Here is a 56987-nt window from a genome sequence, read left to right as displayed (position 1 = left end):
GAGGCCGCATCCAGGGGCTCGGCCTGCAGCGTGAGGGTGCGCCACTGGGCGTGGGCGGTTCGGGTGACCAGTCCCGCGCGTTCCAGCACCTTGAGGTGCTGGGAGATCGCCGGGGCACTCATCGCGAACGGTTCGGCCACTTCGCCGACGGTTGCGGGCCCCTGGGCGAGTCTGGTCAGGATCTCGCGCCGGGTGGGATCGGCCAGTGCCCCGAAGACGAGGCTCAGGGAATCCGTAGCAACCATTTCACCGATTCCTTAATAAAGGAGATACTTCATTAGTACGCCGGTCGGGCCCGGAAGTCAACCCCCTTCGGCGGACTGTTCCGCAGCCTGCTCGGCCCGCCGGAGCAGGTAGCGACGTTCGGTGTCGTTGCCGGTCAGTTCGGCGGCAGCGCGGTACTCCTGGGCGGCGCGGTCGTGGTCCCCGAGCCGGTCGAGCAAGTGGGCGCGGACCGCATGGGTGCGCCCGGCGATCAACGGCTCGGCCCCAAGCCCGTGGTCGCGTTCGAGTTGCCCGAGCAGGGCCAGCCCGCGGCCCGGGCCGAAGGCGTGGGCGACGGCGACCACCCGGGCCAGGCGTACCGGAGCTGTCGGCTGGAGCTGCTCCAACCACAGGTAGAGCGCGGCGATCTGCGGCCAGTCGGTGTCGGCGGCGGTCGCGGCCCGGGCGTGGGTGGCGGCGATGGCGGCCTGGAGTTGGTAGGGGCCGACGTGCTCGGGCCGCCACACCCCGTCGATCAGGGCGCGGCCCTCGGCGATCAGTGCCCGGTCCCAGGCGGCCCGGTCCTGGTCGGGCAGGGTGACCAGTTCGTGCGCCGGGTCGGTGCGCGCGGCCCGCCGGGCGTCGGTGAGCAGCATCAGCGCCAGCAGGCCGGCCGCCTCGGCGTCGTCGGGCAGCAGGGCGTACAGCAGGCGGGTGAGCCGGATGGCCTCGGCGGTGAGGTCGGTGCGGGTGAGTCGGTCGCCGGTGGTGGCGGTGTAGCCCTCGTTGAAGATCAGGTAGAGCACGCGCAGCACCGCCGCCACGCGGGTGCGCAGGTCCGCCTCGTCGCGGATCGCGAAGCGGGCACCGGCCCGGTGCAGGGTCTGCTTGGCCCGGCTGATCCGGGTGCCCATCGTCGCCTCGGTGGTGCCGTACGCGTGGGCGATCTCGGCGGTGGTGAGTCCCCCGACCGCGCGGAGGGTGAGGGCGACCCGGGAGACCTCGCTGAGTGCGGGGTGGCAGCACAGCAGCAGTAGGTGCAGGCTGTCGTCCCGATCGGTCGGGGCGGGGCCGGGTGGCCTGGGATCGAGCAGGTCCGGGTCGCCGTGGGCCAGTTCCAGCTCGCGGCGGTGGGTCGCCTGTTCGGAGCGCAGCAGGTCGATCATCCGGCGATAGGCGACCCGGATCAGCCAACTGCGCGGCTGCTCGGGCAGCCCGTCGGCGGCCCATTGGGTCGCGGCGGTGATCAGCGCCTCCTGGACCGCGTCCTCGGCGAGCGCGAAGCGGCCGAACCGGCGGACCAGAGCCCCGAGCACGTGCGGTGTTTCGGTACGCAGCACGTGCTCGAGGGATTCGGCGTCCGCCGGGGTCGGCACCGGAGTCATCCGGCGTAGTCGTCGCCCATGATCGGCCGGATCTCGATCGGCTCGCCGAGGATCTCGACGACGCGGGCGACGATGTCGCGGGCGCGTTCCTGGTTGGCGACATCGATGATCGCGAAGCTGGCGAGTACCTCTTTCAGTTCGGCGAAGGGGCCGTCGGTGGCGACCACCCCGGCGTCGGTGCGGCGGACGGTGGTGGTGACGGCCGGATGGCCGAGTCCCTCGCTGAGCACGAACTCACCGCTCGCCACCAGTTCGGCCTCGAACTGCTGATAGACGGCGTACGCGGCCAGGGCTTCTTCGTTCGGGGCGTCGGCGGTCGCGGCATCCCAGGCCGCAGCGGGGGTGTACGCCAACAGTAGATACTTCATCTCGGTCTCCTCGGTGGCGGTCCGGATCCACGCTACGCCGCTCGGCGCAGCGCCAGGGCGTACCCGGTGACCCAGGTGTAGGCGATCAGACCGGTGGCGGCGACCTGGATGCTCGCCCCGGTCGGCGAGACCGGCAGCAGCAGGACGAGCGCGACCAGGCCGTCGGCGATCGAGGCGGCGACGTTGCGGGCCCGGATGTGGCGGACCAGCGCGGTGATGCAGGCGCCGGCCAGGGCGGTGAAGGCCACCGCGGCGGCGGTGCTGTGCACGATCGAGTGCCATGACAGGTCGACCGGGCCGGCCGGGGCGCCGATCGGGAAACCGAGTTGCGGATCCATCGGGAAGATTCCGGCGGCGGCGATCCCGGCCCCGAAGATGCTCAGGAACACCGGCACCAGGCGCCGGCCGATGCCGGTGGGCCGCATCCGGCGGTACGCGACCGCCAGGGCGAGGAAGCCCAGTCCAGCGAGGACGAAGGTGAGTTGCTGGATCCAGCCGGGACCACCGGTCGCGAGTTGGCTGAGCGGATGGATGCGGAGGTCGAAGCCGGGACGGGCCAGCGCCTGGACCGTCGAGGAGACGAAGAAGAAGGGGCCGGCCAGGGCGGCGGCGGTGAGCAGCGTTCGGGTGCGCGGGCGGGCGCGGTCGGTGCGCGGCGTGGAGGTGCGGGCGGCGGTACGGGCGGTGGTGGTCATGGCGATCTCCTGACTCGGGATGCGCCGTCGGTGCGGCGGCGGTTACCGGTACCTCGGAGCGGGCGGACCGCTTTCGACATGGCCTCGGGTGGGATGTACTTTCGCGCTGATCGGCAACCTCCTACGGTGCTGCTATGGCCTTCATCCGTACGCCGGCGCCCGCCGGCCCCCGTTCCCCCGGCGTCCGCCGATGATCGACGTTCTGCAGGGGTTCTTCGTCATCTGGGTGGTCATTCTGACCGGCCTGCTGACCGCCCATTTCGGGATTCTCGGCGAGCAGGCGCAGCGCGGGTTGAGCCGGATCGCGTTCCTGCTGGCGATGCCGTGTCTGATGTTCGGGCTGGTCTCGCGTACCGACATCAACCGGCTGTTCCACACCAACATCCTGGTCTCGGTGCTGGCGGTGGTGATCTCGGCCGGGCTGTACTTTCTGATTTCGCTGCGCTGGAAGCGGACGCTGTCGGCGCGGATCATCGGAATGTACGGGGCGAGCTACCAGAACGCCAACAACATGGGTGTGCCGATCGCGGCGTACGTGCTGGGCGATACCTCGTGGGTGGCGCCGCTGTTGCTGCTGCAGTTGCTGATCCTGCAGCCGCTCGGGCTGACCGTGCTGGATGCGCGCAAGGCCAAGCGGGACGGGAAACCGGTCTCCTGGGCGCGGAATCTGACCCTGCCGTTGCGGAATCCGCTGACGGTGGCGAGCCTGCTCGGGCTGATCGTGAACCTGGCCGGCTGGAAGGTGCCGCAGCTGCTGATGGATCCGATCGAGCTGATCGCGGGGATGGCGGTGCCGTCGATGCTGCTGGCCTTCGGGATCGCGCTGCGGCTGTCGCCGCTGCCGAAGCTGGTGGACCTGGCCGAGGTCGGGGTGATTTCGGTGTTGAAGCTGCTGGTGATGCCGATCAGCGCGTTGCTGTTGGCGCACTTCGTGTTCCGGCTGGATCCGGTGGTGACCCTGGCGGTGACGGTGATGGCGGGGCTGCCGACCGCGCAGAACGTGTTCATCTTCGCGATGCGCTATGAGCAGTCGGTACGCCTGGCCCGGGATGTGGTGACCGTGACGTCGGTGGCCTCGGTCCCGTGTCTGATGGGCGTGGTGGCGCTGGCCCGGGTGCTGACCGGCGGGTAGGCGCGTACGGTCAGGCCGGTTCGCGGACCATCGCCCAGAACGGCGGAATTCCGCGCCGGTCGACGAAGCGGTGGACCCGGAAGCCGAACCGCTCGTAGAAGCCCGGATTGTGCGGGTTGAACGTCTCCAGGTAGACCGGCAGGCCCGCGGCGTCGGCGCGGGCCAGGCCGGTGCGGACCAACCGGCTGCCGAATCCCTGATGGGCGTGGTCCGGGTCGACGCCGAGCAGGGCGAGGTAGATGTGCTCGCGGCCGGCCATCACCGAGTTGGCGGTGGATTCGACGAAGCGTTCGGTGTTCAGCAGGCGGTACAGCGCGGCCGGGCCCAGGCGCAGGGCGGCCTGGCCGAGCCCGGTGCGGAAGGCATCGAGGAGGTCGGTGGTCGCCCTGGTGCGGGGCAGCCAGGTGGCCGAGCCGATGCCGTCGGTGATGTCGTTGGTGCCGTGGGCGGTGCCGGTGTTGAGCATTCCGGCGTACACCCCCGCGGCGAGCGCCGGACGTCTGCTCGGGCTGGGTTCGACGAACTGCATCCAGGGGTCGTGGTGGAAGGCCCGGGCCAGGATCTCCGCCGGGCCCGGGGTCGTCGCAGTGACGGTCATCGACTCAGTCTAGGTTTTCCGGCCGCGGCGGGCGGCCGGAGTTTTCCGGATCTTCGGCGCTCAGGCGGCCATGCCGTGGTGCTCGACCACGTCGGCGGCGATCTGGCGGACCAGCACCGGCGTCCGCAGGGACTTGCCGATCCGGTAGTTCAGGGTGACGGTCTCGCCCCCGGCCAGACCGGAGATCTGGACGTCGGTGGTGACCCGGCCGCGCCGGTCCTGGCTGGCGGTGACCCGGGCCCAGTGCGGGCGGACGACGAAATCGTCAACCTTGAAGGCGGGGGCGTCGAACAGGTCCACGACGGTGTCGATGCCGTTGTCGGTGACGAACGCGCTGGCGATCGGGGTGACGTTGTCGTTGTCGGTCGCGAAATCAGTGGGCATGATGACCTCCTGGTTGGCAGCAGGTGCTGCGCGGGTGTGGGTTGACGGTCATCGTTGTCCGGCCGCCCATGGGGAGCGGCATATTCCATAGTGCGCCGGACTCGGCGTACACCCAAGTCGCGTTCCTGAGACAGGGACGCGGCAGAGCCCTCAGACCTTGAGGGAGACCTCGTGCCAGCCGTCCGGGCCGGGGAGCCGGTCGGCCTCGATCGGGCCCCAGGTGTGCTTGTAGTAGGGCAGCGGGCGGGTCTCCTGGTCCAGGATCTCGTCGACGATCCGCCATTCCTCACTGATCGTGTCCTCCCGGGCGAACCGGTGGCGGGCGCCGCTCATCGCGTCATCGAGCAGCCGTTCGTACGCTTCGCGGCGTTGTCCGAGCGCGGAGGCGAAGTCCACATCGAGGCCGACCTCCCGGGTCACAGTCTGTTTGCCCGGAGATTTGGCCTGCATCGCCAGCGTGACCCCGTCGCTGTGGCCCAGCCGCAGATGGATCCGGTTGGCCTTGGGTACGGTGGCACCCTCCCCGGCGAACAGCATCCGCGGTGGGCGGTGGAACTCGAGGATGGCTTCGGTGGCGGCGCCGGGCAGGTATTTGCCGGCGCGCAGGTAGAATGGCACCCCGGCCCAGCGCCAGGAGTCGATGGTCAGCTTGGTCGCCACGAAGGTCTCGGTCCGGGACTGGTCGGCGACCCCGTCCTCGTCGAGGTAGCCGACGTACTGACCCAGCACGGTGTCCTCGGGACGCAACGGGGCGCACTGTTTCAGGACCCGGACCTCCTCGTCGCGGTAGGAGTCGGCGTCCTCGGAGATCGGCGGTTCCATCGCCAGCAGGGTGACGGTTTGCAGGAGGTGGTTCTGCAGGACGTCGCGGACGGTCCCGACGTTGTCGAAGAAGCCCGCCCGGCCCTCGGTGCCGAACCCTTCGGCGAAGGTGACCTGGACGCTCTTGACGTACTGGCGCGACCACAGCGGTTCGAGCAGGGTGTTCGCGAAGCGGAAGGCGAGCAGCCCCTCCACCGATTCCTTGCCGAGGTAGTGATCGATGCGGAAGATGCGGTCCTGGTCGAAGGCGCCGGAGAGGGTTTGGTTGAGTTCCCGGGCGGAGGCGCGGTCGCGGCCGAACGGCTTCTCCACCACCAGACGGCTGCGTTCGGCCAGGCCGGACTCGCGCAGCCCGTCGATCACCGACGGGAAGATCGACGGCGGGATCGCGAGGTAGATCACCGGTATCTGGGCGCCGGTGAGCATGCCGGCCAGCCGGGTGTACGTCTCCGGATCGCCGTACTCGCCGGAGAGGTACTGCAGGCGGCCGAGCAGGTCCTGCAGGACCGCGTCGTCGGTGTCGGCGCCGACGGACTGCTGGATCGCCGCGGCGGCGTACTCCCGGAGGGTGGTGTCGTCCCAGGCGGAGCGGGCGACCCCGATCACGGGGCAATCCAGGCCGCCGTGGTCGGCCAGATGGTAGAGCGCCGGGAAGAGCTTTTTCTTGGCCAGGTCGCCGGTGGCGCCGAACATAACGACCGCGTCGGACCTGGGATTCATGGCTGGCTCCTTGCCGATTCGGGCGGGCCGGCCTCGGCCCGGGACCTCCGCGTACGCCGGGCGTGGCGGCCGCGGGGTGCTGATCATCGTACACAGGGGTCGCTGGTGGGTGATCAACCACCAGTCCAGCAAAGCCCGACCGCAGTCCCCCGCTCGACTCAGATCGTACGCAAATCCGTACCGGAGCGTATTCGAAGGATCCACCGGCGGCCGGTGAAACCCGGCCTGACAAGGGGGGAATATGTGGAGCGAATGACGGGAATCGAACCCGCATTCTCAGCTTGGGAAGCTGATGTTCTGCCATTGAACTACATTCGCAAGCGCGTGGCTGCGCCAGCTTAGCAGACCGCCCGAGACCCACCGAATCCACGAACAAAATCGGGTCCCCCGCAGCCCCCGCGCGGCACCTCCCCCGATAGGGTCTTCCTAGCCGGCCCGCCCACGACCGGGGCCGCCTTCGAGGGGAGACAGGATGTCCGAGCGCGTCAGGAACGCCGCCTTCGCCAGCAAGATCATGTCCGCCGAGGACGCGGCCGCCCAGATCCGGCCGGGGGACCGGGTCGGGATGAGCGGCTTCACCGGCGCCGGCTATCCGAAGGTCGTGCCGGGCGCGCTCGCCAAGCGGATCAAAGCCGCCCACGACGCCGGCCAGGAGTTCACCATCGACCTGTTCACCGGCGCCTCCACCGCCCCCGAACTGGACGGCGATCTGGCCGCGGTCGACGGCATCGGCTTCCGTACGCCCTACCAGTCCGATCCGATCATGCGCGCCAAGATCAACGAGGGCACGATCGACTACAGCGACATCCACCTGTCCCACCTGGCCCAGCGGGTCTGGGAGGGGGTGTTCGACACCCTCGACGTCGCCGTGGTCGAGGTCACCGAGGTCCTCCCCGACGGACAGGTCGTCCCGGCGTCCTCGGTCGGCAACAACAAGTCCTGGCTCGATCTGGCCGACAAGGTGATCCTCGAGGTCAACGCCTGGCAGTCCCAGGAACTGCTCGGCATGCACGACATCTACTACGGCACCGCGTTGCCGCCCAACCGCCGCCCGGTGATGATCAACCGCCCGCAGGACCGGATCGGGCAGACGACCTACAACGTCGACCCGGCCAAGGTGATCGCGGTCGTGGAGACCGACGCACCGGACCGGAACTCCGAGTTCAAGGCACCCGACGAAGCCTCCATCGCGATCGCGAACCATCTGCTCGACTTCCTGGTCCACCAGGTCGAGCGCGGCCGGCTGCCCAAGTCCCTGCTGCCGCTGCAGTCCGGCGTCGGGAACGTCGCCAACGCGGTCCTGATCGGCCTGGTCGACTCCCCCTTCGAACACCTCACCTCCTACACCGAGGTGATCCAGGACGGCATGGTCGACCTGATCGAATCCGGCAAACTCGACTTCGCCTCGGCCACGGCGTTCTCCCTGTCCCCCAAGATGGCCGAGGAGATGAACCGCCGCGCGGCGTACTTCCGGGAGAAGATCATGCTGCGCCCGCAGGAGATCTCGAACCACCCCGAGGTGATCCGTCGCCTCGGCCTGGTCGCCTGCAACGGCATGATCGAGGCCGACATCTACGGCAACGTGAACTCCACCCACGTCTCTGGTACCCGGGTGATGAACGGCATCGGCGGCTCCGGCGACTTCGCCCGCAACGCGTTCGTCTCCGCCTTCGTCACCCCGTCCACCGCCAAGAACGGCGCGATCTCCTGCATCGTCCCGTTCGCCTCGCACATCGATCACACCGAGCACGACACCGCGATGATCATCACCGAACAGGGCCTGGCCGACATCCGCGGCCTGAGCCCCCGCAAGCGGGCCGCGGTGATCATCGACAAGTGCGCCCACCCCGACTACAAGGAACCGCTGCGCGAGTACGTCAAGCACGCCGAGGCGATCAACGCCGGCCGGATGCACACCCCGCACGACCTCGCCCAGGCGTTCTCCTGGCACCTGCGCCTGGCCGAGACCGGAACGATGCAGCCGAGCTGACCCGCGTACGCCGGGGGCCCGATTTGGCGCGCCCCCGGCGGCTGTGGCAAGGTTGATCTCTCTGCGGGCGTGGTGCAGTGGCAGCACGATCCTCTTCCTGAGGAATGACGTTGGTTCGATTCCGGCCGCCCGCTCCAACTCTCGGGGTTCCCCGTGTGAACTGGGGGCCTTCCCCGATGCCCGGCCGGCACCCGACGCGTAGCGTGAAATACATGAGCAGCGCCTATGAACCCAATGATGTCGGGCCCGCCGTGGGCGGCGACCTGCGTGCCAGCGACCAGGACCGCGACCTGGTCCTCGGGGTGATCGACACCGCCTTCCAGGAAGGTCGCCTCACCAAGGACGAACACGAGATGCGCACCGAGGCGGCCCTGCGGGCGATCACCTTCGATGACCTCACCCCGCTGACCCGGGACCTGGTGCCGATGCCCCCGGCGTACCCCTCCCCCGCCCGGCGCGAGACGGCCGGCCCGGTGATCACCCGGTCGACCGGCGACTCGGGCGAGGACGACAACATCGTCTCGATCTTCAGCGGCACCACCCGCAAGGGCCAGTGGACCGCCCGCAAGCGGATCAACATCACCGCGATCTTCGGCGGCTCCGACCTCGACTTCACCGAGGCGATCTGGGAATCCGACGAGATCATCATCAACTCCTTCAACCTGTTCGGCGGCAACGAGATCCGGGTGCCCGAGGGCGTCGACGTCCGCGATGAGAGCGCCGCGTTTCTGGGCGGCACCGACGTCAAGGTCGATCCGGTCCCCGGCGGCCCCCGGATCATCCTGCGCGGCTTCTCGATCCTCGGCGGTAACGAGGTGAAGGGCCCGCGGAAGAAGAAGGACAAGGGCCGCAAGACTTCGTGACGGAACCGGGCCGCGGCGCTACTGTGACCCTTATGAAGACGCGGCCCATTCTCGGTATCGACATCGGCGGCTCCGGCATCAAGGGTGCCCCGGTGGATCTGACGGCGGGCGAGCTCGCCACCGACCGGTTCAAGTTGCTGACGCCGTCGAAATCCACGCCGAAGAACGTCGCCAAGGTGGTCGCCGAGGTCGTCGACCACTTCACCGACCAGGTCGACGCCGACGCCCCGATCGGGATCACCGTCCCGGCGGTGGTCACCCACGGCGTCACGCGGACCGCGGCGAACATCGACCCCGAGTGGCTCGACTGCGAAGCCGAAAAGCTGCTGGCCGACAAGCTCGGCCGCCCGGTCCACCTGCTCAACGACGCCGACGCGGCCGGAGTCTGCGAGGCCCAATTCGGCGCCGCCCAGAACCAGTCCGGCCTGGTCATCGTGACCACCCTCGGCACCGGCATCGGGACCGCCCTGCTGCACAACGGCGTCCTGATCCCCAACTCCGAGTTCGGGCACATCGAGATCGACGGCAAGGACGCCGAGACCGTCGCCAGCTCCGGCGTACGGGACAAGAAGGGCCTGTCGTACAAGGAATGGGCGCCCCGGCTGCAGAAGTACTACTCCACCATCGAGGCGCTGTTCTGGCCCGAGCTGTTCGTGGTCGGCGGCGGGGTCTCCCGGGATTCGGACAAGTTCCTGCCCCGCCTCGACCTGCGTACGCCGATCGTGCCGGCCAAGCATCGCAACAACGCCGGCATCATCGGGGCCGCCTGGCTCGCTGCGCAGACGGCCTAGTTTCCCCGGTCGGTAGGTCAGCCGGGCGGGCCGGTCGGCGCCGATCCCGCCCGCGTCCCGGGGGCTCAGGCGTCCTGGGCGTCCAGCTTGGCGGCGATGTCGGCCGGGAACCCGCCGGTCGCGATCGGGCCCCACCCGGTCGGGGTGATCCGCAGCAGCGACTTGTTCTGCAGGGCCATCGCCTCGCGGTACTCGTCCCAGTTCGGGTGCTCCCCGGAGATGCAGCGGAAGTACTCCACCAGCCCGTCGGTGGACTCCGGCTGGTGCAGCACCTCGCAGGTGCCGTCGACCTGGACCCACGGCCCGTTCCACTCATCGGACTGGACCAGCACCGATACCTGCGGGTGGCGCTCGGCGTTGTTGGTCTTGGCCCGGCCGGGGTAGGTCGAGATGACGATCCGCCCCTGTTCGTCGACCCCGCCGGTCACCAGGGACAGCTGGGGCAGCCCGGATTTGCGCATCGTCACCAGGGTCATCCGGTGGCGGGGCCGGATGAACTCGAGCAGGGAATCGAGATCGACCTTCTTGTTCGTGGCAATCGTGCGAGCCATCGGGATCACATCCGTTCGGGAGCTTCGATACCGAGCAGGTTGAGCCCGGTGCGCAACACATTACGGGTCGCCGCGCACAGCCCGAGCCGGGAGTCCCGGACCGCGCCCTCGGACTTCAGCACCGGGCACTGCTCGTAGAACGTCGAGTACGCCGTGGCCAGCTCGAACAGGTAGGTGCACAGCTTGTGCGGCTGCAGATCGGCGGCCAGGTTGGCCACCACTTCCCCGAACCGGGACAGGGTCAGCGCCAGGGTCTGTTCGGCCGGCTCCGCCAACACCGTGATCGGGCCCACGTGGGCGTCGTCGATCGCCTCGGCGTTGCGCAGCACCTGACAGCAGCGGGCGTGGGCGTACTGCAGGTAGGGGCCGGTGTCGCCGGTGGTCTGCACCATCCGGTTGGCGTCGAAGACGTAGTCCTTCTGCAGCCCGTTGGACAGGTCGGCGTACTTGATCGCCGCCAGGGCGACCGCCGGGCTCGCCTCCTCCTCGGCGGCATCGAGCAGGCTGGACAGCGACGCCGCGGAGCCGTCGCGGGTCTTGAACGGTTTGCCGTCGGTGCCCAGCACCATGCCGTAGCCGACGTGTTCGGCCTGCACGTTGTCGGGCAGGTAGCCGGCCTTGCGGGCCACGGCGAAGACCTGCGCGAAGTGGCCGGCCTGCCGCGCGTCGGTGACGTAGATGATCCGGTCGGCGTGCAGGTCGCGGACCCGGCGCCGGATCGCGGCGAGATCGGTGGTGGCGTACCCGTAACCGCCGTCGGATTTGCGGATGATCAACGGGGCGGAGAAACCCTCGACGAACACGCACAGGGCGCCGTTGTCGATCACCGCGACGCCGGATTCCTCGAGTTCGCGGACCACCACCGGCAGGTCGTCGTTGTAGGTCGATTCGCCGGCCAGGTCGGCGTCGGTGAGCAGCACGTTCAACCGGTCGTAGGCCTCGTTGAAGCCGGCCTTGGAGGTGTCGATCAACTGGCGCCAGATCTCCAGGGACTCCTCGTCCCCGCCCTGGAAGACCACCACCCGGGCCCGGGCGCGGGTGGCGAACTCGGGATCCTCCCGGAACCGGGCCGCGGCCCGCTTGTAGAGCGCGTCGGACTCATCCAGGGTGAGGGTGCTGGCGTCGATCCCCTCGTCGAGGATCTCCTCGATCAGCATGCCGAACTGGGTGCCCCAGTCACCGATGTGGTTCTGCGGGATCACCATGTTCCCGACCGCGCTCAGCACCCGGTTGAAGCAGTCGCCGATGATCGTGGTCCGCAGGTGGCCGACATGCATCTGCTTGGCCACATTCGGGGAGGAGTAGTCGATCACCACCGTCTGCGGGTGCTCGGTGGAGGTGACCCCGGACCGCGGATCCTCGAGGATCTGCGTCGCGGTGCCGGCCAGCACGTCATTGCGCAACCGGAAGTTGATGAAGCCCGGCCCGGCCACCTCGGGGGTCTCGCACAGATCGGACAGGTCGACCTCGGCGACGATCCGCTGCGCGATCTCGCGCGGCGGCTTGCCCTCGCTCTTGGCCAGGCGCAGCGCCACGTTCGACTGGTAGTGACCGAACTGCGGCTTGGTGGCCGCGCGCAACTCGGGATCGATTCCGGCAACGGCCTCGATCCGCGCAGCGAGCTGGGAAGGCAAAGACGACATGCCGCACATTCTTTCACGGTCAACCATCCGCCCCGGCCCGTGTTTGCGGGCAGGTCAGGGGCCCGCAGTGGGCCGATCCTGCCACCAGATGCCCGAAATGGGCCGGATTCGGGCCGAATCGGGCATCTGGTGTCACGATCGGGACACGATCCCGAGCAGCACCGCACGATTCAGCCCCAAATTTCCAGCCTTCCCGGTGTGGAGGTACTTCGACTCACCCAGGACCGAGCGCGCATCCGAGCGCTCCAGCGCAAGGGCGGCCTGATCCGGCTGCTCCCCGGCATCTACTCCGACGAGCTCTCCGCCCGGGCCCTGATCCGGGCGACCGCTCTGAAGGATCCGGACGCGATCGTGCTCGGCCTCGGAGCCCGCTGGCTCGGCTGGCGGGAGCAGGAGCCACCGATCCGGCTCACCGTCGCCAGCCGCCACCGCTTCGGCAGCGACCACATCACCGCGGTGCGCCGGGTCATCCCGCTGGATTTCACCGCTGAGGCGACGCTGCGGTTCACCACGCCGGCCTACACCGCGGTGGATCTGATCCCCGCGCTCGGGGGTGCGGTCGTCGACGAGGTGCTGCTGCACAGTGGCGAGCACCGGGCCGAGCAGGCGCTGGCCCAGATGTGGACCGCCCTTGCCGCCATGCCGGGGCGCACCGGCAACCCGGAGCGGCGGCAGATTCTGCGGGACTCCCGGGACCGGCCGTGGTCGGAGGCCGAGCGGATGCTGCACCAGATGCTGCGCCGGGCCGGAATCACCGGCTGGCGCACCAACGTGCGGGTCTCGAAGGCCGGCTGGGTGGTCGACCTGATCTTTCCGCAGCATCGGATCGCGATCGAGTTCGACGGATGGGAGTTCCATCGCAGCCACCGGGCCTTCATCGACGACCGGACCAAATCCAACGATCTGCAGACCGAGGGGTGGATGGTCATCCGGCTGGCCTGGGAACACCTCGAAGATCGGGCCCTGCCCTGGATCCGGCACGCGCTGGCACTGCGCCGCGGTGTCCCGATCCTGCCTCCAGACCTCGCCGCAGAGGGCAAAGTCGCATGAATTCGCCTTCTGGCGGCAGGATCGGACCAGGAACCGCGCCCGACCGGTCAGCCGGCCCGATGCACCCGGCGCAGCGTGATGATCAGCAGGACCAGGGCCACCGCCTGGGCCACCGCGATCACCACGATCAGCGCCGGCACCGACCGGTCCAGCAGGTAGCCGGCCAGGAAGCCGCCACCGATCGCGAAAACCCCCTGGATCGCGGCGAAGATCCCGTAGGCGCTGGCCAGCGTGTGCGCCGGAACCAGGTCAGCCACCAGCGCCTTGATCGTGGAGTCCTGGATGCCATAGGCCAGCGCCCACACCGCCACCCCGACCAGGGTCACCCCGAGGACCGGCCCGAACGCCAGCGCCGGCACCAGTGCCACCAGGATCGGCACCACGAGCAGCACCCGGGAGCCGAGCCGGTCGAACGCCCAGCCGGTCAGCAGCGCCGCGATCGCCTCGACCAGCATCGCCCCGGCGTACACCACCGGGATCGCGGCCGTCGGGACGCCCTGCCGGCTGAGGTGGACCGACAGCACCGCGAAGGTCACCAGTCCCCCGGTGGTCAGCGCCATCGCGATGGCATAGCCGAAGAAGGCCCCCGGCAGGTTGGCCCCCAGGGCGGCGCGCCACCAGCTCTGCGGTGCCGGCTTCGCCGCCGCGGACGGTTTCGGGTCGTAGACGGTCGGGTCCGGGACCGCGCGCCGGATCACCAGCAGGATGACCAGCGCGATCGCCCCCGGCACCGCCAGCCAGGCCAGGCCGGTCCAGATCGACCCGGTGAACGCGACGATCGCGGCCACCAGCAGCGGCCCGGAGAAGGCGCCGAGCTGGTCCAGCGCCTTGTGGACCCCGAAGCCCTTCCCCCGCCCGACCGAGCGGGCCGCCTGGGCCAGCAGCGCCGACTTCGACGGCGACCGCACCGCCTTGCCCGCCCGTTCGGCCAGGATCAGCAGCGAGCCGACCAGCAGCCCGGCCGCGCCCAGCCGCGGGGTCACCGCGAGCAGCGGGACACACACCGCGGTCAGCCCGTAGCCGACGATGGTGAACGACCAGTGCGCGCCGCGGCGATCGGCGATCGGCCCGGCGAACAGCCGCAGCACCAGCGCCATCGCCTCCCCGGCACCGGTGACCAGACCCACCACCGCGGCACTGGCGCCCAGCGCGAGCAGGGCCGGTCCGTACAGCGACCGGGCCCCCTCATAGACCATGTCGGCGAAGAGACTGACCAGCCCGAACCCGAAGACGACCTGCCATGCGGACCACCGAGGTTTAGTCACGGGCGGCAGGTTACTCGTCCGTCGCGCGCCGAACCATTCGAGCTTGACCGGCGTGATGGGATGGGGGCCATGACTGTTCCTGACCTGGTGCTCAACGACGGGCACACCATTCCGCAGCTCGGTTTCGGCGTGTGGCAGATCTCTTCCGACGACATCGTGCCGGCGCTGCGTACCGCGCTCGAGACCGGCTACCGCCACATCGATACCGCCGCCATCTACGGCAACGAGGAGGGGGTCGGGCAGGCGATCCGGGAGTCCGGGATCCCGCGCGAGGAACTGTTCATCACCACCAAGCTGTGGAACGACCGACACACCGACGCCCCGGCCGCCCTGGCCGAGAGCCTGGAGAAGCTGGGCCTGGACCAGGTCGACCTCTACCTGATCCACTGGGCCGTCCCGGGCACCTACGTCCAGGCCTGGCTGGCGCTGGAGGACCTGCAGCGGCAGGGCCTGACCCGCTCGATCGGGGTGTCGAACTTCCTCGAACATCACCTGACCGACGTGCTCGAGGCCGGGTCGGTGGTTCCGGCGGTGAACCAGATCGAGGTGCATCCCAGCCACACCCGCCCGCACCTGCGCGCCTTCAACGACGAGCACGGCATCCTCACCCAGTCCTGGAGCCCGCTGGGCCGCAATCACGACATCGGCAACCCGCTGATCACCCACATCGCCGAGGAGGTCGGGCGTACGCCGGCCCAGGTGATCCTGCGCTGGCACCTGCAGAACGACCTCATCGTCTTCCCCCGCTCGGTCACCCCGAGCCGGATCCGGGAGAACATCGCCCTGTTCGACTTCGAGCTGACCACCGAGCAGAAGGAAGCGATCGACGGGCTGAACCGGGACAACCGGGTCGGGGGCGACCCCGAGAACCCTCCGGCCTGATCCGGGAGGAGCGTGAACGGGCGGGCACACGGATGTGTGCCCGCCCGCTCAGGTTCGGCTCAGCGTGCGGCGAGGTACTTCGTGATCGCCTCGTTCACGCGCTTGCCGGTCGCCGTTCGGTTCACGATGCCCTGTACCCGATCCTTGAGGCCGGCTTCGCCCCGGGCGGTGTACTCGGCGTCGATCACCGCGGTCAGCCACGCGTCGCTGATTGGGGACGGCGCCCCGCCCTTGTCCGCCCGCAGGTTTGCCGCGATTGCGTCCCCGATCCGGACCACCGCGGCCTCGGTATCCGCCGCGAGGGAGCCGCGACGCTCGGCGGGAATCGTGGCAATGACCTCACGCGCCCGCGCCAGGTCGGCGATCGCGGTATCGATCGCCGCCGACGAGGTCAGGTCGGCGGCCTTGATGCCCGCCAACAGCGAGTTCGCACGGTCGATCGCCTCGCGAATGCGGAGTTCCTCGGCGGCCGCCCTGACAGTTGCGTCGACCGCATCCAGACGCTCGGTCAGGATCGACCGGAACTGACCCTCGGTGAGCGCCGCGACCTTGCCGCGGGCCGCGACCAGGGCGGCCGACGCGGCGTCGACCTTGGCTCGGGTATCGAGTCCCCCCGTCGGCTTGGCGGCCTTCTCGGCAGCGCTGACCGCGTCCCGGGCTGCGATCTGCTCCGGAGTGCTCAGCAGGTCGACCCGGATCGACCCGATGATGAAGGGCAGGTTGTTCGCCCCCACGATCCGCATGTCCGCATTCCCGTTCTGTCGGTTCTGGAACATCGCGCTGTCGAGGTTCACCGAGGCGGTGAGCCACTGATCGACCTGATCGGCGCGGACGTACACCCGTTCCGCGGAGAAGTACGCACTGCCCCGCTCCTTGTTCTCGTACTGCAGCACGAACGAGCCGGCCACCGGCGAGCGGAACCGGAACGTCGCCATCGCGGAGTAGGGACCGCCGGTGACGTAGCGATCATCGACGCTCAGGTAGAGATTGTTGCCGGTGTTGAAGGTGTTCCGATCCACCTGCAGCGCACGCTCCCCGTCGATCGTGATCTCGTGGGCCGGACCCGACTCGTAGGGGATCCAGGTCAGTCCGCTCGGCTCACTCCCGATGACCATCTCCACCGCGTCGACCTTGGGCCCGCTCGGGGTCGCGGGAATCTGCTCGACGTCGATCGTGATCCCGGAGACCGCCAACGGCAGATTCGCCGGAGCGAGCAGCCGCAGGTCCGAGCCATTGTTCTGCCGGTTGTTGAACTTGATGTTCGGCAGTGCAATCGTGGCCGTACGCCACTGGCCGACCTGATCGGGGGCAATATTCACACTGGCCGCCGAGCTGTACGCCGCGCCGGTGGCCTGATTGTCGTACTGCAGGGTGAAGCTGCCCGCGACCTCCGAGCGGTACTGGATCGTCGCAGTCGCGTTGTAGGGACCACCGTTCAGCAGGGCATCGTCGGCCTGCAGGTACAGGTAGTTGCCGCCGCCCCGGGGGTTGGTCAGCAACTGCAGGGCCGGACGTCCGGCCACCGTGGTCTGCTCGAAGGGACCGTCCTCATAGCTGACCGCGCGGAGTCCGGTGGAGGTGCCGGCGGCAGCGTCGAACCCGACGCGCGAGGTGCCCGGCACCGGATTCTGATTTCCCGCCCCCTGCCCCGGGTCGGTCCACGGCGTCCGCTCGGCGACATAGGCCTTGCCGGCGGCGTCCTTCTTCAGAGTGAAGGAGTAGCGGACCGCACCGGCGGTGTCGACGAAATCGGCCTTGAGGGTGTCGGCGGTGATGCTCAGCCGCATGGCACCGAAATGGTCGGCATCGCGGAACTGGCTGCCGGTGGTCGCCCCGAACAACGGGGTGGTGCCGGCCCCGCCATTGCCGGTGATCGCGATATTGTAGCCCTCGGCGGTGGTGATGTGCTCGGCGTGGTGGTCATGTCCGGACAGGACGAGGTCGACTCCGGACTGCATGACCCAGGCCCGGTCGGGGTTGTTGCCGGCCTTGCCGGAGGAGAACACCGGCTGGTGCGCGCCAGTGAGTTGCCACGCCGCGGTCGAGGAACTCACCGCGTCCTGATAGGCACCCAGAATGGCCGGCGCAGCACCGCTTTGGCAGTTCACGTCGGGATTGAGGAAGTCGACGAGGTTCTTCCCGAACCCGGCGACGAACGCCACCGGCACCTTGAAGTAGTCCACGCTCGGCTGGACCGAGGCGGCGTTGCAGCCGTTGCCGTAGTCGTGATTGCCCATGATCGGGAAGAACCGCCCGGCGTCGATGTCGGCCTTGTACGGCGCCTGGGCCTTGACGACTTCCTCCGGGAGACCCTGCTGGTAGGTGTTGTCGCCGGTGGTGAGGATGGCATCGGGGTTCCACGAGTGCACCAGGTCGGCCACCTTGTATTCCTGGTCGCAGGTTCGGTCCACCCCACAGCCGCCGTAGTCGCCGATGACCGCGAGGGTGAGGGTTTCGGCGTCCGTGGCGCGGCCGGGGATCCGCGGCAGGGCGTCGACGGCGTGGGCCGGGATGGTGAGGAGTCCGGTGCCGAGCAACGCGGTTGCCAGCACCGCGACGCTCTTTCGGAGGAGAGACATGGGTCCAGCTTTCTGCAGGGGTTGGGCGTCGAGGACCGTATTCGGGGCAGCTTTCCTGATCATGAACAGCAGGTGTCGCCCCGAGCCCGGGGTTCCTCCGGGGCCGATCACACCGCAGTACCCCCGCCCGACGACCTGCGGCCGATCGGGCGAGGTACTCCCCCTCCGTATCCTTGGGAACGTGACTCTCACCCAGCGCACCACCGGACCGAGCCCGACCCGATCCCCCGGCGACCGAGCGACCCGCCGGCGCCGCACCGGACGCCGGCTGGCCGTCGCGGCCGCGGCGCTGCTCGGGATCTCCGCCCTGGTGATCGGCGGACCCACCGCCTTCGTGCAGGGGACCACCGCCGACAAGCAGTACACCGTCGCCTCCGCGCCGACCCGCCCGGTGGCCCTGGTACTGGGGGCCGAGATCTACCCCAGCGGCCGCCCCTCCCCCTTCCTGGAGGGCCGGCTGCAGACCGCGCTGGAGCTCTATCAGGCCGGCAAGGTGCGGGTGATCCTGGTCTCCGGGGACAACAGCACCCAGTCGTACAACGAGCCCGACGGGATGCGGAATTGGCTCATCCGCCGCGGGGTACCCGCCAGCAAGGTCGTCGCCGACTACGCCGGGTTCGACACGTACGCCTCCTGTGTCCGGGCCAAGGAGATCTTCGGGGTGAACGCGCTGACGGTGGTGTCGCAGCAGTACCACGTGCCGCGTGCGCTGGCCACCTGCCGCGCGGTCGGGATCGACGCGATCGGGGTCGGCGACACCTCCGTCCGGCCCGATTCGCGCACCTGGCAGTGGGGCGAGTTCCGCGAGGTCGGGGCGAACATCAAGATGGCGATCGATGTCCTCACCCAGCGCCGGCCGACGCTCGGCCCGCGGGAGACCTCTGTGGACGAGGCTCTCGCCGCGAGCTGAGCCGCGGCCTCAGTTGGCCCGGTTGTTGAGGTAGTAGCTGATCAGCGCCTTGGTCGAGGAGTCCTGTTCGGCCAGCGCGCCGGCGTCCCCGGCGACGGCCGGGGTGAGTTCCTTGGCCAGCTGCTTGCCGAGCTCGACGCCCCACTGATCGAAGGAATCGATCCCCCACACCGCCCCCTCGACGAAGGTGATGTGCTCATACAGCGCGATCAGTTCGCCGAGCACCCGCGGGGACAGTTCCGGCGCCATGATCGAGGTGGTCGGCTTGTTCCCGGCGAAGACCCGGGCCGGGACGATCTCCGGCGCGGTCCCCTCCGCGCGTACCTCCTCGGCGGTCTTGCCGAAGGCCAGCGCCTTGGTCTGGGCGAAGAAGTTGGCCAGGAACAGCTCGTGCACGTCGGCGTCGCCGTCCTTGAGCGGGTGCGCCGGGTTCGCCACCGCAATGAAGTCGGCCGGAATCAACCGGGTCCCCTGATGGATCAGCTGATAGAACGCGTGCTGACCGTTGGTCCCGGGCTCGCCCCAGAAGATCTCGCCGGTCTGGGTGGTCACCGGGGAGCCGTCCCAGCGCACCGACTTGCCGTTGGACTCCATCGTCAGCTGCTGCAGGTACGCCGGGAAGCGGTGCAGATACTGGGCGTACGGGAGCACCGCATGGGTGTCGGCACCGAGGAAGTTGGCGTACCAGACGTTCAGCAGGCCCATCAGCAGCGGCACGTTCTGCACCGGCGACGCGGTCCGGAAGTGCTCGTCGATGGCGTGGAAGCCGGCCAGGAATTCCCCGAACGCGCCCGGGCCGATGTAGCAGGCCAGCGACGTCCCCACCACCGAGTCGACCGAGTAGCGCCCGCCGACCCAGTCCCAGAACCCGAATGCGTTGGCCGGATCGATCCCGAACTCCGCGACTTTGTCCAGCGCGGTGGACACCGCGACGAAATGCCGGGCGACCGCCTCCCGCGCCGCGTCCTCGCCACCGGCGATCGCGCCCCGGGCGACCAGGCCCTCGACCAGCCAGGTCCGGGCCAGCCGGGCATTGGTCAGCGTCTCCAGCGTGCTGAACGTCTTCGACGCCACGATGAACAGCGTCGTCTCCGGGTCCAGCCCGAACAGGGTCTCCAGGTTGTCGGTCGGATCGATGTTGGAGATGAAGCGGCACTCCAGCCCGAGTTTCCCGTACGGCTTCAGCGCCTCGTACGCCATCACCGGCCCGAGATCGGAGCCGCCGATCCCGATGTTGACCACCGTGCTGATCGGCCGACCGGTCACCCCGCGCCACTCCCCCGAGCGCACCTTGTCGGCGAAGGCGTACATCTTGTCGAGCTCGGCGTGCACCTGTGCGACGACGTCCTCTCCGTCGACGACCAGCTCGGCCTCCCGCGGCAGCCGGAGCGCGGTGTGCAGCACCGACCGGTTCTCGGTGACGTTGATCCGCTCCCCGGCGAACATCGCCCGGGCCCGATCCAGCACCCCGGTTTCGTTGGCCAGGGCCAGCAGCGCGGTCCGGACCTCGGGGGTGAGCAGATTCTTCGACAGGTCGACGTACAGATCGCCGGCGGTCAGCGTCAGCGACGCGGCCCGCTCGGGATCGGCGAACCAGCCGCGCAGGTCGGGCCGGAACTCGGCGGAAAGTGAGGTGAGGGACTGCCAGGCCTGGGTTGCGGTGGGATCGACCGGTGTGCTCATGGTGGCCAGCCTAAACAAGGCGCCGGTACGCCGAGGCCGTGGGTCGCCGCGCCGCCGGGGCGGGTAGGTTCGGGGGTATGGGCGAATCCCCCGCGGAACGTGATCTGGTCGAACTGATGGAGCGCCGAATCGCGCGCGCCATGATCGAGGACGCCAGTTGGACCCCGCACTCGCTCGGCTCGGACTCCGATTTCCGGATCGACCTGGAACGCATCCGGTTCGCCCCGGCCTTCGCCCGCCTCTCCGAGGTCACCCAGGTGGTCTCGGCCGGCGCGACCGGCGAAGTGGTGCACAACCGGCTCACCCACACGATCAAGGTGACCACGGTCGCCCGCTCGCTGGCCGTCGGGCTGGCCGACACCGAGGATCCCGACGAACTCGACCGGCTCGGCGGGCTGGATCCAGTGGTCGCACAGGCCGGCGCGGTCTCCCACGACCTCGGGCACCCACCGTTCGGGCACCTGGGCGAACGGACCCTGGACCGGCTGGCCCGGGATCATTTCGGGCTGAACGACGGGTTCGAGGGCAATGCGCAGACCTTCCGGATCCTGACCAAGTTGGAGGTGTACGGCACCGGTCAGGACGGGTTGAACCTCACCGCGGCGGTCCGCGCGGCAGTGCTGAAATACCCCTGGGGGCGCCTGAGCGTCCCCTCCCCGCATCCGCGGACCTGGCAGGAGCAGCCGCGCGGCGCCGGGCACGGGCCGGACGGGCCGGGCTCGGGAAAGTTCAACGCCTACGTCCCCGACCTGGCCGAGATGATCGAGGTGCTCGACATCATGCAGCTGGAACCGGGTCGGCAGAGCCTGGAATGTTCGGTGATGGATCTGGCCGACGACGTCGCCTACTCCCTGCACGACCTGGAGGATTTCCACCGCTCGGGGGTGCTGCAGTTCTCCCCGATCGCCGGGGAACTGCGCGCCTGGGAGGACCAGCGCAGTTGGCTGGAGAGCCTGTCCGAACGCGAGATCGCCGTCCTGAGCCGCACCCCCGGGATCGGCCTGGAGACGCTGCGCCGGCGGATGGCGGCCAAGGACGGCTGGATCTACAACGACGACGACTTCGCCGCCGCGGTCCGCGCGATCGGGGAGGAATTCGTCTCCGGGGTGCTCACGGTGCCCTATGACGGGTCGATGGCCGCGCACCGGTCGATCTCGCGGTTCACCGGGTCCTGGATCGATCGGTTCTCCTCGGCGGTGGTGCTGACCGGGCAGTTGCTCGGTCGGACGCCGCCGATGCGGGCCCCGCTGGTGACCGTACGCCCGGCGCAGTGGCACGAGATGCAGGTGCTGAAGTTCATCCACCAGTACTTCGTGCTGCACCGCCCGGACCTGGCGATGCTGCAGCGCGGGCAGGCGCACACGATCAGCCAGTTGGTCCGGGTCTTCGACGAGTGGCTGGCCGACCGGATGGATGCGGTGAAGGCCCCCCACCGGCTGATCGATCTGGTCGAGCTGGCCGAGGCGCAGTATGTGGAGGTCCGCGATACCCATCCGGAGTGGCTGGGTGGACGGACCTCCGACACCGAGCTGGCCCGGATGTGGCGCGGGCGCGGGATCGTCGATTTCGTCGCCGGGCTCACCGACGGGCAGGCCCTGGCGTACGCGAACCGGCTCGGCCCGACCACCGGGATGCTCTGGGCTTCCGGCGCACTCTGAGCCCGACCCCGGTGGACCGAGCGCTACTTGGTCAGCGCGTTCCAGGTCTTCGGGCCGATCACCGCGTCGACGACCAGCTTGGCGCTCTGCTGGAAACTCCGCGCAGCCGCGGTGGTCGCCGGACCGAAGCTGCCGTCGATCTGCAGCCCGGCGCCGCGGGCGTTCAGCGCCACCTGCGCACCCTTGACGGCCTCGCCGGTCGACCCGTTGCGTACGGTCACCGCCAGCCGTGGCCAGGTGACCTTGCCGACCACCCCGTCGGCGTCGAGCTGAGCGGCCTTCTGGAAGCTCTTCACCGCCGCCTCGGTCTTCGGGCCGAAGCTGCCGTCGACCTCGACACTGCGCCCGGACTGGCGCAGCAGGTGTTGGACGACCTTGGTCCGGAAACCCCGGTCACCGAGCCCGACGACGGCCCAGACGAACTCCGGCGCGGGCTCGGGTGCGGGCCCGGGATCGCTGCTCAGCAGCTTGGCGACCTCCTGGCGGAACCGGGGCAGGGCGGCGTACAGGGTGTTTCCGGGGCAGGCGGTGGAGGAGCCGTTGACATCGCGGTGACCGATGATCCGGCTGGTCGGGATCCGGTACTGCTGGCAGATGTAGGCGGCGAGCTGGACCAGCGTCTTCCATTGGGCGGCCGGGGGCAGTTCGCTGGTGAACGTGCCCTGGGTCTCGATCCCGATCGAGCGGTCATTGCCGCCGCGGGCGTGAATGCCGATCGGGAAATTCTTGCCGCCGCGCAGTGCGTTCAGCGAGCCGTGCCGGCCCTCCAGGGCGTACCCACCACGGCTGACGCTGAAGTGCTGGCCGGTGTCGCCCCAGCCGTTGCCCAGGTGCCAACTCTGGCAGTCCCGGGCGATCTGGTACGCGGCGGCCTTGGTGGTGGCGACATTGTTCGGGGTCGCCATGTGGTGGATCACCAGGTAGGTGGGCCGGTACTCGCTGAGGTCGATCCTGGTGGTGGCGGGCTTGGCGCCCCACTCCGCGGTCGGGATGATCGTCGGCGGTTTGACCGCGGCGTTGGCGACCTCGGTCACCAGCAGGCTGCCGCCGACGGTGAGTCCGGCGGCTGCCGCCGCCCCCAGGCCCAGTACGCCGCGGCGGCTGAGCCGGCCGGGGAATCCGGAGCGGGCGGCGGGGAGGGTCGGGGCGGGGGTGGCGGGGGCGGATCGGACGCAGTCCGAGCACATGGGAACTCCTCTGGGGGCGGGGAGAATGAGCCACGGTGGCTCACGGGTCACCGTCGATGACACCGTCTTCCCGGCTACAGAGGAAAGGGTTCGGGCGCGGAACTATCCGCCGGAAGTTCCCGCCCGGTGCGGCTCAGTGCCGCGGGTACTGGCGCTGCGAGACCGCGATCAGTTCGTCGCGCATGGTCGACGTCGCGGCGGCGCGGATCACGCGGTTGATCGCGCGGGTGGTGCGGGCGGCATGGTGGCGGGTCCGGAGAGTCTGGACGAGCGACATGGTGAGTGCTTCTCCTCGAGTGGCTCCGTCTGGGAGCTGAGAGTAGGGTACGTACTTTTGAGTACTCACTCAATAATAGGTGTTGTTGAAAGCTTGATCAACGCCGAAGACCCCGACGTGAGGGACTTCACGTCGGGGTCTTCTTCCTGGTCGGACCGGAAATCGATCGGCCCGGTCCAGCGGGGCTCAGCTCACGGACACGTGCACGTGGTCCATGTGGTTGGCGGTGGCCGACCCACGGTCAGCCATGGCGCGCCAGCCCTCGGAGGAGCGCTGGGTGGTCCAGATCTGCTGGTTCCAGATCACCTCGGTGACCCCCAGCGAGCCGGCGTTGGCCCGGACATAGTTGGCCACGGCCTGGCCCAGGGCCTGGTTGGAGACCATCGCATCGATCGCGCGACCGGAGGAGTGGTAACCGCCGTCGGCCTCCCGGACACCGCCGTAGGAGGAGATCGCCGGGAACTGGGCACACAGCGCCTGGTGCACCTTCACCGCATTCGGCTGCAGGCCGGGCAGCGAGCCGCAGCTCGTGGACTGCGGCACCGAACCGCCGCCGCTGCTGCTGGAGCCGGCGGACTGGGAGGAGTTCGAGGAACCGGAGTTGGTCTGGGGAGCCGGGGCGGCCTTGGAGGTATCGGCCTTCGCGCTGCTCGACGTGTCGGCGGCGGGCTTGTCCTTGCTCAGGAACTCCGAGCTCACCCAGCCGGACTTGCCGTTGTAGGTGACTTCGGTGAACCCGTTGGAGGTCTTGCCGGTGCCCTTGACCGCGTCGCCCTTGTTCAGGCTGCCGAGCTGGTCGCTGCTGGCGGAGGCGCCGGAGCGTACGTTGACGGTCTCGGTGGCGTACCAGGTGGTGCCGGAGGCGGCCTGCTGAGTCTGCGCGGAGGCCGAGGTCTTCGACGGGCTCGGGGCGGCCGACTTGGACGCGGTGGTCTCGGCGGGCTGGGCGCTCATCTCCACCGGGCCCTGCTGCTCCTTGGCCTTCTGGTCCTCGGCAGCGGCTTCCTGATCGGTAGTCTGGTCCGCGGTGGGATCCGCGGTCGGCGCGGCCGACTCACTCGGGGTACGCTCACCACCGCGATCAGGGCGACTGGCGAAATCACGCGATACACTCTGCACCGCGGCGGGCTGGGCTTCCAGGTTGCTGGTACCGGGGCCGCCGATGGCAAACGCCACTCCGGCGGTCGCCGCCAGAACTGCCAGGCTCGGCAGTCCGATGCGGCCGGCGTACTTGGCAACAAGCTGACGACGCGTCAGGGCAGCCCGCTTCGGGCCGCGCTTCTTGGGCGCCGGAGCCAGGTGATCAAGTTCGCTCACAATAAATCCTGTTCAATCGAGACCGTTTCGTTATCGTTCCGAGATCACACTGACACAGTGATCCCAAGAAACCAAACCGATTCTCTAAGGGATTTCTAAGGCTTACCCCGGGGTCGTGCCCGGTCGTTCACCCGCATTCGGCGCTGTATCCGTTGCGCCGCAACGGTATCGGCAGATCCGGCCCCGACCACGCTGTCCGCGCGCTGGCACCGCGCTGTGTGACGAACGCCACAATCGTTGTTCCATTCCCGGAAGTTCATCAATCTGTCACCCGGAGTACGCCACAACCCCGATTCCCCCTGGCTGAGCACTGAGAAAGTGCCATGACCCCGTCATCGGACCCTCAGATTGGAATGCAATGACCCGCACTCCCTCCGTGCGTCGCGGCCTGACCCTGGTCGGGCTCGCCGCGACCGCTGCCGTGGTGGCAGCCGGGCTGGCCGCCCCACCGGCCCAGGCCATCTCGAACAATGTCGTCATCAGCGAGCTGTACGGCGGTGGCGGCAACGCCGGCGCGACCCTGACCCATGACTTCGTGGAGCTGTACAACACCTCCGGCACCGCCGTCGACCTCACCGGCTGGGTCCTCGAACAGCGGTCGAACACCGGCGGCGGCACCAACAATTGCACGCTGAGCGGGACCATTCAGCCGAACGGCTACTTCCTGGTCCAGGGAGCCAAGGGCAACGCCGGCACCCAGGCCCTGCCGACCCCCGACGCGGACTGCGCCAACCTGGGCTTCAGCGCCACCAACGCGGTCGCCCGGCTGAAGGACCCCGCCGGGGCGTACGTCGACATCCTCGGCACCGGCACCGCCAGTGGGACCGACAATGTCGAGACCGCCGCGGCCCCGGTGATGAGCAGCACCACCTCCGCGGCCCGCAAGACCCCGATCGTCGACACCGACAACAACAGCGTCGACTTCGCCGTCGGTACGCCGACCCCGCAGAACTCCGGCGGTGGCGCCGAGCCCACCCCGACGCCGACGGCCACCCCCACGGCCACCCCGACCGCAACCCCCACCGCGACGCCGACGGCCACGCCGACCGGGCCCGCGGACGTGACCCCGATCGCGGAGATCCAGGGCACCGGGGACACCACCCCGAAGGCCGGCCAGCAGGTCACCACCCGGGGCGTGGTCACCGCGGCGTACCCCACCGGCGGCTTCAACGGCATCTACCTGCAGACCCCGGGCACCGGCGGTACGCCGAAGTCCGCCGGGCAGGCCTCCGACGGCATCTTCGTGTACTTCGCCAGCGCTACCCTGCCGCAGGTCGGTGAGTGCATCACCGTCACCGGCACCGCCGGGGAGTACAACGGCCTCACCCAGCTGACCGGCCCGCAGGTCACCCCGGCCGCCGACTGCGCCAAGGTGATCCCCACCGAGCTGGCCACGCTCCCGGAGACCGACGCCGACAAGGAGCCCTACGAGGGCATGCTGGTGCTGCCCAAGGGCACCTACACGATCACCAACAACTACCAGCTGAACCAGTTCGGCCAGCTGGGTCTGGCGGTCGGGGACAAGCCGCTGTACCAGGCCACCGAGAAGGTCGCCCCCGGTGCCGACGCCCAGGCGTACGAGGCGGAGAACCTGAAGAAGCTGATCACCCTCGATGACGGCTCCTCCTGGAACTACATGAACAACAACACCGCGAAGAGCTCCCCGCTGCCGTACCTGTCGGCCCAGGAGCCCATGCGGACCGCCTCGCACGTCACCTTCACCAAGCCGGTGATCCTCGACTACCGCTTCCAGTGGAACTACCAGCCCACCGGCCAGGTGGTCGGCGCGACCAGTGAGAACGATCCGGTCCAGTCGGAGAACGACCGGCCGACCGCGCCGAAGAATGTCGGCGGGGACCTGAAGCTCGGCGTGTTCAACGTGCTGAACTACTTCGACGACCTGGGCAAGGACGAGGCCAACTGCAAGGCCTACACCGACCGCGCCGGGACCCCGGTGGCGAGCAACGGCTGCATCGTGCGCGGTGCCTACACCACGCAGGCCTTCGCCGATCAGGAGGCCAAGATCGTCCGGGCGATCAATACCCTGGGCGCCGACGTGGTCGGCCTGCAGGAGATCGAGACCTCCTCGCAGATTCCCTACCGGCAGGGCCAGAACCGTGACAAGGCGCTGAACACCCTGGTCGCCGCGCTCAACGCCGATCCGAACAAGCACGGCACCTGGGCGGCGGTCCCGACCGGTGCCGTGGTCCCGCAGACCGAGGACGTGATCCGCACCGCGTTCATCTACAACACCGAAAAGGTCGAGCTGAACGGCTCCTCGGAGATCCTGCAGGTCACCGCCTTCGCCGACGCCCGCCAGCCGCTGGCGCAGAAGTTCCGGGCCAAGGGCACCGACAAGGAGTTCGTGGCGATCGCGAATCACTTCAAGTCCAAGGGCTCCGGCGTCGATGACGGCACCGGCCAGGGCAACGCCAACCCCTCCCGCGAGGCCCAGGCCGACGCGCTGGTGAGCTGGGTCAACGAGCGCTTCAGCCAGGATGCGGTCTTCCTGCTGGGCGACTTCAACGCCTACTCCAAGGAGACCCCGATCCAGAAGATCGAGGCCGGCGGCTTCACCGAACTGGTGCACGCGCAGGAGCCCGACGCGGCGACCTACCAGTTCAGCGGACGCCTCGGCTCGCTGGACCACGTGTTCGGTAACGCCAAGGCCCGCGAGCTGGTCACCGGCGCGACCGTCTACGACATCAACGGGGACGAGTCGATCGCCTTCCAGTATTCGCGTCGCAACTACAACGTGACCGACTTCCACGCCAACGACCAGTACGCCTCCTCCGACCACGACCCGACCCTGATCGGGCTGAAGACCGCCGGCGGCACCGACCCGGGCGAGCCGAAGCCGAACTTCCCGGTCAAGGGCGCGATCGGGGCGAAGTGGACCGCGACCGGTGGGCTTGAGGGTCCGCTGGGGCAGCCGCTGGACAACGAGCACGACGGTCTGGTCAACGGTGGCTGGTACCAGGTGTTCGAAGGTGGCGTGGTGACCTGGGCTCCGGGGGTCCCGGCCTCGATCACCAAGAACGCCATGCGCGACAAGTGGATGTCCATGGGTGCGGAGAACAGCCGTCTCGGTTACCCGACCACCGATGAGATCTGCGGGCTGAAGGACGGCGGCTGCTACCAGACCTTCCAGGGCGGCTACCTGGTCTGGAGCCCGGCCACCGGCACCCACGTTTCGTGGGGCGGGATCCGCCAGGTGTGGGCGAACAACGGTGTGGAGAACGGCCGCCTCGGCTACCCGACCACCGATGAGATCGCGCTGATCAACGGCGGCTTCAAGCAGGACTACCAGGGCGGCAGCATCTACTGGTCCCCCGCTTCCGGTGGTAACACCGTCTGGGGCGGCATCGGGGATTACTGGAAGGCCCGCGGCGCGGAAACCAGCGCCTACGGCTACCCGACCTCGAGCGAACTGTGCGGCCAGGTGGGCGGCGCACTGCAGTGCGTGCAGTACTTCCAGAAGGGTTCGATCTCCTGGAACGCCCGCATCGGAATCTTCTGATCCCGACCGGCGATGATCCATCCGACGGGGCGTCCCCTTGGGGGCGCCCCGTTCGGCGTTTCCAGTCGCGGCCGGGAGCGCCCGGCCGGCCGGCGGCGGTCGTTACCGGAAGGAAGTGGGCCGATCCTGCCACCAGATGGTGAATTCCGGCCCAAATCGGCGCCCGAAGGCCGACTGGAGTCAGGATCGGGACAGTCCGGTGAAGGCATGACAGCCCCATCGGCCCATCGGGCCCCGCGATCGGGGATGCTTGAGGAACAAGATCGCGGATTGGAGAACCCATGGGCCTGATGGACAAACTGCGTGGCGAAATCGTCGACATCATCGAGTGGCTCGAGGACGACCGCTCGAAGCTCGCCTGGCGATTCCCGAGGTATCAGAACGAGATCAAGAACGGCGCCCAGCTGATCGTGCGCGAGGGGCAGCAGGCCGTCTTCGTCTACCGGGGTCAGTTGGCCGACCGGTTCGGTCCGGGGGCCTACACCCTGACCACCGAGAACATGCCGATCATGTCGACCATCCAGGGCTGGAAGCACGGCTTCAACAGCCCCTTCCGCTCCGAGGTCTACTTCATCAACACCCGCCCGATCACCGACCTGCGCTGGGGCACCGCCAACCCGGTCACCGTGCGCGACCCCGACTTCAAGATGGTCCAGGTGCGCGCCAACGGTCTGTGCGTCGTGCGGGTCGCCGACCCGGAGATCTTCCTGCGCGAGGTGATCGGCACCGACTCCTCGGTGGATTCGGAGGAGATCGCCGAACTGCTGCGCCGGGTGATCACGCTGGCGTTCTCCGACATGATCCTGCAGACCGGGTTGGGCGTGATCGATCTGCAGGGTCGCCAGGTCGAACTCTCCGATCGCCTGCGGGACTTCGTCCAGGAGCGGGTCGACGATGAGTTCGGGCTGAAGATCGACTCGATCACGATGAACATCTCGCTGCCCGAGGAAATCACCCAGGCGATGACCCGGGGCGTGGCGCGGGGTGTCGAGGAGGGCGGCTGGGTGAACAACCTGGGCGACCTGAACCGCTACCAGCAGGCCAAGGCCGCCGACGCGATGACCGCCGCGGCGAACAATCCGGGCGGGTCCGGGGCGATGGGCGACATGATGGGCGCCGGGATGGGGCTGGCGATGGCGCAGCAGATGGGCCAGATGTTCAACCAGCAGCAGCCCCAACAGCCCCAGGGCCAGTACCAGCAGTACCCGCAGGGCCCGGCCGGTGGCCCCCCGCCGCCGCTGCCCGGCGCGCAGTTGTTCCATGTCGAGGTGAACGGTGCCGCCCAGGGACCGTGGAATATGCAGCAGGTCGCCGACGCGGTCCGCGCCGGTCAGGTGACCGCCGCCACCCTGGTCTGGTCGAACGGGATGGCCGGTTGGACTGCCGCGGGCCAGGTACCGGCCCTGGCCAGCCTGTTCAACGAACCCCCGCCGCTGCCGAACCCGGTGCCGCCGCTGCCGAATCAGCAGCCGCCCCAGCAGCAGCCCTGATCGGCCGATTCGAACAACCGACGCCAGCGAGCACACGATGACCCAGCAACCGCAACAGGCCGGTCCGCCACCATTGCCGGGCCGGCAGCCCGAGGCGGCACCTCCGCCGCTGCCGAATCAGTACCCGAGCCCCGCACCCGCGCCGGACTATGCCGGCCCGCCGGCCGGGAACGGGGCGCCCCCACCCCTGCCGCGGGACCAGGGGTACGCCGCGCCGCCACCCCTGCCCCAGCAGCCCGGCCCGGGCGCGCCGCCACCCCTGCCCGTGCAGGATCGGATGCCCGCGCAGAATCCGATGCCGGAGCAGAACCACATGCCGGCTCCCGCCCCCATGCCGAGTCCGGACCCGTTGCCCGATCCGGGCGCACTGCCGGACCCGGCGGCGCTGTACGTGACCGAGTCGACCCGTAACTACCCCTGCCCCAACTGCGGCGGCCAGCTCGTCTATCCGCCCGGGCAAGACTCCCTGCGGTGCCCGAACTGCGGAACCACCGCGCCGATCGCGGTCGACCCGGGGCCGGTGCCCAAGCGCGGTCTGGGCGAGGCGATGCACCAACTCCGCGCCCTGACCGCCCTGCCGGAGACCGCCCAACCGACCTGGGAGAAGGAAATCGTCTGCCAGGCCTGCGGCGGCCACTCCACCTTCGGCGGCACGCTGACCGCGATCCGGTGCCCGTACTGCAACAGTCCGATCCAGCGCGACGACCTGCAGGCTGCGCCGGCCCGGTTGCCGCTGGACGGCGTACTGCCCTTCCGGGTCGGGGAACCCGAGGCGCACGAACTGATCGGGAAATGGATCAACTCACGCCGCTTCGCGCCCAACGCGTTCAAGAAGTACCGCGAGCTCGGCTCGTTCAGCAGCATCTACCTGCCCTGGTACGCCTATGACGCCGACTGCACCACCAACTACACCGGGCAGCGCGGCGAGTACTACTACGTGACCGTTCGCGACGGCGACAACGAGCGCCAGGAACAGCGCACCCGCTGGTACCCGGCGGCGGGGACGGTGTGGAACCGGTTCGCCGATGTCCCCTCGCTGGCCAGCACCGGGATGGACGTCGGCAAGATCTCGGCGCTGGAGCCGTGGCCGATGGAGCAGTCGGTGCGCTACACCCCGGCGTTCGTCGCCGGACACCTGAGCCGCACCTACGATGTCGACGCCGAGGAAGCGTTTCAGACCTCGGCGAAGAAGACCATCGAATCGGGCATTCGGCAGACCGTCGAGCGGGACATCGGCGGTGACACCCAGCAGGTGAACAGCATGAACGTCACCTACAACCGGCTGGATTTCGCCCAGTTCCTGATGCCGGTGTGGCTGCTGACCGTCACCTACAGCAACCAGCCGTACCAGGTCTTCATCAACGGGGTGACCGGCGAGGTCCAGGGCCACCGGCCGTGGAGCAAGATCAAGATCGCCCTGGCGATCCTGGGGGCGCTGATCGTGATCGCGGTGATCGTCTACTTCATCGCGCGGAGTCGGTGACCGGTGGCCGGCGGGGGTGTTCCTCGCCGGCTCCCGGTGTCCGGGTTACAGTCCATCGACCTCGTTCGGCCAGCCCGCGTACGCCTCGGCGAGGTGACGACGACCGGACTCATGGCCGAGCACCATCTCGAGTTCCCCGAGTCGGCGCATCCGGTCGAAGGGATTCTCATCGGGAAGGCTGTGCAGCATCGTGGTCATCCAGTACGAGAAGTTCTGCGCCCGCCAGACCCGCTTGACCGCGATCTCCTCGTAGTCGGCCAGCTTCGCGGGGTCATTGGCCTTGGCCGCCTCGGCCAGCCGGGGCGCCAGGACCCGTGCGTCGGACAACGCCAGGTTCAGCCCGCGAGCACCGGTCGGCGGGACGGTGTGCGCGGCATCGCCGGCCAGGCTCACCCGACCGTGCTGCATCGGCTGCTGGACGAAGCTGCGGAACGGCAGCAGGGTGCGCTCGAAGATCGGCCCGGTCTTGAGCTCGAACCCATCGGGCCCGGCCACCCGGGCCTGGAACTCGTCCCACAGTTGATCCTCCGACCAGTTGTGCATGTCGTCGGACGGGTTGCACTGCAGGTACATCCGCTGCACGGTCGGGGTGCGCTGGCTGATCAGCGCGAATCCCCGATCGGAGCTGGCGTAGATGAGTTCGTCGTAGCTCATCGGCGCCTCGGCCATGATCCCGAACCAGGCGAACGGGTACTCCCGGAAGTACTGCGTGGCCCCGGGGATCAGTGCCCGGCAGATCGACCGGGAACCGTCGCTGCCGACCACGAAATCGGCCCGGACCTCCTGGGTGGTGCCGGCGGCGTCGGTGAAGCGTACGCCGGGATTGTCGGAATCACCGTCGAGCAGTTCGACATCGCTGACCCCGAAGCGGACATCGCCCCCGTCCCGCTCCCGCGCGTTGGCCAGGTCGATGAACACGTCGGTCTGCGGGTAGAGCCAGACCGAGGCGCCGACCAGGTCCTTGAAGCTGATCCGGTTGCTGATCCCGCGGACGCGGATGTCGGTGCCGTCGTGCTCGTAGCCGTCGGTCCGGAAGCGCTGGGAGACGTTCTCGTCCTCCAGCATCCGGACGGCCTTGGCCTCGAGGATGCCGGCGCGATGGGTGTTCTCGATCTCTTCGCGGGTGCGAATGTCGATCGCGACCGACTCCACTCCGCGGTTGTGCAGCATCTGGGAGATCATCAGACCCGCCGGGCCGGCGCCGATGATCAGAACTTGGGTACGGGTGGTCTCTGACATGGTGCGTCCCCTTGCTGTCGTACTCGTCGTTGAGTGTGCAGTTGACGCAGTCTAACCACGGGCTCAGCTAGCGTCGACGGCGGCTGATCGCGTCCACGATGAACAGGAGCACCGCCACCCAGACCAGGGCGAAACCGGCCCAACGGGCGGCCGGCATCGGCTCCCCGAGCAGGGCCCAGCCGATCAGGAACTGTCCGACCGGCGCGATGTACTGGAACATGCCGATCCACGACAGCGGCAGGCGGGCGGCCGCCTCAGCGAACAGCACCAGCGGGATCGCGGTGGCAATGCCACTGACCGCGATCATCACCGGCACCACCCAGCCGCCGTGGGTGAACATCAGTTCCCCGCGGACCCCGATGACGATCAGCGCGATGATCGCCACCGGCGCCAGGATCCCGGTCTCGACGGTCAGGCCGGGCAGGCCCGGCACCGGCTCGAACCCGGGCGAGTTGGTGATGTGTCGCTTCACCAGCCCGTACAGCGCGAAGGAGGTGGCCATCGCCAGGGACATCACCGGCGGGCTGCCGTAGGCGATGGTGATCACGAGGACGGCCACGGCCCCGAAGCCGAGCGCCACCCACTGCAGCGGCCGCAACCGCTCCCGCAGAAAGATGACCCCGATCAGGATGCTCATCAGCGGGTTGATGAAGTACGCCAGGGAGGTCTCCAGGACCCGGCCGGTCACCGTGGCGAAGATGAACAGCAGCCAGTTCACCGAGACCAGCACCGCGGCCAGGGCCAGCCAGGCGGTCGTCCGCCGACTCCGCACGATCCGGAAGAGATCGCTCCATTGCCGGACCAGCGTCAGCAGCAGAATGCAGAACAGGACCGAGACGATCACCCGCAGGGCCAGGATCTCCACCGCACCGAGCCCGGACAACGGGATGAACACCAGCGGGAGCAGGGCCCAGATGCCGTAGGCACCGATCGCGTACAGGGATCCGGAGCGGCGCCGGGCGGCTTCATCGGCGGTCGGGGTGCTGGTCACCGTCGCACCCTACGCGGTCACTTCGGGTTTGGCCCCACCCGGGCCCGCTGCGGCCCGAACCTCACCGCCGGGGCGGCAGCAGCAGGCAGGAATCGCCGAATTCGTGCCAGGCGTACCCGGCCGCGAGCGCCGCGTCGTACGCCCGCTGGGTCAGGTCCGGCCCGGCCACGGCCTCGACCAGCAGCAGGTGCGACGCATCGGCGTTGTGCCAGCCGGTGAGCAGGCCGTCGATCACCCGGGGCGGGTCCTGCGGGGTGATCACCCGGGTGGTCCAGCCCGAGCGGGGCTGCACGGTGTCGCCGGTCACTGCCGACTCGGTGGCCCGGGTGGCGGTGGTGCCGACGGCGATGATTCGCCGCCCGGCGGCCCGGGCCTGGTTGATCACCCGGGCGCTGTGGGCCGGCAGTTCGAACCACTCGGGCAGCGGCGGCTCCCCGGCCTCCTGGGAGGAGAAGGCCGTGTGCAGCACGACCGGGGCGAACTGGATGCCCCGGGCCAGCAGCGACAGCACGATCTCGGCGGTGAACGGGCGACCCGCCGAGGCCATCTCCGCGCTGCCCGGGACCCGGCCGAACACGGTCTGGTACGCCGCCAGGGGCCAGCGCCGGTCGAGATAGCCGTACGCGATCGGTCGCCCGCGGGTATCCAGGCCGCGCCGCAGATCATCCCCGATGCTGGCCGACCAGATCCGGTTGCCGGTGCCGGTCGGTGAGGCGAGCTCGGGATAGGGGGCGGTAAGGCGTACGGCTGCGGGGAGTTCGGGGAGTTCGATCAGGTCGCCGGGGGCAGCGTCCAGGATCGGGTGGGCCGCGTTCGGGACGGTACGCAGTTCCACGATCCACTCCCGGGGACCGGGCGCGGCCGCCAGGTGTGCCACGACCGGGCGTCCGCCGCCGGAGCCGTACCAGATCGCGTCGGCCTCGCCGGGCACGGTGGCGGAGGTGTTGACGACCAGGACGTCGCCGGGGTCGAGGGCATCGACGAGGTCGGGGAAGGCGGCGTGCCGCAGCGTATCGTCACCGGCCACGAGCAGGCGGACGTCGGCGCGGCTGCCGGTGTCGGCCTCGACGGGGTGGGCGGCGAAGTGGGGCTGCTCGGTGCCGAAGCGGGTGTGCGGGCGCGGCAGGGTGGTGGTCATCGGGTTTCCTCGGTGAAGTCGGCGGCGCGGTAGCGGCCGCTGGGTGGGGCGTTGTCGAGCAGGGCGAGAATTCCGGGGACGGCGATCTCCTCGGGCAGCGGCCGGTCGGAGATGTCCTCGCCGGGGAAGGCCGCCTGGTGCATGGCGGTACGCATGTCCCCCGGGTCGATGGCGTACGCCCGCACACCGGGGTTCTCCGCGGCCCAGGTGCCGGCGAGGTGGTCGAGGGCGGCCTTGCTGGCGCCGTATCCGCCCCAGCCCGCGTAGTGCTCGATCGCGGCGTCGGAGGAGATCGTGACGATCGTTCCGGCGGCCCGGTGCAGGGCGGGCAGCAGCAGCGCGGTCAACGCCGCGGGGGCGACCACGTTGACCTCGAGGATCTGCCGGAGCTGCTCGCTGCCGAGTCGCTCCAGCGGGACCAACGGGCTGGGTCCGAGCAGGCTGGCGTTGTGGATCAACAGGTCGAGTTCGGGCCCGACCGCGGTGGCCAGAGCGGCCCGGTGGGCAGGGTCGGCCACGTCCCCGGCGATCAGGGTGGCCTCGGGCAGTTCGGCGTGCAGGGCGGCGAGTCGGGCCGGGTCGCGGCCGGTCAGGATCAGCTCGTGCCGGCGCGTGGCCAGGGCCCGGCCCAGCGCGCGGCCGAGCCCGGCGCTCGCGCCGGTGATCAGGGTGCGGGTCATCGGAAGTCCTCCTCGGGAGTGGCATCGCCGGGTGCGGCGATACCCCCACGATCGGACTTCAAGTTAAGTTGAAGTCAAGAGCTTCACGGGGCACACTCGGAACATGGCCGAGGAATGGACCATGTCCGAGATCGTCGCCCGCTCCGGCGTCAGCGCCTCGGCGCTGCGCTTCTACGAGGAGCGCGGCCTGATCGCCGCCCACCGCTCACCGACGAACCGGCGGACCTACGGGCGCCACACGTTGCGTCGCCTGGCGGTGATCCGGGCGGCCCAGGCGGTGGGCCTGTCGCTCGGCGAGATCGCGGCCGCGCTTGCCCATGTGCCGCTGGACCGGCCGGTATCCCGGCAGGAGTGGGAGGAACTCTCGGCCTCCTGGCGCGCCCAGCTGGAGTTGCGGATCCGGGCCCTGACCCAGCTGCGGGACGGGTTGACCGGCTGTATCGGCTGCGGCTGCCTCTCCCAGACCAAGTGCCCGCTGTGGAATCCGGAGGATCGGCTGGCCGCCCAGGGGCCCGGCCCACGGATTCTGGACGCCGTGGTCGAGTTGGAGGAAGGCGCCGAGCCCCGGTCCTGACATCTCACCCCGGGGCCGAGTCGAAGATTGACAGGGACGCGACTCTCGTTGCCCGAAAACGCCCAAAAATGACACTTTTCACGCACTGGCGCCGGCTCCCTGTCAGTTGAGGGTCGAGCCCCGGCCCACCGAGCCACTAACTTGAAATTTCAAAAACAGGGCTCCCGGAACCTTGTCCAGCCCCGCCGGTAGCGGAAGGATTCATGGTGCGCACTCCGCGCACCTCAGTGTTGGCGCGATCAGGCGCCACCCAAGGAAGGGTTCCCTCAGATGAGTGACGACATGGTTTCGAGCAACCTGCAGGGCATGGACGATCTGGATTTCGACGGGTGGAACAAGGCGGACTGGACCGGTGTCTTCGCCCACCATCACACCGACGACGTGCTGGTCGATTGGAAGGGGCAGCCGGTCACCCACGGCGTCCAGGATCACATCGACGCGATGAAGGCCTTCGTCGAGAGCGCCGGTGGCACTCCGCCGCAGATCACCGCGCATCCGATCAAGTTCGGGTCCGGCGAATGGACCTGCGTGGTCGGGGAGTTCGAGGGCGGCGGCCGCATGGTCACCGTCGCGCGCTGGGTGGATGGGGCCATCGCCGAGGAGTACATCTGGGCCTGAGGCCGGCGGCGCGGCATGACCCGGGGCGGCCCCGCAGCCGCCCCGGAACCACCGCCGGTTCAGGGTGCCGGGGGCGGCCCCTGCCGCACGGCCGCCGCCCCCGGATCCACGCTGGGCGGGATCGGCAGGTGCAGCGAGTCGAGCAGCGGCGCGAAGTGCTCGGACTGCTCCAGGTGATGACCGATATCGGCGGAGAGCACGATCTTCATCAGGAAGCCGCGCGCCAGGAAATCGCGGATCTCCGGGTAGCCGGCGCCGGTCTGCCGCAGCAGCGAGATGATCTCGTCCATCTGCGTCCGCGCCTCGACCCCGATCGGCTCGCAATAGGCCCCGGCGAAAGCTTGGAAGATGATCATCAGTTCGGCGCGATGGGTCCCCATCAGCTCCAGGTAACCCCGCCCGATCCGGCTGGCGTCATAGGGCGGATGCGCCCGCGGCGCCAGATAGTCCTTCACGACCTGGGCGGCGTACCGGTGCGCCTCGATGAAGGCATTCTCCTTGGTACCGAACACCTGACTGATCCGAGGCTGCGTCACATGGGCCTCTGCGGCGATATCGGCCAGGGTCGCGCCGCTGTAGCCCCGCAAGCTGAAGGCGCGGACAGCGGCCTGAACCATCTGATCACGCCGGTCACTCCGGGCTCGTTCCAGCCCCTCGGAATCTGTCACGGCCTCACCTTAAGCCACTTTCATATCCATACACAGTCGTATGCCCTTGACCTGTTACCGATGAGTAGCTTACTCTTGTTGTGACCGAGGCCACAATCATCCAAGGAGGCGTGTCATGGCTGCCACCGGCTCGCATTACCACTCGAATCTTGCCGACATCCGCTTCAATCTCTTCGAGGTCTTCGACCGCGGAGCCTTGCTGGGTACCGGTGCCGCCGAGGACATGGACACCGAGACCGCGCTCGCCGCACTGCAGGAGATCGACCACCTGTGTCGGGAGAAGATCTCCGCGCCGTTCGCCGATGGCGACCGCAATCCGCCGATCTACGATCCGAAGAATCACTCGGTGACCATCCCCGAGAGCACCAAGGCGGCGTTCAAGGCGTACCAGGATTCCGACTGGTGGCGCCTGGAACTGCCGGCCGAACTCGACGGCCAGCCGACCCCGCCCACGGTCCGCTGGGCCGCGATGGAACTGGTGCTGGCCGCCAACCCCGCCCTCTACATGTACGCCGCCGGGCCGAAGTTCTCCCAGGTGATGTACTACAACGGCACCGAGCGGGACAAGAAGATCGCCAAGATCGCCGTCGAGCGGCAGTGGGGCGCCACGATGGTGCTGACCGAGCCGGACGCGGGGTCGGATGTCGGGGCCGGCCGGACCAAGGCGTACCCCCAGCCGGACGGCACCTGGCACATCGAGGGCGTCAAGCGCTTCATCACCTCCGGCGACCAGGACATGACCGACAACATCCTGCACTACGTGCTGGCCCGCCCGGTCGGCGTCGAGGGAGTCGGTGGCCCCGGCACCAAGGGGCTGAGCCTGTTCATCGTGCCGAAGTTCGACTTCGACCCCGAGACCGGTGAGCTGACCGGCCGGCGCAACGGCGTCTACGCAACCAATGTCGAGAAGAAGATGGGCCTGAAGGTCTCCGCGACCTGCGAGCTGACCTTCGGTGACGGCGAGCCGGCCGTCGGTTGGCTGCTGGGCGAGGTCCACGACGGCATCGCGCAGATGTTCCAGGTGATCGAGCACGCCCGGATGATGGTCGGCACCAAGGCGATGGCGACCCTGTCCACCGGCTACCTCAACGCCCTCGAGTACGCCAAGACCCGCGTCCAGGGCGCCGACATGACCAATCCGGCCAAGGACGCCCCGCGGGTCACCATCACCCATCACCCCGATGTCCGTCGCTCGCTGCTCACCCAGAAGGCGAACGCCGAGGCGCTGCGGATGCTGATCACCTACTGCGCCTCCTTCCAGGACGCCGTCTGGGAGGCGCGCAACCGCGGCGAGCACGACCAGCTGGCCGAGCGGATCAACGATCTGCTGCTGCCGGTGGTCAAGGGCTACGCCTCCGAGCGGGCCTGGGTCCAGCTGGGTTCGGAGTCGCTGCAGACCTTCGGCGGCTCGGGCTTCCTGCAGGACTACCCGCTGGAGCAGTACGTCCGCGACGCCAAGATCGACACCCTCTACGAGGGCACCACCGCCATCCAGGCGCAGGACCTGTTCTTCCGCAAGATCATCAAGGACCAGGGGGTGGCGATCGGCAAGGTGTCCGGCGACATCCAGGCCTGGCTCACCAGCGCTCCGGCCGCGCCCGGCTTCGAGAACGAGCGCGCCCTGCTGGGCAAGGCGCTGGCCGACGCCGGGGCGATCATCCAGCTGATGACCGGGCACGCGATGGGCTCGATGGGTGACCCGAAGAAGTCCTACCTGGTCGGGCTGAACAGCACCCGGCTGCTGATGGTGCTGGGTGACGTGGTGTGTGCCTGGCTGATGCTGCGGGCCGGTGAGGTCGCGCAGGCGACCCTGGACGGCACCCGGACCGGGGCGGAGTCGGCGGACTTCTACCGCGGCAAGGTGGCGGCGGCCAAGTGGTTCGCCCAGCAGTACCTGCCGGGGGTGACCGCGGAGAAGAAGAAGGCCGAAGCGGTCAACCTGGACGTGATGGAACTGCCGGAGTCGGCTTTCTGAGTCCGGCCTGAACCGGAGCACGGTTTCCCGGGACGCCCGGCGATTGCACCCGCAGTCGCCGGGCGTTCGCGTTCGGGGCCGGACGGGGTGTCGGTCGGCCCTCCCCCGGGCCTCCCCGCGCGCTCCGTTCCGGCATCCGGCCTTGCCAACGGCGATCCCGGCCCTTATGAGGCGAACAGAAAGCGAACTTCAGGCAACATCCCTTGCGCGTCCCTTCCGGAAACCGACAGGGTCACCCTCGGTACACGTCTGTCATTTTCCTGAAGGAGAGCCATGCACGTCCCCCGCTGGGTCAGTGGCATCGCCGCCGCGAGCGTACTCGGCCTGTTTGCCGGCCCGCTCGGAGTGGCCCATGCTGCCCCGACCGCAACTCCCACCGTGACCCCGTCGGCCGATGCTTCGGCGACTCCGTCGGCCACCCCGACCAGCACGCCGACCGCGAGCGCGACCGCGACCCGGTCCGCCCAGCCCGGGGCGACCGCGGTGCCCACCGTGGACCCGAAGGCCGCGCAGTGCTCTCCGAACACCCTCACGCTGCTGAACTTCAATGACTTCCACGGCCGCATCCCCGTGAAGAACTTCTTCGGCACCCTGGAGGCCGAGCGCACTGCGGCCGGGGACGCCAACTCCCTCGTGCTGTCGGCCGGCGACAACATCGGTGGCTCGACCTTCGAGTCCGGCTCGCAGGCCGACAACCCGACGATCGACATCATGAACAAGCTCGGCCTGAACGCCTCGGCGGTCGGCAACCACGAGTTCGACCAGGGGTACGCCGACCTGCGCAAGCGGATCGACGGCGGCGACGCCTCCCGGGTGCAGGCGCAGTTCCCCTACCTGGGTGCGAACGTGTACCAGAAGGGCACCCAGACCCCGGCCCTGAAGGAATACGAGATCTTCGAAAAGGCCGGCGTCAAGGTCGCCGTGATCGGCGCGGTGACCCAGGAGACCACCAGCCTGGTCTCCCCCGACGGCATCTCCGGCCTCGATTTCGGCGATCCGGTGGACGCGGTCAACCGCGTGGCCAAGCAGCTCACCGATGGTGATCCGGCCAACGGCGAGGCCGATGTGATCGTGGCCGAGTACCACAACGGTGCCGCCGGCTCCGGAACGCTCGCCACCGAGACCGCGGCGAGTGCGGCGTACAAGAAGATCGTCGAGCAGACCGACTCGCACGTCGCCGCGATCTTCACCGCGCACACCCACCAGACCTACGTCCACAACGGCGCGATGCCCAACGGCAACGGCACCCGTCCGGTGATCCAGGCCGCTTCGTACGCCGAGAAGATCGGCAAGGTACAGCTCAGCGTCGACAAGGACACCAAGGACGTCAGCTGCTACTCCGCGGAGATCCTCACCCCGCGGGCCGTGGCCCCGAGCGCCCCGATCAATGACGCCATCGACGCCGCGGTGCGCCAGGCCGATGTGGTCGGCAGCCAGGTCATCGGCAGCGCCGGACGCGCGCTGACCCACACCACCGGCGGCCGCAACGAGGAGTCGGCGCTGAACAACATGGTCGCGCAGATGTTCAAGGACCAGCTGGGCCAGAACAACGCCAACTTCATCGGGGTGCAGAACCCGGGTGGTACGCGAACCAACATCGACGCCGGGGACATCACCTACAAGGAAGCGGCGCTGGTGCTGCCGTTCGCCAACTCCCTGATGACCACCGAACTGACCGGTGCCCAGGTCAAGCAGATGCTCGAGCAGCAGTGGCAGCCGGCCGGGACCTCCCGCCCCTTCCTGTCGCTGGGTCTGTCGAACAACGTGACCTACACCTACGACGAGTCCCGCGCCGCCGGTGACCGGATCACCGCGATCTACGTGGCCGGCAAGCCGATCGACCCGGCGGTGAAGTACACCGTGGGTTCGGGCTCGTTCCTGATCGCCGGTGGCGACAACTTCACCGTGGTCGGTCAGGGCACCAACCGCAAGGACTCCGGCCGCGTGGACCTGGAGGCCTGGGTCGACTGGATCCGGACCAACTCCAGCCCGACCGCGATCCAGCCCGATGAGGTCCGGCGCGGCGTCTCGGTCTCGCCGCAGACCACCGCGCTGACCCCGGGCACCGCCACCGAGGTCAAGGTCGGGGTCCCGGTCACCGGCGCCCCCGCCGCGACCAACACCAAGCTGGACGTCTACCAGGGCACCCCGAACACCCAGCTGGTGGCCCGCCTGTGTGCGCCGGGCACCGAGAGCACCTGCGCCGCCAACGGCCCCCAGATCGGCACCGCGACCGTCACCAACGGCCAGGCCACCATCGGCCTGACCGCGCCGGCCGACTACACCGCGAAGACCGGCACCGTCATGCTGGTCGCCTCCCCGACCAACACCGTCGCGGCCTTCGCCGTCACCGTCGGGGATCAGACCCAGGAACCGACGCTCAACTTCCCGGTCAACGGCGCGATCGGGGCGAAGTTCTACGCCACCGGCGGTCTGAAGGGCCCGCTGGGGCAGCCGCTGGACAACGAGCACGACGGTCTGGTCAACGGTGGTTGGTACCAGATCTTCGAGGGCGGCGTGGTGACCTGGGCTCCGGGTGTCCCGGCCTCGATCACCAAGAACGCCATGCGCGACAAGTGGATGTCGATGGGTGGGGAGAACAGCCGGCTGGGCTACCCGACCACCGATGAGATCTGCGGCCTGAAGGACGGCGGCTGCTACCAGACCTTCCAGGGTGGCTACCTGGTCTGGAGCCCGGCCACCGGCACCCACGTTTCGTGGGGCGGGATCCGCCAGGTGTGGGCCGACAACGGTGTGGAGAACGGCCGTCTCGGCTACCCGACCACCGATGAGATCGCCCTGGCCAACGGCGGCTTCAAGCAGGACTACCAGGGCGGGAGCATCTACTGGTCCCCCGCCACCGGTGGCCACACCGTCTGGGGCGGCATCGGTGACTACTGGAAGGCCCGCGGCGCCGAGACCAGCGTCTACGGCTACCCGACCACGAGCGAGATGTGCGGGGATGCCAACGGTGTCGCGCAGTGCGTGCAGTACTTCCAGAAGGGTTCGATCTCCTGGAATGCCCGCATCGGGATCTTCTGATCGCACGGAACTGATCCGGATCGATTGCTGATCCGGACCCAACCAGGCGGGGCGCCCCCTTTGGGGGCGCCCCGTTCGGCGTTTCCGGGCCGCGCCGGTCGTTGGCGGAGACGAGTGGGCCGATCCTGCCACCAGACGAGGAAAACGGGCCGGTTTGGGGCCTTCGAAGGCATCTGGTGGCAGGATCGGCCCACTGCCCGCTCGAGCCGTCGGCTCGGCGACCTAGGCTGGAACGATGAAGGGGCTCAATCCGGTGTCCCGGGCTCGGCGGGCCCTGGGGCGCACGCTGCGTTCCCGGGTGGCCGGGGCAGATGCCGATGCGCGGGCTCAGGTGATCTGGGGCAGCGCCGGACCGCGCTGGTTCACCCGGGCGGATCCGATCTGGCGGGTGCACGAGGACTCCGCGATGTTTTCCGGTGGGATCGCGGCGCTGCTGCTGCAGATGCTGCATCCGATGGCGATGGCCGGGGTCGCCGGACACTCCGGGTACCGCAGTGATCCGTGGGGCCGGCTGCAACGCACCAGCAACTACCTGGCTTCCACCACCTACGGCACGATCGAGCATGCCGAGGCCACCATCGCCCACGTGGCCGCGATCCACCGGCGGGTCCGTGGCAAGGACGCGCACGGGCGCCCCTACGGGGCCGACGATCCGCACCTGCTCACCTGGGTGCATGTCGCCGAGATCCACTCGTTCCTGGCGGCGTTCCAGGCCTACGCCCGGCGCCCGCTCACCCCGGCCGAGGCCGACACCTATGTCGCCCAGGCCGGCGTCGCCGCGGGTCGGCTCGGGGTGCCGGCACCCCCGCAGAGCGTGACCGAACTCCGCACCGTGCTCGAGTCCTATCGTCCCGAGTTGGAGCTCACCCCGGCCGCCGCCGACGCCGCGGCGTTCCTGCTGCACGATCCCCCGCTGCCGTGGCCGGCCCGCCCCGGGTACTGGGCGCTGGCGGCCGGGGGCGTCGGCGTCCTGCCGGACTGGGCCCGGCACCTGCTCGGCCTGGACCACCCGGCCGGACACCTGCTGGCCCGGCCGCTGGGGCGCGGCGCCACCGCGACGGTGCGGTGGGCGATGTCACCGACCTCGCGCAGCCGCCCCCGCCCACTCTCCGCTGCGGGCTGACCCGCCCCTACCGCGGGCTGACCTGCCCCCCGGTCAGTCCGGCAGGCAGGTCAGTCCGGCAGGCAGTCAGCCCATCGGCACGCCGGTCAGCCCGGCAGCAGGAACCCGGCGAAGAACTCCCCGAGTTCGGCGCCCCCGTCCAGCGGCAACACGTGCGCCACGTACTGATCGGGGCGCACCACCACCATCGCGCCGTAGACCCGGTCGATGCCGCGGGCATCGAAGATGTCCGGGCCGCGCTTCACATCGGTGCAGAAGACCTTTTCGTAGTCCTTGAGCCCGAACGGCCCCTTCCGCGGGAGCAGGAAGTCCGGCACGTGCTCACTGCGCAGTACCCGATGCCCCTGCTGGAAGATCGCCTTCACATCGAAGACGGCGTCCGGATCGGCCCCCGTCGGGGTGAACCGGCGCACCGGGGACGCGTCGTCCTCGGCGAGGAATCGGCACGCCGCGGCCAGCCGCGAATCCGACTCGGCCGGGTCGGCCCCGTCGGCGAACAGGTAGATCCGCCAGCGCCCGTCGGCGACGGCCTCATGGCCGATCTCCACGGGCTTCCCATCGGCCAACCGCACCACCGGAGCGGAGTGGAACCGTTCCCCGATCGGGAACCCGGTGGCCAGGTGCTCGTGGGTGTCGTGCCCGACGATCAGACTCGGCTCGTAGTCGGTCGCAAAACCCGCGGTGAATGTGCCGCCCTGGGTGAAGACACTCTGGCGCTCGGCGGGGTCCATGCCGGTGGAGTTCGGATCGCTCGGATCCTTCGGCTTGGCCGCCATCGCGGTGGACCACTTCAGATCGAAGTCGATCAGGGCCTGGGCGATGTCGCGACGTTCGTCGTGGTAGGTCTGCAGCAGTTCGGGCTTGGCGCGCCCGGTCAGGACCGCGGCGAGCTTCCAGCCGAGATTGAAGGTGTCCTGCATCGACACGTTCATCCCCTGGCCCGCCTTGGCGCTGTGGGTGTGGCAGGCGTCGCCGGCGATGAACACCCGCGGAATCCGGTCCCCGCCGCGTTCGTCGTTCGGCACGTTGTCGAAGCGCTCGGCGATCCGCTGGCCGACCTCGTAGACCGACCACCAGGCGATGTCGCGGACGTCGAGGCTGTAGGGGTGCAGGATCTTCTGCGCGGCGGCGATGATGTCGTCGGAGTTGAACATCGTCCGCTTGGTCGGATCCGGGTCGATGTCGCCCATGTCCACATAGAGCCGGACCAGGTAGCCGCCCTCCCGCGGGATCAGCAGGATGCTGCCGCCGCTGCCGGACTGGATGGCCGCCTTGAACCGGATGTCGGGGAAGTCGGTGACCGCGAGCATGTCCATCACGCCCCAGGCGTGGTTGCGCGCGTCGCCGATCATCGGGATGCCCAGCGACTGCCGGATCGGGGAGCGAGCACCGTCGGCGCCGACGACGTACTTCGCCCGCACCGTACGCGGCTCGCCGAGGTATTCCATGTCCGGGCCCACCGGCTGCAGGGTCACCGTCGCCGGGTACTCACCGGAGTCGGCCACCTCGACCCCGGTCGCGTACAGGCCGTAGTTCGGCTCCAGCCGGGTGGGCGAGTCGAGCATGTGATCGAGCAGGAACTGCTGCATCCGGGCCTGGTTGACGATCACGTGCGGGTACTCCGAGAGGCCGTCGGCGACGTCCTGGATGTGCCCGGTGCGGGTGATCCGGCTCGAATCCTCCGCGCTCGGGCCCCAGAAGGTGGTCTCGTTGACCCAGTACGCCTCCTTGACCAGGTTCTCGGCCAGGCCGAAGGCGTTGAACATCTCCACGGTGCGACAGGCCACCCCATCGGCCTGGCCCAGCTGCAGCGGGCCGTGGCGACGCTCGACGATGCGGGTGGTGATCTCGGGGAACTGCGCCAACTGCGCCGACATGATCAGCCCCGCGGGGCCGGTGCCGACGATGAGCACATCGACCTCGTCGGGGAGGTCTTCCCCGGGAGCCATGGCGTTCGGGGCGGCTTGCTGAATCTTGGGGTTACCGGGGCGATATCCGTCGAGGTAGAACTGCACAACAACTCCTTCGTTGAGGTGTGGTCAGGGGGTTCAGCTGTCCTGGAGGCCGAGCAGGCCGGCGGCGGTGCGACCCAGGACGAGTTCTGCGGCGTCCTTGCCGAGAGCCCGGGTCACGAAGCCGACCGGATCCCATTCGGCCAGGTCGAACGGGAAGTCGGTGCCGGCGAGGACCTGTTCCGGACCGACCATGGCGACCAGTCCGCGCAGCAGTTCCTCGTCGAACACCGCGGTGTCGTAGTAGAGCCGATCCAGATGCTCGCGCGGATCGGTGTCAATGGTGTGGGCCTGCGGTTTGCGGTCCCAACCCATCGACAGCCGGCCGCGCAGCGAGGGCAGACAGCCGCCGCCGTGGGCCAGACACAACGGGAAGGGATGCCGGGTGGTGACCCCGGCGAAGATCAACCGGGCCACGGCCAGGGCGGTCTCCATCGGGTAGCCGACCAGTTGCGGGAACCAGAAATCCTTCGTCCGCGCCGGCGCCGGGGAGGCACTGGGATGCAGGAAGGTGAACACCGAGCGCTGCGACAGCAGCGCCCACAGCGGCTCATTGACCTCCGCGTCGAGATCCTGGCCCGCGCCCTGGGAGCAGATCGCGATCCCGGCCATGCCGAGTTCGTCGAGGCAGCGCGCGGCCTCGGTGGCCGCCTCACCGGTGCCCAGCGGTACGCCGCCGAGCGCGACCAGCCGATCCGGCGCCTGGGCCACGTACTCGGCCAGGGCGTCGTTGCCGCGCCGGATCACCTCGCTGACCAGCGCGGAGTCCGCCTCGGAAGCGATCGGAAACGTCGTCGCCATCAGGAACGGCGGCAGCGAGACCGCATGGACGTCCACCCCGGCCTGATCCATCTGCCCCAGTCGGACCGAGACATCATGCATCGCCGGCGGCAGCGGCAGCGGCGCGCCGGGGCCGACCCCGCTGACCCGCGGATCGAGCCGGACGATCCCGTCCGACAGACCCGACAGGTCGGCCAGCCCCTGCTCGACCAGCCACTCCAGGATCGGCAGCGGCATGGCATGGGCGTGGACGTCGACGACCCGACCGGCCTCGCCGCTCATGCGGGCCCCGCGGCGTACTGGCCACCGGGGGCGAAGATCGACGCCGGGGTCGCCGGCCCGGCCGAGCCGACCACCTCGTGCAGCGCGACGCCCATCCCGTTGATCCACTCATAGATCGGCTCGTACGCCAGGGCGGTGGTCTTCGTCGGCGGCCCTCCCGCGGCCGGCGACATCGCACCGGCGACGGTCACCCAGGCGCGGATCTCCCCGGTCCCGTTCCCGGCCAGCATCAGCTCGTCATTGGGGATGTCGAGGAGCTCGTCGGGACAATCGGCCTCCATCATCCGCAGGAACCACAGGTCGAAGTCGATGTCGATGTCTCCGACCCGGGGCTCGCCGACGAAGTGCGAGGGCCCGCCGGCGCCGACCAGTAGCACCCGCTCCAGTCCGGTGAACGCGCGGATCGCCTGCCCCAGGGAGACCCCGAAGTTCCAGCAGTGCCGCAGCGTCATCAGCGGTGGGAACGTGCAGTTCATGATCATCGGGATCAGCGGCAGTGTCGACTGCGGGCTGAGCCGGTTGTAGACGGTCATGAAGCCGTGGTCGACGGTCAGCTTGAAGGACAGCCCGGGCATGTGCTGCCGCTCGATCAGCCCGCCCAGGATCGCCTGGCCGAGGTCGGGGGAACCGGGGACGATCACCCGGTCGATGCCGAGCCACTTCTCCACCGGCCCCAGGTGGGTCTCGCCGACACCGACGCTGACCTGCGGCAGGTTGTCGATGAAGAAGTTGCTGAAGTGCTCGCCGGAGACCATCACCACGGCCTGCGGGTCGAGGGCCGCGGCCTTCGCGGAGGCGACGTCGAGGGCCCCGAAGAACCGCGCCGCCATGTCGTCGGGGGCCGAAGCCGGGTTCGCCGACATCATCGGGGCATGGGCCGTGCTGTACGCCATCACGATGTCAGCCATCGCGCCTTCCTTTCCGATCGCATGCTGTCCGCCAGTCCCTCGGGAAACAGGACGGCGTAGTCGGCCTTCTTCCAACCGTTGGCCCGGCAGAAGGCGTTGATCAGCACCGGATGGGTGCCGAGCAGATAGAGCTGGCCGACATCGGGTTTGCTCAGGGCCGCCAGTTCGGCCTCGGTCAGTTCATAGCCCTCGGTGCGGATCTGATCGGCCGGGACCTCCTGGTCCGGCGCCTCGAGCCGGCGCAGATGATCGAAGATCGCACGCTGCATTCCGTACGTGGACACGCCTCACCTCCTTGTGAATGGCTCGAGTCTTCCCGCTCGGGAACCACCCGGTCAAGGGTCAGCTTGTTCGCAGATAACCGAGGGGGTTCAGAACTCCCCGTGGGCCCACAGCGTCCCGGACCCGGTGAGCAGTTCGACCCGGCGTACCCCGCCGGCCGGCAGGTCGACCAGCCAGGTGCCCGAGGCAGTCTCCTGCCCGGCGGACGCCTGCAGCGCCCAACTGCCACCACTGTGCCGGACGCCGTCGGGGGTCACCAGCACGCAGTCGTACGCCACTCCCGGCCGGGCGCGGAGCACGGTGACCAGCAGCTGGTCGGTCCCGGCCACCCGGACCCGCCCGGCGGTACCGATGATCGTGCCGCTGTGATCGAGCAGGGCCACCGCGGAACTGGCCGAGGCCGCCGCGGGGGCCACGGTCGGCGCCGGGGCCGGTCCCGGTCGCGCAACGATCAGGGTCCCGCCGATGCCCAACCCCAGCCCGACCACCAGGGCCGCGACCGCGGCCGCGACCCCGACCCACAGCCGCCGGCGGCGCAGCGGAATCACCGGCGCGGGTGCGGCCTCGGCTGCCTCGGGCAGCCCCAACCGGGCCAGCACCCGACCGGAAAAGCCCGCCGGCGGCGCCACCGCGGGCGCGGCGGGAAGGGTGAGTTGCACGGCCTCCTCGAGCCCGGCGTACTCGGCGCGACAGCGGGCACAGCCGGCCAGGTGCGCGCTCAGTTCGGCCCGGCGCTCGGGCCCGAGGTCGGCCAGCGCGAGCGCGACCAGGTCGTCGGGCTCGGGATGGGTGCGGGGCAGGTCAGTCATGATTCACCTCCATCGCTGCGCGCAGCCGCCGCAGTCCGGTCCGGATGCGGGTCTTGGCGGTACCCAGCGGAATACCCTCGTGGTCGGCGACCTGCTGGGCGGTGTTCCCGCCGATCACCGCGAGGATCACCGCGCGGGCCTGGTCGCGGGGCAGTTGGGCCAACCGGCTCGCGGCCTCTTCCGCCGCGGCGGGTACGCCGGGATCCTCCCGGCCGGCGGTACGCAGGGTGGTGGCGACCAACTGTTCCAGGATCTCGGTGTCGATCGGGGTCGGCCGGCGGGTCCGCAGCAGGTCGATCGTCCGATTCCGGGTGATCGTGAGCAGCCAGGTCAACACCGAGCCGCGGCGCTGGTCGTAGGTCCCGGCCGCCTTCCACGCGCGCAGGAAGACGTCCTGACTGATGTCCTCGGCGAGGCCGCGGTCCCGGGTCAGGGAGAGGGCCAGGCCGAAGACCGGGCCCTCGAACCGGCGTACGAAGGCCACGGTCGCGGCCTCGTCGTTGACGGCGAGCCCGGCGACCAGGGCGGCATCGGGGGCCCGGTCGGTGAGCGAGAACATCGTCACATCAGCAGATACGTCGGTACGCCCGCCAGGGATTGCGCCCCGCCGGTATTGCGTTGCCGACTTTCGGGCGCGCCGGGGCAATCTTTCGCCACCCCGGGTGCGTATCACCTGTATCCCCCATCCGGTCGGGGCCGTCCGGCACCGGCAAGTCGAGCAGGAGTTGAACATGATTACCAGCCAACGAGCATCGGTGCGTCAAGTCTCCCGCGTCCGACGGCGGGTCGGAAGCATTGCCGCCGCCGCCCTGGTCGCCGGCCTGCTGGCCGGCTGCGCGGGCGGCGGAACCTCCTCGGGCTACGGGGCCGCACCGACCGGAAATCCGCCGGTCACCGCGCCGACCACCCCCACCGCCGCCCCGCCCACCGCAGTGACCGGCCAACCGGCGACCGCGGTGCATCTGGCCCAGTCCAGCCTGGGGATGATCCTGGTCGACGGCCGCGGCATGACGCTGTATCTCTACACCAAGGATCAGCCCAACAAGAGCAACTGCGAGGGCCAGTGCCTGGCGAACTGGCCGGCGCTGGTCGGTACGCCGACCGCCGGCGACGGCGTGGACGCCACCTTGCTGGGCACCATCACCCGGTCCGACGGAACCGTCCAGGCGACCTACCACGGGTGGCCGCTGTACTACTGGGTGGGTGACCACAAGGCCGGCGACACCACCGGGCAGAACGTCCAGCAGGTCTGGTACGTGCTGAACGCCGCGGGCGACCCGATCAAGTAGCCGGCCATGCACATTCTCGGGCTGCCACTGCATCCGCTGATCGTGCACGCGGCGGTGATCCTGATCCCGCTGGCTGCGGTCGGGGCGCTGCTGATGGTGTTCTCGACCAGGCTGCGGGAGCGCTACGGCTGGCTGACCGTCCTGGTGGCGGTGGGGGCGACCCTGGCGGCCGGCGCGGCGGCGCTGACCGGGCCGTTGCTGGCCGCCGAGCTCGGGCTGACCGGGTCACCCCGGGTGGCCGGGCACCAGTTTCTCGGGCAACTGACCCCCTGGCCGGTGCTGGTGCTGACCCTCGCCCTGGCGGGGTTCCGCTACCTGACCGGGCGTACCTCCGCGCGCACCCCGGCGGTACTGATCACCGGGATCGTGACCGGCCTGGCGGCGGTGGCGGCCCTGGTCCTGGTCGGCCTCACCGGGCACGCCGGCGCGACCGCGGTCTGGGGGTGAGGCCGGCCGATCGGGCACAGACAGCAGCACGCGCAGGCCGTCCTTGGCCTGCGCGTGCTGCAACCCCCTCAGTGGGGCCCAAGTCACTTCTTCTTGTTCTTCTTGGACTTCTTGTCCTTCTTCTTGTCCTTCTTCTTAGCCATGAAGCACCTCCTCAGTTCTCTTCGTCAACGCTTGCTTGACGTGAAGTCAACCATGAGTTGACCCGTCCGTCAACTCTTCGTTGCCACATTGCTGCGACGGCAGCGCATTAGGATGTGCTCGTGCAGCACGACACCCGCGTCCAGGACGTCACCGAGGCGATCGCGGCGCTCCGCGCGGCCGACGACGCGCTCGCGGTGGTGGATGCCGCCCGCCGGGTCCGCGAGGCCGCCGAGGCGCTGGAGGAGGACGCGATCCGCTCCGCCCGCGCCGACGGTGCCTCCTGGTCGAAGATCGGTGCCAAGTACGGGCTGACCAAGCAGGGCGCCCAGCAGCGTTTCGCCAAGCGTGGGCTCGACGCGCGGAAGAAGAGCGGGCCCGATCCGTCGGCGGTGACCGAGGGCTGATACATCGGACCACGGTCTCTGGCGGGGCGCCGAGCGGGGTGTCTAGGCTGAATTGCCGACCCCCGTTCGAGGCGGCGCATCCCGACAACGACGCCGGCGCCGCATCCGCGGATCCTGTGCCGAGGAGGAGACATGGCACAACCACCAGCAGCGGGGTCGCGGACCTTCCGGGCCGGGGCCGAGGCGTACGACCGGTTCATGGGGGTCTACTCCCGCACCCTCGCGCCGTTGTTCGCCGATCTGGCCGAGCCGCGTACCGGCCAGCGCGCTCTTGATGTCGGCTGCGGCCCCGGGGCCCTCACCGGCGAACTGGTCCGGCGCCTGGGCGCCGATCACGTGGCGGCCTGCGATCCGACGCCGGGTTTCCTCACCGCCTGCCGGGAGCGCTATCCCGGGGTCGATCTGCGGGAGGGCCGGGCGGAGTCGCTCCCCTTCGACGATGGAGCGTTCGATCTGGCGTACTCCCAGTTGGTGTTCCACTTTGTCGCCGACCCGGACGCCGCGGCTGCCGAACTGCGTCGAGTGGTCGCGCCCGGTGGCCGGATCGCGATCTGTGTCTGGGCCGACGACATGGCGCTGCTCAACCAGTTCTGGCAGGCGGCCCTGGCGGTGGACCCCACCGCACACCGGGATGTGGAATCGCTGCGCTTCGGTAACCCCGGCGAGATCGCCGGCCTGCTGACCGGGGCCGGACTGGCCGACGTGACCGAACACCTGCTGGAGGCACCCCGGGAGTACGCCGACTTCGAGGAGTTGTGGGGGAACTTCGAGTTGGGGGTCGGACCGGCCGGGACCTATCTGAATGGCCGCTCGCCGCAGCAGCAGGCCGCGGTCCGGGAGGAGTTGTACGCCCGACTCGGCTCCCCGACGGGGCGATTCCCGCTCCCCGCCCCGGCCCGCGCCGCGGTGGCCCGGGTGCCCTGAGCGACCCTCAGTCGGGGGGATGTTTCAAGCGACGAGGTGTTGCCGGCCGCCGGAGCGCTCGGCGATCTCGGCGGCAATCCGATCCACCGGCTGGCTCAGGTCACTGACCCGGAAGGCCATCGCGACCGGGCCGCAGATCAACTGCGGCTCGGCATCGTCGGTGAGGAAGAACTGGGCGCGCTCCCAGGGCACCGGTTTGCCCGCGAACCACACCCCCCGCTCGGTCAGCGCGAACGCCAGCGGGGCCGTCTGCGCCCGGGCCCGCGCCCGCCGCCAGTTCGCGTACCCGAGGTACGCCCCGGCCAGCCCGCAGGCGATCACCAGGATGCCGGCGGCCAGACCCCCGGAGCCGGGCACCGCGGCGATCAGGATGATGCCCATCACGGTGATCAACAGCGGCGGGCCGACCAGCACCAGCAGTCCGGTCCGTGACGCCCAGAACTGCCGGCGCCGACGCGCGTCGGCCGAGCTGACGTAGACCTCGAAACCGGGCGGGTCCGCCGCCGTGGTGGCCGGATCGGGCAGCTCTGGCGCGGGCGGGGACGTCTCGGACACGCCGCCAATCTACGACACCCGACCCCGCCGACCCCAGTCGTGACCGAGCCGGTCCTCCGCTTCGATGACCCCGGGCCGGCCGGATTCGGACACCGGCGCCCGTATCGTGATACCCATGACCGCGCCCCAGCCCCCCTTCGGACCTCCCCCGGATCACCCCGCCGGCCCGCCGCAGCAGCCGGGGTCCTGGCCACCGCCGCAGCAGGCGTACGGCCAACCGCAGTATCCGGCCGGGTCCCAGTACCCGGGCGGCCCGCCGCAGTTCACCCCCGCCCCGCCCGGGCCGCAGCCGGGCGGCCAGCGGACGCTGGCACGCAAGAAGCGGCTGCTGGTGCTGCCGATCGTGGTGATCGTGATCGCGGCCCTGGTGACCGCATTGATCCTGGTGCTCGGGCTCTCCTCGCCGCAGGGCTGGGTCGCGCTGAGCTTCACGACGATCTCCGCCGTGGTCACCGTGCTGATCCTGTTCTGGATCGATCGGTGGGAGCCAGAGCCGCCGCTGCTGCTGATCGCCGCCTTCGGCTGGGGTGCGGCGATCGCGCCCCTGCTGGCGCTGCTGTTCACTGCGGCGCTTCCGATGTTCAGCGGAGATCTGTTCCTCAGTACCGCCGTCCGCGCGCCGTTGACCGAGGAAACGGCCAAGGGGCTGTTCTTCCTGGTCGTGCTCATGTCGACCCGCCGGGGGCGGGCGGAGTTCAACTCCCTCACCGACGCCCTGGTGTACGCCGGCCTGATCGGCGCCGGGTTCTCCTTTACCGAGGACATCCTCTACATCTCCGGCACGGCCAACGTGGGCGATGCCATCCAGCTCTCGGTGATCCGGGTGGTGTTGGGCGGCTTCGGGCACATGCTCTACACCGGCTGCGTCGCGGTCGGGTTCTGGCTGGCCATGCGCAGTAGAGGCGTCCTGGCCAAGGTGGCCTGGATCCTGGCCGGCTGGCTCGTCGGGATGCTGCTGCACGGCCTGCACAATGCGGCAACCGCGGTGGGCGCGCTCTACTTCCTCGTTCTCGGCTTCGACTTTCTGGTGTTCGTCGCGCTGGTGATCGCGGCAATCTGGTCGAGCATCCGCGAGGGCAAGGTGGTCGCGCGCCAGTTGCCGGCCATGGTCGACCACGGCTGGATCCATGCCTCCGACGCCGGCTGGCTGGGTAGCACCGCGGGCCGCAAATCCCGCGCAAAGATCATGAAGCGCACCCCCGGCGGGGACCGCCAGCGGCTGCGGGACTGGGTCGAGGCCGTCACCGAACTGGCGTACGTGCGGGAGCGGCTGGACCACCAGCAGGGCAATCCGGACCCGCACCTGCTCGACCAGCACCAAGAGTATGTCGACCGGATTCTGCAGTCCAAGGACTGGGTGACCCAGACCCTGGCCGGCGCCGGAGCGGGGGCCGGCGGCTGGCCGGCGATCGCGGGACAGCCCGGTCCGCGGTACGCCGTGGGTGGCTACCCGCCGCCGCAGGCCCCGGGTGGCTACCCGCCGCCGGGTGCGGGCTATCCCCCTCCCGGTCGGTGAATCCCGGCCGCGGCGCGCGGCTCATGTAGATTCTTCGCCGTGATCACCGTTCGTCGTATCCAGACCAAGCGACACCTGGACTTCCTGCGCGGCCTGACGGCCCCGGCCGGGGAGTACGGGTGGACCAGTTTCCTGCAGACTCCGGCCTGGGCCACGGTCAAGTCCGAATGGGGCTCGGAGTCGCTGGGCTGGTTCGACGACGGTGAACTGGTGGGGGTGGGCCTGGTGCTCTACCGCCAGTTGCCGAAGGTGAAGCGCTACCTGGCGTACCTCCCGGAGGGCCCGGTGCTGGACTGGACCCGCGACGACATCGGCGACTTCCTGGATCCGATGGTCAAGCATCTCAAGGATCAGGGCGCCTTCGGGATCCGGATCGGTCCGCCGGTGATCGAGCACGCCTGGAGCGCGGACACCATCAAGGACGCGATCGCCGATGAGAACATCCACCGGCTGTCGGAGGCCACGCCCGACGAGACCGGCCGGGCCGGGGCCCGCGTACACAATCTGCTGCGGCAGCGGGGCTGGATCCCGCCGCGCCCCGAGGGCCCCGACGGGTTCGCCGCGGGGCAGCCGAAGTTCAACTTCTGGGTACCGCTGGCCCAGCCCGACGGTACGCCGAAGTCCCCCGACGAGGTGCTCAAGGGGATGAATCAGCTGTGGCGGCGCAACATCAAGAAGGCCGCCAAGGCCGGGGTCGAGGTGACCCGGGGCGGGCGTGACGAGCTGGCGCAGTTCCACGAGGTGTACCTGGAGACCGCCGAGCGGGACGGGTTCACCGGTCGGCCGCTGGCCTACTTCGAGCAGATGTGGGACGCGCTGAACGGCGAGGATCCCGACCGGATGCGGCTCTACCTGGCCCACCACGAGGGCGATCTGGTCGCCGCGACGACGATGGTCCGGGTCGGTCATCATGCCTGGTACTCCTACGGCGCCTCCACCACCGAGAAGCGGGAGGTGCGCGGGTCGAACGCCGTCCAGTGGCAGATGATGCAGGACGCGCTGGCCGCCGGGTGTCTGGTCTACGACATGCGCGGCATCACCGAGGGTCTGGAGGCCGACGATCCGCACATCGGGCTGATCCAGTTCAAGGTCGGCACCGGTGGGCGGGCCGTGGAATACCTCGGCGAATGGGACCTGCCGATCAATCGCCCGCTGTACGCCGCCTTCGACGCGTACATGAATCGGGCGGCGATCAAGGGCCGGGCGACCCGCCTGCTCGGTCGCGCCCGGGCCGCGGTACGCCGCTGACCCGGTGCGGCGTACGCGGCTGAAGGGGTTCGGCGTACGCGGCTGACCCGGATCGGCGTACGCCGAGGTTCGCGCGCCGGGTCTGCGGTCCCCCGCTAGAGTCGGCACCATGACTGGCGTGACACTGCGAATCGACACCGCTCGATGGCGAAAGCACCTCCAGCAGGTGGCCGAGCGGGTTCCGGGCATGGTGCCGGTGGCCAAGGGCAATGGCTACGGGTTCGGCAACAGCCGGCTGGCCGATGAGGCGACCCGGCTGGGCGTGGACACCATCGCCGTCGGCACCCCGGCCGAGGCGCACTCGATCCGGGATCACTTCGCCGGCGACATCGTGATGCTGCTGCCGTGGGATGCCAACGACCCCAATGCGGTCGAGCTGGCCCGGGATCCGCGGATGATCGTCACCGTTTCCCAGCTGACCGACCTGGAGATCCTGGCCAATCTCGGCGGGCGGAAGCCACGGGTCCTGGTGGAGGTGCTCACCTCGATGCGTCGGCACGGCATCCCCGTGGAGGACCTGCCCGCAGTCCAGGCCTGGCAGGAATTCCTGCAGATCGAGGGGTGGACCATTCACCTGCCGATCCAGTCCTCGACCGCCGATGAGGCCGAGCGCCTCGGAAAGCTGGCCCAGCAGGCGCTGGATGTGCCGCTTTGGTACTCCCATGTACCGCTGCTGGACTACGTCCGGATCGCCAAGTCGCTCGGCGAGGGCCGGACCCGGTTGCGGGTCGGTACCCAGCTCTGGCTCGGTGACCCGGGCGCGCTGACCACGACCGCGACCGTGCTGGATGTGCACCCGATCAAGCGCGGCGAGCGCCTGGGCTACTGGCAGCGCGCGGCTCTGCAGGACGGGTTCGTCGTGGTGGTCTCCGGCGGTACCGCCAACGGGATCGGCCTGGAGGCGCCGAGCTCGGGTCGATCGGTGCGCTCGCGGGCAATCTCGCTGGCAACCGGCGGGCTGGAGGCGGCCGGGTTCGCCCTGTCGCCCTACACCATCGCCGGCGGGAAGCGGTGGTTCGTGGAACCGCCGCACATGCAGTCGTCGCTGGTCTTCCTGCCGGCCAAGCTGACCCCGCCCACGGTGGGTGACGAGGTACCGGTCGACGTCCGCAACACCATTGCCACCTTCGACGAGACCATCGACGACTGATCCCGGCCCATTGCGGGCGCTCGGGTTTCGCGGGCGGTCGTGGGGTTTCGTGGGGTTTCGCGGGCGGTCGTGGGGTTTCGTGGGGTTTCGCGGGCCCTGATCGGGATTCGCGGGCCCTCGTGGGGTTTCGCAGGCCCTCATCGGGTGTCGCGGGCCGCCATCCGAGTTCGCTGGCCCTCGTAGGGTTTCGCAGGCCCTCGCAGGGTTTCGCAGGCCACCATGGAGTTCGCTGGCCCTGCAGGACCCGCGCACACCACGCCGACCCGCGACCCGCATTTCGACCCGTGACCCGCACGTCGACCCGCGGACCGGAGGCACAGCGGCCACGTGGGCGGATCCTGCCACTACTGTGCGTTCGAACCCCGAAATCGGCCGAAACGACCCGACTGGCGGCAGGATCGGACCACCGGATCAGCGCAACCCCGCCGGCCCACCCAGGCACCACCACAAGGCCGGCCCACCCAGTCACCACCACCGGGCCAACCCACCGGTCACCACCACAAGGCCGGCCCACCCAGTCACCACCACCGGGCCAACCCACCGGGCCACGACCACCGCGCCGGCACAGCGGGTCAGCTTCACGCGGTCGGATTCACCCTGCGCACTGGCGAGACCAAGCGCGTGACCGCGGCCCTCATAAGGTTTCGCGGGCCGTCATGGGGATTCGCCGGCCGCCATGGAGTTCGCTGGCCCTGCAGGACCCGCGCACCGCACCGCGCCCTGCGAACCGCACGAAGACCTG

General features: G+C 69.4%; 50 protein-coding genes and 2 tRNA genes (1 of these 52 running past the window's edge). 24 read left to right on the top strand and 28 right to left on the bottom strand.

The window, feature by feature from the left end:
- The 4 genes in view from G531_RS21945 to G531_RS0111020 are tightly spaced (at most 57 nt apart) and all read right to left on the bottom strand, a layout consistent with a single transcriptional unit that may run on beyond the window.
- Positions 1-245 carry the 5' portion of an ArsR/SmtB family transcription factor gene (locus G531_RS21945; protein ID WP_035758559.1) on the bottom strand. Its footprint begins 118 nt before the window's first position, so the window shows 245 of its 363 coding nt (coding positions 1-245); its start codon is at positions 243-245; the stop codon falls past the left edge of the window.
- 57 nt (positions 246-302) lie between these two features.
- Positions 303-1589 (bottom strand): RNA polymerase sigma factor, encoded by a 1287-nt coding sequence (locus tag G531_RS0111030; protein ID WP_051215364.1) that lies wholly within the window; start codon positions 1587-1589, stop codon positions 303-305.
- Positions 1586-1957 carry a YciI family protein gene (locus G531_RS0111025; RefSeq protein ID WP_026927303.1) on the bottom strand — a complete coding sequence of 124 codons (372 nt, stop codon included), beginning with the start codon at positions 1955-1957 and terminating at the stop codon, positions 1586-1588. The genes G531_RS0111030 and G531_RS0111025 overlap by 4 nt, the downstream gene beginning before the upstream one ends.
- 32 nt (positions 1958-1989) lie before the next feature.
- Positions 1990-2652, bottom strand: a complete 663-nt coding sequence (locus G531_RS0111020; protein ID WP_035758558.1) for a DUF998 domain-containing protein — start codon at positions 2650-2652, stop codon at positions 1990-1992.
- 190 nt (positions 2653-2842) lie between these two features.
- Between G531_RS0111020 and G531_RS0111015 the strand changes: the two genes are divergently transcribed.
- On the top strand, positions 2843-3784 hold the full coding sequence (locus tag G531_RS0111015) for an AEC family transporter (protein WP_026927301.1): 942 nt from the start codon (positions 2843-2845) through the stop codon (positions 3782-3784).
- Positions 3785-3794: 10 nt separating this feature from the next.
- Here the strand turns inward: G531_RS0111015 and G531_RS24605 are convergent, their stop codons facing one another.
- The 4 genes from G531_RS24605 to G531_RS0110995 form a co-directional block, all read right to left on the bottom strand.
- Positions 3795-4382, bottom strand: coding sequence for a GNAT family N-acetyltransferase (locus G531_RS24605; protein WP_051215363.1), 588 nt, complete (start codon positions 4380-4382; stop codon positions 3795-3797).
- Between the two features lie 60 nt (positions 4383-4442).
- Positions 4443-4766 carry a hypothetical protein gene (locus tag G531_RS0111005; RefSeq protein ID WP_026927300.1) on the bottom strand — a complete coding sequence of 108 codons (324 nt, stop codon included), beginning with the start codon at positions 4764-4766 and terminating at the stop codon, positions 4443-4445.
- A gap of 150 nt (positions 4767-4916) precedes the next feature.
- On the bottom strand, positions 4917-6308 hold the full coding sequence (gene zwf / locus G531_RS0111000; protein WP_026927299.1) for a glucose-6-phosphate dehydrogenase: 1392 nt from the start codon (positions 6306-6308) through the stop codon (positions 4917-4919).
- A 244-nt stretch (positions 6309-6552) separates the two neighbouring features.
- Positions 6553-6626: transfer RNA gene (locus G531_RS0110995), tRNA-Gly, on the bottom strand.
- Between the two features lie 154 nt (positions 6627-6780).
- Here G531_RS0110995 and scpC point away from each other — a divergent pair.
- The 4 genes from scpC (at position 6781) to ppgK (ending at position 9952) form a co-directional block, all read left to right on the top strand.
- A complete protein-coding gene (scpC, locus tag G531_RS0110990; RefSeq protein ID WP_026927298.1) occupies positions 6781-8298 on the top strand; it encodes a succinyl-CoA:acetate CoA-transferase ScpC in 1518 nt (505 codons plus the stop codon).
- 63 nt (positions 8299-8361) lie between these two features.
- A tRNA-Arg gene (locus G531_RS0110985) sits at positions 8362-8435 on the top strand.
- A gap of 75 nt (positions 8436-8510) precedes the next feature.
- Entirely contained in the window at positions 8511-9161 is a 651-nt protein-coding gene (locus G531_RS21935) for a DUF1707 SHOCT-like domain-containing protein (protein WP_051215362.1), read from the top strand.
- A gap of 32 nt (positions 9162-9193) precedes the next feature.
- Positions 9194-9952 (top strand): polyphosphate--glucose phosphotransferase, encoded by a 759-nt coding sequence (gene ppgK, locus G531_RS0110975; protein WP_026927297.1) that lies wholly within the window; start codon positions 9194-9196, stop codon positions 9950-9952.
- 65 nt (positions 9953-10017) lie between these two features.
- On the opposite strand, the gene G531_RS0110970 is transcribed toward ppgK, so the two are convergent.
- Together G531_RS0110970 and argS are read right to left on the bottom strand one after the other, a co-directional pair.
- Entirely contained in the window at positions 10018-10503 is a 486-nt protein-coding gene (locus G531_RS0110970; RefSeq protein WP_026927296.1) for a PPOX class F420-dependent oxidoreductase, read from the bottom strand.
- A 5-nt stretch (positions 10504-10508) separates the two neighbouring features.
- Entirely contained in the window at positions 10509-12146 is a 1638-nt protein-coding gene (gene argS, locus G531_RS0110965; RefSeq protein ID WP_026927295.1) for an arginine--tRNA ligase, read from the bottom strand.
- A gap of 198 nt (positions 12147-12344) precedes the next feature.
- On the opposite strand from argS, the gene G531_RS24600 reads away from it, so the two are divergent.
- Positions 12345-13196, top strand: a complete 852-nt coding sequence (locus tag G531_RS24600) for an endonuclease domain-containing protein (protein WP_051215361.1) — start codon at positions 12345-12347, stop codon at positions 13194-13196.
- 47 nt (positions 13197-13243) lie between these two features.
- Here G531_RS24600 and G531_RS0110955 read toward each other — a convergent pair whose 3' ends face one another.
- Complete coding sequence (locus tag G531_RS0110955; RefSeq protein WP_026927294.1) at positions 13244-14461, bottom strand: MFS transporter; 1218 nt, start codon at positions 14459-14461, stop codon at positions 13244-13246.
- A 69-nt stretch (positions 14462-14530) separates the two neighbouring features.
- On the opposite strand from G531_RS0110955, the gene G531_RS0110950 reads away from it, so the two are divergent.
- The gene (locus tag G531_RS0110950) at positions 14531-15343 is read left to right on the top strand and encodes an aldo/keto reductase (RefSeq protein WP_026927293.1); all 813 of its coding nucleotides are present in this window, start codon (positions 14531-14533) and stop codon (positions 15341-15343) included.
- 59 nt (positions 15344-15402) lie between these two features.
- Here G531_RS0110950 and G531_RS0110945 read toward each other — a convergent pair whose 3' ends face one another.
- The gene (locus G531_RS0110945) at positions 15403-17922 is read right to left on the bottom strand and encodes a metallophosphoesterase (RefSeq protein ID WP_162143171.1); all 2520 of its coding nucleotides are present in this window, start codon (positions 17920-17922) and stop codon (positions 15403-15405) included.
- Positions 17923-18103: 181 nt separating this feature from the next.
- Between G531_RS0110945 and G531_RS0110940 the strand changes: the two genes are divergently transcribed.
- The gene (locus G531_RS0110940) at positions 18104-18832 is read left to right on the top strand and encodes a SanA/YdcF family protein (protein WP_245630459.1); all 729 of its coding nucleotides are present in this window, start codon (positions 18104-18106) and stop codon (positions 18830-18832) included.
- Positions 18833-18841: 9 nt separating this feature from the next.
- Here G531_RS0110940 and pgi read toward each other — a convergent pair whose 3' ends face one another.
- A complete protein-coding gene (gene pgi / locus G531_RS0110935; RefSeq protein ID WP_026927290.1) occupies positions 18842-20515 on the bottom strand; it encodes a glucose-6-phosphate isomerase in 1674 nt (557 codons plus the stop codon).
- 77 nt (positions 20516-20592) lie between these two features.
- Between pgi and G531_RS0110930 the strand changes: the two genes are divergently transcribed.
- Entirely contained in the window at positions 20593-22173 is a 1581-nt protein-coding gene (locus G531_RS0110930) for a deoxyguanosinetriphosphate triphosphohydrolase family protein (protein ID WP_245630458.1), read from the top strand.
- Between the two features lie 23 nt (positions 22174-22196).
- On the opposite strand, the gene G531_RS21925 is transcribed toward G531_RS0110930, so the two are convergent.
- From G531_RS21925 to G531_RS24595, 3 genes are all read right to left on the bottom strand, one after another.
- Entirely contained in the window at positions 22197-23360 is a 1164-nt protein-coding gene (locus tag G531_RS21925; protein WP_081684038.1) for a peptidoglycan recognition protein family protein, read from the bottom strand.
- A 133-nt stretch (positions 23361-23493) separates the two neighbouring features.
- Positions 23494-23637, bottom strand: a complete 144-nt coding sequence (locus tag G531_RS25710) for a hypothetical protein (RefSeq protein WP_155827958.1) — start codon at positions 23635-23637, stop codon at positions 23494-23496.
- Between the two features lie 186 nt (positions 23638-23823).
- Complete coding sequence (locus G531_RS24595; RefSeq protein WP_051215360.1) at positions 23824-24954, bottom strand: SH3 domain-containing protein; 1131 nt, start codon at positions 24952-24954, stop codon at positions 23824-23826.
- 358 nt (positions 24955-25312) lie between these two features.
- Here G531_RS24595 and G531_RS27095 point away from each other — a divergent pair, with 358 nt between their 5' ends.
- The 3 genes from G531_RS27095 to G531_RS26920 all read left to right on the top strand — a co-directional run bounded on the left by G531_RS27095 (position 25313) and on the right by G531_RS26920 (position 31447).
- Positions 25313-28474 carry an ExeM/NucH family extracellular endonuclease gene (locus G531_RS27095; RefSeq protein WP_081684037.1) on the top strand — a complete coding sequence of 1054 codons (3162 nt, stop codon included), beginning with the start codon at positions 25313-25315 and terminating at the stop codon, positions 28472-28474.
- Between the two features lie 290 nt (positions 28475-28764).
- Positions 28765-29964, top strand: coding sequence for an SPFH domain-containing protein (locus G531_RS0110905; RefSeq protein WP_245630457.1), 1200 nt, complete (start codon positions 28765-28767; stop codon positions 29962-29964).
- Between the two features lie 37 nt (positions 29965-30001).
- A complete protein-coding gene (locus G531_RS26920; RefSeq protein WP_211221827.1) occupies positions 30002-31447 on the top strand; it encodes a TFIIB-type zinc ribbon-containing protein in 1446 nt (481 codons plus the stop codon).
- Between the two features lie 45 nt (positions 31448-31492).
- On the opposite strand, the gene G531_RS0110895 is transcribed toward G531_RS26920, so the two are convergent.
- The 4 genes from G531_RS0110895 to G531_RS0110880 form a co-directional block, all read right to left on the bottom strand.
- A complete protein-coding gene (locus G531_RS0110895) occupies positions 31493-32686 on the bottom strand; it encodes a 4-hydroxybenzoate 3-monooxygenase (protein ID WP_026927286.1) in 1194 nt (397 codons plus the stop codon).
- 67 nt (positions 32687-32753) lie between these two features.
- A complete protein-coding gene (gene rarD, locus G531_RS0110890; protein ID WP_026927285.1) occupies positions 32754-33677 on the bottom strand; it encodes an EamA family transporter RarD in 924 nt (307 codons plus the stop codon).
- A 61-nt stretch (positions 33678-33738) separates the two neighbouring features.
- Complete coding sequence (locus G531_RS0110885) at positions 33739-34815, bottom strand: S-adenosylmethionine:tRNA ribosyltransferase-isomerase (RefSeq protein ID WP_026927284.1); 1077 nt, start codon at positions 34813-34815, stop codon at positions 33739-33741.
- Positions 34812-35495: an SDR family NAD(P)-dependent oxidoreductase gene (locus tag G531_RS0110880; RefSeq protein ID WP_026927283.1), complete on the bottom strand. Its 684-nt coding sequence runs from the start codon at positions 35493-35495 to the stop codon at positions 34812-34814. The genes G531_RS0110885 and G531_RS0110880 overlap by 4 nt, the downstream gene beginning before the upstream one ends.
- 103 nt (positions 35496-35598) lie before the next feature.
- Here G531_RS0110880 and soxR point away from each other — a divergent pair, with 103 nt between their 5' ends.
- Both soxR and G531_RS0110870 read left to right on the top strand, forming a co-directional pair.
- On the top strand, positions 35599-36069 hold the full coding sequence (gene soxR, locus G531_RS0110875) for a redox-sensitive transcriptional activator SoxR (protein ID WP_026927282.1): 471 nt from the start codon (positions 35599-35601) through the stop codon (positions 36067-36069).
- Between the two features lie 270 nt (positions 36070-36339).
- Positions 36340-36687: a nuclear transport factor 2 family protein gene (locus G531_RS0110870; protein ID WP_026927281.1), complete on the top strand. Its 348-nt coding sequence runs from the start codon at positions 36340-36342 to the stop codon at positions 36685-36687.
- A gap of 59 nt (positions 36688-36746) precedes the next feature.
- On the opposite strand, the gene G531_RS0110865 is transcribed toward G531_RS0110870, so the two are convergent.
- Positions 36747-37355, bottom strand: coding sequence for a TetR/AcrR family transcriptional regulator (locus G531_RS0110865; protein ID WP_145978642.1), 609 nt, complete (start codon positions 37353-37355; stop codon positions 36747-36749).
- 115 nt (positions 37356-37470) lie between these two features.
- Between G531_RS0110865 and G531_RS0110860 the strand changes: the two genes are divergently transcribed.
- The 3 genes from G531_RS0110860 to G531_RS0110850 all read left to right on the top strand — a co-directional run bounded on the left by G531_RS0110860 (position 37471) and on the right by G531_RS0110850 (position 43495).
- A complete protein-coding gene (locus tag G531_RS0110860; protein ID WP_026927279.1) occupies positions 37471-39330 on the top strand; it encodes an acyl-CoA dehydrogenase in 1860 nt (619 codons plus the stop codon).
- Positions 39331-39603: 273 nt separating this feature from the next.
- Positions 39604-42372, top strand: a complete 2769-nt coding sequence (locus G531_RS24590) for a 5'-nucleotidase C-terminal domain-containing protein (RefSeq protein ID WP_051215359.1) — start codon at positions 39604-39606, stop codon at positions 42370-42372.
- 235 nt (positions 42373-42607) lie between these two features.
- Entirely contained in the window at positions 42608-43495 is an 888-nt protein-coding gene (locus tag G531_RS0110850) for an oxygenase MpaB family protein (RefSeq protein WP_035758557.1), read from the top strand.
- An 86-nt stretch (positions 43496-43581) separates the two neighbouring features.
- Here G531_RS0110850 and G531_RS0110845 read toward each other — a convergent pair whose 3' ends face one another.
- The 6 genes from G531_RS0110845 to G531_RS0110820 form a co-directional block, all read right to left on the bottom strand.
- Positions 43582-45510 (bottom strand): FAD-binding monooxygenase, encoded by a 1929-nt coding sequence (locus tag G531_RS0110845; protein WP_026927277.1) that lies wholly within the window; start codon positions 45508-45510, stop codon positions 43582-43584.
- 33 nt (positions 45511-45543) lie between these two features.
- Complete coding sequence (locus G531_RS21905) at positions 45544-46569, bottom strand: amidohydrolase family protein (protein ID WP_035758556.1); 1026 nt, start codon at positions 46567-46569, stop codon at positions 45544-45546.
- Entirely contained in the window at positions 46566-47477 is a 912-nt protein-coding gene (locus G531_RS0110835) for a DODA-type extradiol aromatic ring-opening family dioxygenase (protein WP_026927276.1), read from the bottom strand. Before G531_RS0110835 ends, G531_RS21905 begins: the two co-directional genes overlap by 4 nt.
- The gene (locus G531_RS0110830; RefSeq protein ID WP_145978641.1) at positions 47462-47761 is read right to left on the bottom strand and encodes a hypothetical protein; all 300 of its coding nucleotides are present in this window, start codon (positions 47759-47761) and stop codon (positions 47462-47464) included. The genes G531_RS0110835 and G531_RS0110830 overlap by 16 nt, the downstream gene beginning before the upstream one ends.
- Positions 47762-47848: 87 nt before the next feature.
- Entirely contained in the window at positions 47849-48568 is a 720-nt protein-coding gene (locus tag G531_RS24585; RefSeq protein ID WP_051215358.1) for an anti-sigma factor family protein, read from the bottom strand.
- Positions 48561-49127 (bottom strand): RNA polymerase sigma factor, encoded by a 567-nt coding sequence (locus tag G531_RS0110820; RefSeq protein ID WP_035758554.1) that lies wholly within the window; start codon positions 49125-49127, stop codon positions 48561-48563. Before G531_RS0110820 ends, G531_RS24585 begins: the two co-directional genes overlap by 8 nt.
- Positions 49128-49299: 172 nt before the next feature.
- On the opposite strand from G531_RS0110820, the gene G531_RS0110815 reads away from it, so the two are divergent.
- From G531_RS0110815 to G531_RS0110795, 4 genes are all read left to right on the top strand, one after another.
- Positions 49300-49857 (top strand): COG4315 family predicted lipoprotein, encoded by a 558-nt coding sequence (locus G531_RS0110815; protein WP_035758553.1) that lies wholly within the window; start codon positions 49300-49302, stop codon positions 49855-49857.
- 6 nt (positions 49858-49863) lie between these two features.
- Positions 49864-50304 carry a DUF2231 domain-containing protein gene (locus G531_RS0110810; protein WP_026927272.1) on the top strand — a complete coding sequence of 147 codons (441 nt, stop codon included), beginning with the start codon at positions 49864-49866 and terminating at the stop codon, positions 50302-50304.
- A 263-nt stretch (positions 50305-50567) separates the two neighbouring features.
- Positions 50568-50852: a hypothetical protein gene (locus tag G531_RS21895; protein WP_035758551.1), complete on the top strand. Its 285-nt coding sequence runs from the start codon at positions 50568-50570 to the stop codon at positions 50850-50852.
- Positions 50853-50984: 132 nt separating this feature from the next.
- The gene (locus G531_RS0110795; protein ID WP_026927271.1) at positions 50985-51776 is read left to right on the top strand and encodes a class I SAM-dependent methyltransferase; all 792 of its coding nucleotides are present in this window, start codon (positions 50985-50987) and stop codon (positions 51774-51776) included.
- A 24-nt stretch (positions 51777-51800) separates the two neighbouring features.
- Here G531_RS0110795 and G531_RS0110790 read toward each other — a convergent pair whose 3' ends face one another.
- A complete protein-coding gene (locus tag G531_RS0110790) occupies positions 51801-52331 on the bottom strand; it encodes a hypothetical protein (RefSeq protein WP_026927270.1) in 531 nt (176 codons plus the stop codon).
- Between the two features lie 115 nt (positions 52332-52446).
- Between G531_RS0110790 and G531_RS21890 the strand changes: the two genes are divergently transcribed.
- The 3 genes from G531_RS21890 (at position 52447) to G531_RS0110775 (ending at position 56245) form a co-directional block, all read left to right on the top strand.
- Positions 52447-53847, top strand: coding sequence for a PrsW family intramembrane metalloprotease (locus G531_RS21890; RefSeq protein ID WP_051215356.1), 1401 nt, complete (start codon positions 52447-52449; stop codon positions 53845-53847).
- A 39-nt stretch (positions 53848-53886) separates the two neighbouring features.
- Positions 53887-55095, top strand: a complete 1209-nt coding sequence (locus G531_RS21885; RefSeq protein ID WP_373277297.1) for a lipid II:glycine glycyltransferase FemX — start codon at positions 53887-53889, stop codon at positions 55093-55095.
- A gap of 109 nt (positions 55096-55204) precedes the next feature.
- Entirely contained in the window at positions 55205-56245 is a 1041-nt protein-coding gene (locus G531_RS0110775) for an alanine racemase (RefSeq protein ID WP_026927269.1), read from the top strand.
- The last annotated feature ends 742 nt before the right edge of the window (positions 56246-56987 follow it).

It is taken from the genome of Granulicoccus phenolivorans DSM 17626 = NBRC 107789 = JCM 15570 (assembly GCF_000423085.1).
Classification (GTDB): Bacteria; Actinomycetota; Actinomycetes; order Propionibacteriales; family Propionibacteriaceae; genus Granulicoccus; species Granulicoccus phenolivorans.
Note: the sequence above shows the minus strand (reverse complement) of the source record. Positions and strands in the feature narration are given on the sequence as shown.

Bases quoted from the DNA above. Each gene is read 5' to 3' on its own strand.
- G531_RS0111030 (WP_051215364.1), bottom strand. From the start codon at position 1,589: ATGACTCCGGTGCCGACCCCGGCGGACGCCGAATCCCTCGAGCACGTG.
- G531_RS0111025 (WP_026927303.1), bottom strand. From the start codon at position 1,957: ATGAAGTATCTACTGTTGGCGTACACCCCCGCTGCGGCCTGGGATGCC.
- G531_RS0111020 (WP_035758558.1), bottom strand. From the start codon at position 2,652: ATGACCACCACCGCCCGTACCGCCGCCCGCACCTCCACGCCGCGCACC.
- G531_RS0111015 (WP_026927301.1), top strand. From the start codon at position 2,843: ATGATCGACGTTCTGCAGGGGTTCTTCGTCATCTGGGTGGTCATTCTG.
- G531_RS24605 (WP_051215363.1), bottom strand. From the start codon at position 4,382: ATGACCGTCACTGCGACGACCCCGGGCCCGGCGGAGATCCTGGCCCGG.
- G531_RS0111005 (WP_026927300.1), bottom strand. From the start codon at position 4,766: ATGCCCACTGATTTCGCGACCGACAACGACAACGTCACCCCGATCGCC.
- zwf (WP_026927299.1), bottom strand. From the start codon at position 6,308: ATGAATCCCAGGTCCGACGCGGTCGTTATGTTCGGCGCCACCGGCGAC.
- scpC (WP_026927298.1), top strand. From the start codon at position 6,781: ATGTCCGAGCGCGTCAGGAACGCCGCCTTCGCCAGCAAGATCATGTCC.
- G531_RS21935 (WP_051215362.1), top strand. From the start codon at position 8,511: ATGAGCAGCGCCTATGAACCCAATGATGTCGGGCCCGCCGTGGGCGGC.
- ppgK (WP_026927297.1), top strand. From the start codon at position 9,194: ATGAAGACGCGGCCCATTCTCGGTATCGACATCGGCGGCTCCGGCATC.
- G531_RS0110970 (WP_026927296.1), bottom strand. From the start codon at position 10,503: ATGGCTCGCACGATTGCCACGAACAAGAAGGTCGATCTCGATTCCCTG.
- argS (WP_026927295.1), bottom strand. From the start codon at position 12,146: ATGTCGTCTTTGCCTTCCCAGCTCGCTGCGCGGATCGAGGCCGTTGCC.
- G531_RS0110950 (WP_026927293.1), top strand. From the start codon at position 14,531: ATGACTGTTCCTGACCTGGTGCTCAACGACGGGCACACCATTCCGCAG.
- G531_RS0110945 (WP_162143171.1), bottom strand. From the start codon at position 17,922: ATGTCTCTCCTCCGAAAGAGCGTCGCGGTGCTGGCAACCGCGTTGCTC.
- pgi (WP_026927290.1), bottom strand. From the start codon at position 20,515: ATGAGCACACCGGTCGATCCCACCGCAACCCAGGCCTGGCAGTCCCTC.
- G531_RS0110930 (WP_245630458.1), top strand. From the start codon at position 20,593: ATGGGCGAATCCCCCGCGGAACGTGATCTGGTCGAACTGATGGAGCGC.
- G531_RS21925 (WP_081684038.1), bottom strand. From the start codon at position 23,360: ATGTGCTCGGACTGCGTCCGATCCGCCCCCGCCACCCCCGCCCCGACC.
- G531_RS25710 (WP_155827958.1), bottom strand. From the start codon at position 23,637: ATGTCGCTCGTCCAGACTCTCCGGACCCGCCACCATGCCGCCCGCACC.
- G531_RS27095 (WP_081684037.1), top strand. From the start codon at position 25,313: ATGACCCGCACTCCCTCCGTGCGTCGCGGCCTGACCCTGGTCGGGCTC.
- G531_RS0110905 (WP_245630457.1), top strand. From the start codon at position 28,765: ATGGACAAACTGCGTGGCGAAATCGTCGACATCATCGAGTGGCTCGAG.
- G531_RS26920 (WP_211221827.1), top strand. From the start codon at position 30,002: ATGACCCAGCAACCGCAACAGGCCGGTCCGCCACCATTGCCGGGCCGG.
- G531_RS0110895 (WP_026927286.1), bottom strand. From the start codon at position 32,686: ATGTCAGAGACCACCCGTACCCAAGTTCTGATCATCGGCGCCGGCCCG.
- G531_RS0110885 (WP_026927284.1), bottom strand. From the start codon at position 34,815: ATGACCACCACCCTGCCGCGCCCGCACACCCGCTTCGGCACCGAGCAG.
- G531_RS0110880 (WP_026927283.1), bottom strand. From the start codon at position 35,495: ATGACCCGCACCCTGATCACCGGCGCGAGCGCCGGGCTCGGCCGCGCG.
- soxR (WP_026927282.1), top strand. From the start codon at position 35,599: ATGGCCGAGGAATGGACCATGTCCGAGATCGTCGCCCGCTCCGGCGTC.
- G531_RS0110870 (WP_026927281.1), top strand. From the start codon at position 36,340: ATGAGTGACGACATGGTTTCGAGCAACCTGCAGGGCATGGACGATCTG.
- G531_RS0110860 (WP_026927279.1), top strand. From the start codon at position 37,471: ATGGCTGCCACCGGCTCGCATTACCACTCGAATCTTGCCGACATCCGC.
- G531_RS24590 (WP_051215359.1), top strand. From the start codon at position 39,604: ATGCACGTCCCCCGCTGGGTCAGTGGCATCGCCGCCGCGAGCGTACTC.
- G531_RS0110850 (WP_035758557.1), top strand. From the start codon at position 42,608: ATGAAGGGGCTCAATCCGGTGTCCCGGGCTCGGCGGGCCCTGGGGCGC.
- G531_RS21905 (WP_035758556.1), bottom strand. From the start codon at position 46,569: ATGAGCGGCGAGGCCGGTCGGGTCGTCGACGTCCACGCCCATGCCATG.
- G531_RS0110835 (WP_026927276.1), bottom strand. From the start codon at position 47,477: ATGGCTGACATCGTGATGGCGTACAGCACGGCCCATGCCCCGATGATG.
- G531_RS24585 (WP_051215358.1), bottom strand. From the start codon at position 48,568: ATGACTGACCTGCCCCGCACCCATCCCGAGCCCGACGACCTGGTCGCG.
- G531_RS0110820 (WP_035758554.1), bottom strand. From the start codon at position 49,127: ATGTTCTCGCTCACCGACCGGGCCCCCGATGCCGCCCTGGTCGCCGGG.
- G531_RS0110815 (WP_035758553.1), top strand. From the start codon at position 49,300: ATGATTACCAGCCAACGAGCATCGGTGCGTCAAGTCTCCCGCGTCCGA.
- G531_RS0110810 (WP_026927272.1), top strand. From the start codon at position 49,864: ATGCACATTCTCGGGCTGCCACTGCATCCGCTGATCGTGCACGCGGCG.
- G531_RS0110795 (WP_026927271.1), top strand. From the start codon at position 50,985: ATGGCACAACCACCAGCAGCGGGGTCGCGGACCTTCCGGGCCGGGGCC.
- G531_RS21890 (WP_051215356.1), top strand. From the start codon at position 52,447: ATGACCGCGCCCCAGCCCCCCTTCGGACCTCCCCCGGATCACCCCGCC.
- G531_RS0110775 (WP_026927269.1), top strand. From the start codon at position 55,205: ATGACTGGCGTGACACTGCGAATCGACACCGCTCGATGGCGAAAGCAC.